This window comes from Shewanella algae (genome assembly GCF_009183365.2).
Lineage (GTDB): Bacteria > Pseudomonadota > Gammaproteobacteria > Enterobacterales > Shewanellaceae > Shewanella > Shewanella algae.
The window spans coordinates 3,218,698-3,276,368 of sequence record NZ_CP068230.1 but is presented as its reverse complement, the minus strand read 5'-3'; the positions used below and the strand labels follow the sequence as shown (position 1 = coordinate 3,276,368).

The window sequence follows — 57,671 nt, the reverse complement described above, 5'->3', positions numbered from 1 at the left end:
GGAAAAAATGCTTTGGTTGGAGTCGGACCGTATGGGCTATCTGCTTCCGGCCCTGACCGATAAGAAATTTGAAGTGCAGCGGGAAACCGTGAAAAACGAACGGGCCCAGCGTATCGATAACCGTCCTTATGGGCGGATGAATGAACGCTTCAATCAGGCGTTTTATCCCGCCGGTCATCCTTATTCCTGGCCTGTGATAGGTTGGCCCGAGGATCTCGATCGCGCCACGTCTGATGATGTAAGACACTTCTTCCAACGCTGGTACGGCCCCAACAATGCCACTCTGACCATAGGCGGTGATATCGATACCGCGCAGACGCTGGCCTGGGTCAGCAAGTACTTTGGCGATATTCCCAAGGGGCCTGAGGTGGCGACCGATGCCAAACCTTTGGTAACGCTGGACAAGAGCCGCTATATCTCGATGGAAGACAATGTCCATCTGCCACTCATCCGTATTGCTTTCCCAACCGTTTATGCCCGTCACCAGGATGAGGCCGCGCTGGATCTGCTGGCCAATATTCTCGGCGGCGGCAAGACCTCGCTGGTTTACAAGAATCTGGTGAAAGATGGTTATGCGGTGCAGGCCGGGGTCAGTCATCCTTGCCAGGAGCTGGCCTGTCAAATGTCCATCTACGCCTTGGCCAATCCGGCCAAGGGCGGAGCACTGGCGCCGATAGAGGCCAAGATCCGCGAATCGATTGCCGAATTTGAACAGCGGGGCGTCACAGATGAAGATCTGCAGAAGGTCAAGGTGCAGTTCCGCGCCGACAGCATCTTCTCGCTGCAGAGTGTCTCGGGCAAGGTGTCCAACCTGGCCTATAACCAGACATTCGCCGGTGATCCCAATCAGATAGCCAAAGATTTGGCCCGCTATGATGCTGTGACCAAAGAAGATGTGATGCGGGTATTCAAGCGCTACATCAAGGATAAGCCCAGCGTGGTGATGAGTGTGGTGCCCATGGGCGCCAAGGCGCTGGTGGCCAAGGCCGATAACTTTACCCCGCCTGAGCCAAGGGTTGCCGCCAACGCCGTTGCCGGGTTGCAGCAGGCAGCAAGTGCCAACAGCAGTTTCGATCGCAGTAAGATCCCCGCTGCCGGCAAGGCGCCCTCCATGCAGGTGCCCAAGCTTTGGTCTGCCCAGCTGAACAACGGTATCAGTGTCATGGGCACTGAAAGCCATGAAACGCCTACTACCGAGCTGGTCATCTACCTCAACGGCGGTCACAGACTGGTGCCGGTGGAAAAGGCCGGGCTCGCCGGTTTGACTGCGGCCATGCTCAATGAGTCCAGCGCCAAACGCAGCAGTGAAGAACTGGCCCAGGCGCTGGAGCTGCTGGGATCTTCCGTGGTGTTCGACAGCAGCGGCTATCAAAGCAGCATCCGGATCTCGGCCTTGACCGAAAACCTGGATAAGACCCTGGCAATAGTCGAAGAAAGGCTGTTTGAGCCAGGCTTCAAGGAAGCCGATTTCGAGCGGGTAAAACAGCAACAGTTGCAAAACCTGCAACATCTGGCCTCGGATCCCAACTATCTGGCCGAAGAGGGTTTCAGCAAGTTGCTGTTTGGCAGCCAAACCAGTCTCGGTGTCAATGATAACGGTACGCTTGAGAGTATCAGCCAGCTGACGCTCGATGATATCAAGGCTTTCTATAAGGAGCAGTATCGCGCCGGCAACGCCCAACTGGTGGCGGTAACCGATCTGCCACGCGAGCAGCTAATCGGCAAGCTAAAAGGATTGGAGCCTTGGGGCGGCCAGGCTGTGTCTCTGCCGACCTTGGGTGAGATGCCCGAGGGTAAACCCGGTGTGGTGTTCCTTATCGATAAGCCGGGAGCGGCCCAGTCGGTTATCAGCATAGGCAAGCGCGCTCTGCCTTACGATGCCACGGGCGACTTCTTCAAGGCTTACCTGATGAACTATCCCTTGGGCGGCGCCTTCAACAGCCGCATCAACCTTAATCTCAGGGAAGACAAGGGCTACACCTATGGTGCCCGCAGCTTCTTCAGTGGTGGTATTGAGCAGGGATACTTCAAGGCGGGCGCCAGCGTTCGCAGTGATGTCACCGACAAGGCGCTGGCCGAGTTTATCAAGGAGCTCAAGGCTTATCATGATAAGGGGATGACGACACAAGAGCTTAGCTTTATGCGGGCCTCAATTTCGCAGGGTAAAGCACTGGATTATGAAACGCCTTACCAAAAGGCCGGCTTTATCCGAATGATTCAGAAGTACGGTCTGAACGATGATTTTACTGCCCGTCAGGATGAGATTATCAACCAAACCAGTCTTGATAAGCTCAATGAGCTGGCTAAAGAATGGTTGGATCCTGCCAGCATGCAAATATTGGTGGTCGGGGATAAAAATCTTATCGAGCCAGGTATTGAGGCAATGGGTTATTCAGTGATCAATCTGCCCTTGTAAAACGGTCACTTTGACCTCATATTGATCTTGACCGCAGCGGGTTACGACTCGCTTGCCACTATGCAAGGCGGTGATGCTTGAAAGAGCATCACCGCCTGTCTCTTTTAAATTACACTTGCCTGAAAGGCCGCTTAGGCTTTATTTTGGGCAGCAGTCACACAGAGCAGTCCTGTGCCTTTTGGTGATGAATCACCAAGAGATGAAAGCGGAGCAGGTATGCCCGGGTCTATTGGCCAGATAAAGGCCTAGGCCGCCAAGCAGAGAAAAAGAATTTGAAGTCATTTACCGAATCTGTCGCAATGCTCAAAGGAGCCGAAGGACGCGCCGCACTCAAGGATATGCGCCGTGGGATTGAGCGAGAAGCCTTGAGAATTGATGCCAGCGGGCACCTGGCTATGGATGGTCATCCCAAAACCTTGGGCTCGGCCCTGACCCACTCGAGGATCACTACTGATTACAGTGAGGCGTTGCTCGAGTTCATAACGCCTGTTACCCACAGCATAGATGAGCTGCTTACCGGCCTCACCGAGACTCATGCCTTTACCCTCAATCAGCTTAAGGGACAAAAGCTTTGGCCCGTGAGCATGCCTTGTTATGTTGGCGACGAGAAGGATATTCCCATCGCCCAATACGGCAGCTCCAACTCAGGGCGGATGAAGACCCTCTATCGCAAGGGCCTGACCTACAGATACGGCGCTTTAATGCAGATCATCTCAGGAGTGCACTTTAACTTCTCGGTTTCTGACGAGCTTTGGGATCTGCTCTATGCCCAGAGCGACAAGTCGGTTTCCCGCTGTGACTTTATCTCCGAGCGCTACTTTGGCCTTATCCGCAACTACCGCCGCTTGGTGTGGGTGTTGCCTTATCTGTTTGGCGCTTCACCGGCGCTGTGCGGCTCTTTCATCAAAGAGCAGCAGACAGAACTGGATTTTGAAAAGATGGGCCGCGGCACCCTGTATCTGCCTTGGGCCACCTCACTGAGAATGAGTGACCTGGGTTACACCAACAAGGAGCAGGAGCGGCTCAGTATCAGCTATAACTCGCTGGCGGATTATCTCAAGGGGATCCGCGCCGCCATCAAGATGCCTTCGGACAACTTTGCCAACATAGGGGTGAAGGTTGATGGCGAATATCGCCAGCTCAACGCCAATGTGTTGCAGATAGAAAATGAGTTTTATGCCCCCATTCGCGCCAAGCGTGTGACCCGCAGCGGTGAAAAGCCTTCCGAGGCACTGGCACGCGCCGGGGTGGAATATATCGAAGTGCGGGCACTGGACGTTAACCCCTTCAGTGCCATAGGCATAGAGGCCTCTCAGGTGCGCTTCCTGGATCTGTTCCTGCTTCATTGTTTGTTGAGTCCATCGGCGACGACCGATAGCATCGGTGAGCAGGAGATAGCCGCCAACCTCAAGGCCGTGGTGTTGGAAGGGCGTAAGCCCGGCTTAATGCTGAGCCAAAATGGCGAGCCTGTGGCGCGTGAGCAGTGGATGCTGGCACTGTTTGCCGAGCTGCAGCAGTTGGCCAAGCTGCTCGATGGAAAGGATGATGACCAATATCAGCTGGCACTGGCCAAGTGGCATCAAGCCGTTATCGACCCGAATGAGACGCTGTCTGGGCAGGTGATGAAGACCTTGGCAGACCAGGGCCTGGATCACGGCGCCTGGGTGATGGCATTGGCGAAAGAATATCAGCAGCAGCTGCTGAATTATCCGCTGAGTGCCGCGGCGCTGGCTTCCTTTGAAGCCGAAGCCCAGGCCTCAATCGAGAGTCAGTTGCAGATGGAAGCCGCTGATCGTTTGAATTTTGATGATTTTCTGGTTCAGTACTTTGCCGATGAACCAGCCAAGGAAGCAGTCAGTCAGTGAAGTCTTTGTTGTTAATCTCGGCCGCAGCCCTGTTGCTATCGGCCTGCGCCAGTGCTCCCGAGCCCGGGCGCGAATGTGGTACGGTTTCAGGTTATCTGGAGCCGGATCGGGAGCAGCAGTTTTATCGCTTGGTGGTCACCCATCTCGATGGCCAACCCGTGATTTCCAAACCCAACTATCAGTTGCCACCGGGTGAACACAGCTTTACCGTCTCTGAGCTGATAGATTCACCTGAGCTCAAAGTGCGATTGTCGGCCCGCACGCCCAAGGAGCTGAAGTTGCTGGTGGAAGCCGGGCAACGTTATCACCTGGCGGCCAAGTTCAATACCGACAGGCGCTATACCGGCAAGGATACCGGTTACTGGGAACCTGTGGTCTGGCAGCAGGAAGTTCATGAATGCGAGCTGCCGGAGCCGCAATAAAGCTCACTTTTTCAGAGGCTCAGGTTGCATTTGATGTTTGACTCGGGCGACACTGAGTCCAAGTTCAACCAAAGGCCTGGCCTTTGAAAGCCGTGAGATTTTCGTGAAGCGACAGTTTCTATCCAAATTTGCCCCGGCGCTTGCTGTTTCCGCCTCCCTGTTTTTGGGTGGCTGCGCCACTTCACCTCCCAAAGAGCCCGACAATATCTGTTCCATCTTCAAAGAGCACAGATCTTGGTACAACGCTGCCAAGGATGCCCGTGAAAAGTGGGGCGTTCCCGTGCATGTGCCCTTGGCCATGATGTATCAGGAGAGCTCCTTCAAGCATAATGCGGCGCCACCTATGGAGTATTTCTTGTGGATCATTCCCATAGGACGCGCCAGTGATGCTTATGGTTATGCCCAGGCCAAGACCATGACCTGGGATGATTATGTGCGTGAGACCGGCAACAGCTGGGCCAGTCGCAGCGATTTTGATGATGCAATGGATTTTATGGGCTGGTTTATCTACAAGAGCCATAAGATCAATGGTGTGTCCAAGTGGGATGCCCGCAACCAGTATCTCAATTATCACGAAGGCTGGGGCGGCTACAAACGCGGCAGTTACCGCAGCAAGGCCTGGTTGGTAAGGGTGGCCGACAAGGTGGACAATCGTTCCCGCCGTTATGCGGCGCAATATAATCAGTGCAAGGAAGACCTGGACGCCTCTTGGCTCTGGCGTTTGTTCTTTGGCTAGGGAAGGGGAAACTAAGCTGTTCCTCGGTAAAAGCGCACCCTTAAGGTGCGCTTTTTGGGTTCTCTACAGATGAGCCAGCCGTTTTATCAGCCGTGGTGTTCTGTCTTTATCAGCTTGCCGAACTGGTCGTAGAAGTTCCAGTCGCCGGATTCACGATTGCTGATATAGCTGCCTTCGGTACGCTTCTCGCCATTGGTCCAGAAAGTCTGCCACAGCCCCTCTTTTCTGTCCCTGAGGAAGGTGCCTTTCTCGGCCAGCTTGCCGTTGTTGTGGAAGTAACTGGCTTCACCCTCTTTCTGGCCCTTGACCCACTGCTCATGGCTCTGTGGTTTGCCATTTTGGAAGTACTGGCTCAGTTTGCCATCGAGTTTTCCCTGCCAGTAGTTGGCCTGCTGTTTTAACTGGCCGTTACTGTAGTACTGCTCAGATTTGCCGTGCAGTACATCGTCCTTGAATTCTTGACTGGCGGCGAGCATGCCATCTTCAAACCAGCTTTGCCACTGGCCGGTTTTGGCCCCTTTTAACAACTCACCGGCCAGTTTCTGCTGCCCATTGTCGACATAGTATTCGCTATAGCTGCCGGTCTTATCGCCATTGTCATAGGTTTCCTTGCGATAAAGGATGCCCTTGAAGCTGTAGTGCTCGCGTGCACCATGTAACTTACCCTGTTGCCACAGGCTCTTGATCCTGATATTGCCTTCTGGGATGGTGCCGAAGGTAGGATCGTCCTCTTCGTAGCGGTAGTCTATCCAGGTACCTGTCTTCTTATTGTCCAGGTATTCCCCAGTAACCCGGCGGCGGCCATGGTAATACTCGGCATATTTGCCATTGAGTTTGCCTTTGACAAAGGTCTGCTCCCGGCTCTTGACCCCTTCGCGATACTGAATCCAGAGCCCGTCCTTGTCGCCGTTGAGATATGCGCCTTCCTCATTGGGATCGCCGTTGGCGTACCAGCGCTTGAAGGCACCATCGAGCGGATAACGATAATCCTTGGCGGCCTTGTCTTTGGCATAGTGGGCCAACTCCCTGGGCTTGCCATTGTCGTAGAAGCTCTCATATTTGCCGACCCACTTGCCTTCAATGACATCGCCCTGCTCCTGCACAGTGCCATCTTCAAAGTAGCGGATGGATTTTCCGGTTTGCTTGTCGTGCTGGTATTGGTTCAGGCTGCGTTTTTTACCGTTCGGGAAGTAACGGATAAAGTCGCCGTGACGCTCACCCTGCTGCCATTGGCTGGACTCTTGTAAAACACCGGCGCTGAAACGCTGATGCAAACCATCCAGCAGGCCCATGGCAAACTGGGACTTCTCCAGTGGCTTGCCGTCGATATCGAAACGCTCATACTTGCCATGGCGGGGATATTGACCGTTGTCACTCAATTGGCTGTCGTGGAAGGTTTCCAGCTCAGCCAACTGGCCATTGGGGTGAAAACGCTTCTGTACACCGGTTTGCAGGCCGTTTTTGTAGTGCTGTTCTATGACCAGCTTGCCTTCACTGTTGAAGTACTCCTGGGTGCCATCTCTTTCGCCGTCACTGAAATGCTCATTGCCCAGCAGTATCCCTTTGTCGTCAAACGTCTGACATTGGCCCTGGCGCTTACCCGCGCGGTAAGCACATTTGACTGCCAGTTCGCCGCTTGGGTGATATTTCAGGCTTTCGCCGTCCCGCTCGCCGGCACTGAAGCTTATCTCACTCTCTTTGCTGCCATCATCAAAAAAGCTCTGCCAGACGCCCTGACGTTGGCCATTGGCATCGAATTTGCCCTTGACCTTGATTACCCCCTGGGCGTTTTGCTCCAGATAGTCGCCTGACAGTTGGTTGTTGGCGTATTGCTGGCTTTGGGCCAGGGTGCCGTTTTCATAGAAGCTCTGCCACTGACCATGGCGCAGGTTGTCGGTATAGGTTTCGCTGGCCTTGAGTTTACCACTGGCGTAGAAACGCTTGACCTGCTCTTTGTTACCGTCGCGGTAGAAGACGCTTTCACTGAGACGGCCTTTAGTGTCGAAGGTTTGCCATTCCCCTTCCGGCACGCCCTTGTTGAACACCTGCAATTCGGTCATCTGGCCGCTGATGTCATACATGCGCCAACTGCCATTTTGATAGCCCTGGAAATATTGGCCCTCAATCAATTTGGCATTGTTGGAGTGAAATACCTGCCAGCGCCCATGGGGCACGCCCTGGGAGAACTCCGCCAGGGTATAGCCTTGATTGTCCCGGACGATGGATATTTCACCATTGAGGGGCATACCACTGGCCAGATTGTAATAATGGGGGATACCATCCTGCTGGCGAACTTCCACCATTAAGGAAGAGAGGTTTTGTGCCGCCTGCGCCTGTTGCAGCACGGGTAGAGTGCTTGCGGCCAGCGCCGCCATAATTATGAGCTGTTTGTGCATCGGTTCTCCTTGTCACCTACTGCAGCAATCCCGTCATTGGGAGCCAGGTTTCTTTATTCGTGCCCACCCTTGCGGGCTCTTTTCTGCCGGTACATCTGGCTGTCTGCCAGTTTCAGGCTGTACTCCATATCGCCGTTGAAAGGCGCGATGCCGGCACTGAAATAAACGGCAACCTCATCGGCTGCAAGCCTGGCCTCGGCCTGCTGTAAACGTTCTCTGAGCCAGCTTTCACTGCCGTAGCAGAGCAGCACAAATTCGTCGCCGCCAAATCGGCTCACCAGGGCCGGTGGCGGGCAGCTGCGTTTCAGCTCGGTTGCCAGACGCTTGAGGGCAAAGTCACCGGCACCGTGCCCCAGGTTGTCGTTGATCTTTTTCAGGTTATCCATATCCAGCAGCACCAGCATGCTTTCCAGCTTGGTCTTGGGCTGCCATTTTTGCGCCTGTTCTTCAAAATACTTACGATTGGCCAGCCCGGTCAGGCAGTCAAAATTAGCCAACTGGTGGATCTGGCGGGACTTTTGATACAGGGCAATGGCATTGGCAGCTTCACGGGTTAAAATAGCCACCAGATCCCTGTCATAGGTGCTGAAACAGGCCAGCAGTGAACTGTCTAGGTTGAGCATGGCATAGAGCTGACCATCGATATGGATTGGGCTGGACAGGGTGGCCCGAATGGGAATGCTGGCGGCACTCAGCAGCAGGGCCTGATCTTCGGCGCTCAGGCTACTCTGGGAGTTGATTTTGCGCATATCGTTGACCACGACTACCCGGTTGCAGCGGCCATCGGTCAACCTGTATTCGAAAGACTGCTCCAGAGTCATATTCAGCTGTTGCAGCTTGGCCAGATCCAGCCCGAGTGCAGATTCAAAATGCAGCTTATTGCTGCCGGGTTCCACCAGTATGATGGAGCCCATTTCGGCGCCATCAACCATGGCGACTGCCTTACCGAGCAGGGCGTTGAGAAAGGCGTGTTCGGTTTCGTATTGACTGGAAAGATGCACTAATTCGAAGGTGGCTTCGTTGATCCCCAGCACCTGCTCCAGGTGTTGCCACAGTCGGCCCAAGCGCCCTTGATGGACAAAATAACCCAGGCTGTAGGCCAGGAAATAGATGATAGAAACCCCGCCCCACTGCAGCCAGGGAAGCTCACCGGCCGGGCTGGTGACCCAGAACAGTAAGGCTATCAGCAGCAGAGGCAGTAACAGAAGCAGCAGATGATAGCGCAGATCCAATGTGTCTATCTTCTGCTTTCTGAGTCCGTTCTGATCCAACAAATCCTGAGAATCCTAAAGTTATACCTTGAATCAAGGTCAGAGGCGGGCGAGGGGGCCCGCCCGTTTGTCAGCCAAACTCCGCCAGTATCCACATAAGTGGCGCCTGATATTGCGCCGGCATCCACTGCTGAAGCCTGGCAATGCTGTCGGCCAACGCGTTTTTATCCAGTACCGACAGGTTCAGGTGGCCTACCTTGCGGCCGGGGCGCACCTCTTTGTCGTACCAGAATAGCTCGGCATTGGCCAGGCTCAGCCAACGGTCGTCCTTATCTATGCCTATCAGGTTGACCATCACACATTGGAAGTTAACCTGAGGCGTCATCAGTGGCAAATCGCACAGGGCCCGCAGGTGCAACTGGAACTGATCCATATGGGTGCCTGCCTGAGTCCAGTGCCCTGAGTTGTGCACTCTGGGCGCCAGCTCATTGACCAGCAGGTGATCGCCCACCCGGAAACACTCTATCGCCATCACCCCCACATATTCCAGCTCATGCATTATGCTGCAGAGCATGGCTTCGGCCTCGGCCTGCAGCGGTTGCAGACGCGCCAGGGGGGCTATCGATGCCATCAGAATACCGTCCTGATGCAAATTGAGCGTCAGAGGATAAAAGAAGCACTCGCCGCTGCGGCTGCGAACCCCAACCAGAGACACCTCTTCATCGAAGGGGATCGCCTGTTCGGCAATCGCTTGATTGCGCCAATCGGCCGGGATGCTGGTCGACTCGGCTTGCTTCAGCCAGTGCTGACCCTTGCCATCATAGCCGCCGGTGCGGCGTTTCAGTAGAACTCTTTCACCATATTTGTGATAAAGATCATTGGCTTGGGTGTTATCGTCCAGCAGTTCCCAAGGCGCAGTGGCCACCTTGAGCTGATCCAGCAGGGATTTTTGGGTGTATCTGTCGGCGAGGCGGCCAAATACCGGGCCATTGATGAAATGACAGTGCTGCGACAACTGCAGGCTCAGAGGGGACTCCGGCCACTGCTCACGCTCGGCGGTAATAATATCTGTGTCTGTCAGCGGCAACTTTTCATCACTTGGTGCCATGATATCCACGGGGCGGACATCTATGGCCAGCGGTTGGCCGGCATGACGCAACATGGCACCCAGTTGGCCATCGCCCAGTACCCAAACTCTCTTGTCAGCCATCTCAGTCTTCCCTCGGATCCGGATTATCCAGTACCGCGCGGGTTTGAGCTTCGCGGAAGGCTTCAAGGCGCTCGGCCAGTTGAGAGTCTTGAGTTGCCAGCATCTGACAGGCCAGCAGCCCGGCGTTGAATGCCCCGGCTGTACCTATGGCCAGCGTTCCCACGGCAATACCCTTGGGCATCTGCACTATCGACAACAGGCTGTCCATGCCGCTGAGAGCCTTGCTTTGTACCGGCACGCCCAGTACAGGCAAGCGGGTCTTGGAAGCTATCATACCCGGCAGGTGAGCGGCGCCGCCGGCACCGCCTATGATGACCTTGTATCCTTTGTCTGCTGCTGATGCGGCAAATTCCATCAACTTGTCTGGGGTTCTATGGGCCGAAACCACTTCGACATGGTAGGGCACCTTGAGAGAATCCATGATCTCTGCGGCCGCCTCCATGGTGGGCCAATCACTCTTGGAACCCATTACAACAGCAACGAGGGCTTGCATGATAACTCCTTAACTACTGATTTTATTTATAATATTTTGCCTGTTTCCAGGTCGGGTACAGTAACGGAAGGTGCAAACCAGTTCCATGCGTGCTCTGCGTTGGCTTACAGGCCTGGATGCAAGGCGTGGTTCGCAGCTTCCTTAACCCGGCGTTGTTCCCAAGGCCGGGCGATAATGGCTGCAGATAATATCATGACAGGACGGCGCGCGCTGCCCTTGAACACTGTGTTTCGGACAAAAATCAGCCCGAGTAAAAGATGCGATAGAGGCGGCCTTGGGCATCATCGGCTACCAGTAAGGAACCATCCGGTAACTGCAGCACATCGGCGGGGCGTCCGGATACGGTTTCGCCCTTGAGCCAGCCTTCGGCAAACACCTGAGGTTCACCGGCCTTGCCTTGTTTTATCGGCACGAAACGCACTCGATATCCCACCTTGCTGGACCGGTTCCAGGAGCCGTGCTCGGCAATAAAAATGCCGCCATGATAGGCCTTGGGGAAGCTGTCGCCGCGATAGAAGGTCATCCCCAGCGCTGCTACATGGGCACCCAGCTTGACTTCAGGAGGGCTGAAATCGGCAGGCTGCTTACCTTTGCCGAATTCAGGATCCAGGGTATCTCCTTGATGAACGTAGGGATAACCAAAATGTTGGCCGCGTTGACTCAAATGATTGAGCTCATCGGCTGGCATATCGTCTCCCATCATGTCGCGGCCATTGTCGGTAAACCACAGCTGACCACTGACTGGGTCGAAGTCGAAACCAACGCTGTTGCGCACACCGGCGGCTTCGAGCCTTGGTTGTTTGCTTTGGAGGTCCAGGCTGATTATTTTGCTGTAGTCGCTGCCGGCATCACAGATATTGCAAGGCGCGCCAATGGGAATATACAGGCGGCCGTCGGCGGCAAACTTGAGGTATTTCCAGCCGTGATGCTTATCTGAAGGTAAGTCATCATAAAAGATTTGGTAGCTCGGGGAAGCACTCTGACTCAGCTGCTGCTCAATATTGTCAAAGGCGAGAATTTGGCTCACGGCGCCCACATAGAGAGTCTGGTCCCGAAAGGCTAGCCCGGAAGGCATATTGAGCCCGGAGGCGATCACTTTGACCTTGTCGTGGCGGCCATCGGCATCTGTATCTATTGCCGCATAGACTTTACCTTCGCCGCGACTGCCGATAAAGAGTGTGCCCTGGCTGCCAAGCGCCATCTGGCGGGCATTGGCGACATTATCCAGATAGACTTCTATCTCAAAGCCCTGGGGCAGGCGGATATCCTTCAGTACCGATGGTGCTGAATTTTCAGCCAGTGCAGAGCTACTCACAGTAGCTGTCAGCAAAGCCGCCGTAGAGAGAGTCGCTGCAAGCGAAATAGCGCGGCGCAGCGGGCGCAGTGAAAGGGATGAATGCTTAGACATAAGGCCTCCTTGCGGTTGGGCATATCAGTATGACTTGAAATGAAGGCGAATAAAAAGGGAGGCCAAGCCTCCCTTCAATTTACTTTCTAGCCAGCCCGTTATTTGGCGGATGCTTTGCTGCCAAGGGCGGTGCTTTTTTCCATCAGCCCCAACGCCGACAAGCCGGTGATCACGTCCAAATTGGAGGTCATGCCGTTGCCGCCACTGCCGTTGATATAGTTCTTCGGCATATCCACCTTGAAGTTGGGCAGGTTCTGATACAGGGAGTTGGCCACATCCCGGTTCAGCTCGGCCAGATACACCTTCTCATGGGCACCCAGGGCCTTGTATTTCGCCGCCAGTACGTCGGCTTCGGCTATCCCTTTTTCACGGATCGCCTTGGCCTCAAACATGGCCGAGGCCGAGTTGGCTTTCTGGATCTCCAGGTTGGCCTGGGCGATTTCCAGCTCCTTGGCCTTGCTCAGGGTGGCGATATCTTTCTTCTTGCGTTCTTCCACCAGTTCACGCTCGGCGATTTGCCGCGCCACTTCAACCTCTTTTTGCTGGGCAATAACGGCCAGCTCTTTGGCACGTTGGGCATCCTGTACTTCGCGGGTACGCTGGATCTCTTTGCGCAGCTGCTCTGTCTTGGCCTGGGCCTTGGACGTTTCCTGCTCCTGAATGGTGCGGATCCGCTCGGCAACCAGTTTTTTCTTATCAGTCAATAGCTTGTCAAGCTGATCTTCCGGCTTGGGATCGCCGATAGTGACCTGGGTGACCGTGATGCCATAATGTTTGAGCGGGTTATCCTGACGTACCGGATTACCGCTCTTGTCGGTAATAGGTACTGTCTTCCACACCAATTGTTTGGTGGCTTGCAGCTTGTTGGAGTCTTCCTGATCGAAGCCAACCGGCACCAGATCCACCTGCTCGACTTCAACCTGGCGCCGCTCAGTGGTGTAGATACCGTTGCTGAGCTGATCTGACAATTGTGCCTTGAACTGATTGAGGCCGCCCTGGAAAAACTCCTCGCCGGTATATTGGGTCGAGGTGATCACAGTGACGTTGCGGGCGTTCTTGATCAACATAGTGTCAATCAGGTTGTCGTTGGAGCGAAACTCCCGATGCATCGTCTTGAGCTGCTCGGGATCATAAGACAGCTTGAAGCGGAAAGTGGCCGGTACCTGGCCTGTGTAGGTATCGGCAAAACGTACCTGCAGCGCCGGCAGACGTTGGTAGAATACCTCGCCCTGGTTGTTGCCAAAGGAGACGGTAACGACCTGATCATAGCGGGTTATTTTCGACAGAAACGGCATGCGAAAGTGGATGCCGGGCTCGGTGAACACATCCAAAGAGCCGGTAACATTGTTTTGATGCACATAGGTGTAACCGGCATCTGTCATCAATACTGAGCTTTGGGCAATACCCAGGGCCGCCAAAACGCCCACCCCAATCAGAATGCGCTTGGGGGTAAAATAGGATTTAAAACCTGAGGCACTTTTCAGTTCCATCTAATCTTCCTTAATTGAGTTCCAATACGAAATTGACATAATCCGGGTATTTCTGCTGCCAGGCATCATCAAAGAAATGCCCGCCCTGATGCGGTTTGAGCTGCAGTTGATTACCCGGGCTAAAAAATTGTTCCAGCTGTTTATCCAGCGCCAGATTACTGCTGTGCTCCTGTTCGCCGTATGAGATAACCAGTCGCTTACCGGCGGGCGCCGAAGCCTTGAGCTCGGTTTGCATACCGCCTGCAGACAGCAGCAGGGCGCCGACATAATCATTCGGGTGTTTGGCCAGCAGGTGAGCGCTGTGAAGGGCACCCTGGGAAAAGCCCATCAGTGCCACTTTCTGCTTGTTGACAGGGCTGTTCTTTGCCGCCAGGGCTAAAGCTTGCTGCACCGCCTGGTGACTGGACTCGGTTTCGGTTCTGGCCCAGCGGAAGCTGTGCTCATTGAGCTTTTCCGTGCCGTTGATCCCGATAAATATTGCCCGTTCACTTGTCAGCAGTTTGGCCATATGGGCGCTGTCACTGCCTTCTGTGCCATAGCCGGATAACCAGACCAGCACAGGCCAGCCACCGTCAGGGGCAGCCCCCTGAGGGCGGTAGGTATAAGCTGTACCGGCATCTTTTGCATGCTGAGGATAACGGCGTTTAACCTTATCCAGTACGGCGCGGTATTCATCCGAGTCCTTGATGCCGGCAAGTTCGTCGTCTTCCTCAAGCATTATCTGTTGCCACAGGCCGCGGCTGTCGGCCAACTGCAGCATTTCGATTGCCTGGTCTTTAAGTTCCAGCATTGCCAGAGTACCGGCGGCTTGATAGGGCGCCCAGATATTGCTGCTATCGCGCTCTGTGGCCATCAGGTAATAGGCGAGGGCGCCAGCGTAGTTGTCGTAGCGGTTTTTTTCTTCATCCCCTTTGGCGATAAAGTCTTCCGCATTGGCGTGACTCAGATACAGGTTGGCTATCGGGCTCAACGCCTGCCAGCGGATCTCCGCTTCCGTTTTACCCTCATCTGCCTGCGCCAATTGGCTCATGCAGAGCAATCCTAGCCCGGCACCCAGCTTCAACAGGTTACAGAGCTTTGTTTGTTTGGCTTGCATCCCCAGTCCTTTGCAATGTATGGCGGCAATTCAATATTGCGCCTTTTTTATCCTGTGCTTTTTAATCAGCGCCCTTTCCATCAGCGCGCATACTAGCAGATTAACTTTAGTGGGGGGATAGCCAATTTCTTACAGTTGTGTCAGTTAGGGAAGGTGCGAATAAGTCCTCGTGGCACTCTGGCTTGCACAGCAATTGGCGTTCAAGGCATCTGACTGAAGGCATGCCGGGGCCTGTCGAGGTCGGATAACGCAGAGAGCCGGTTGCTGTGAAAGCCCCGAAGGGCGTGGCTTAGAGACCTGCCTGCTGTGTTGTGCTTCTTGCAAAGGACTAGGGCCATTTGCTGCGAACCACGCCTTGCATCCAGGCCTGTAAGCCGACGCAGAGCACACATGGGACTTGTTCGCACCTTCCTTAGTTGCGATTGAAACTGCCATGTCTGTTGCCGGCGGGATAAACAAGCGCCCGGATAACTCCGGGCGCAGGCAGAAAAAGAGCTCGGCGTTGCCAAATTATTGGGCGGGTTTCTCCTTGGCGGTAGCGCTTGAGTCCGGTGCCGTGGAATCGACGGTTATCTGCGGTACCTGCTCTTCAATCAGCTCTCTCAAGGTGGGATAGAACTTGAGCACACCTTCGATAGGCTGAACCTTGGCCTTGGCCAGTGTTCTAATGGGCTGGAACTGCAGATCGGCAACCAGCAGACGGGTATTGTTGCTCTGGCATTTGCGTATCAATTTATTCAACGCGGCCATACCACCGGCATCGAGAATGGACACCCCATCCATATAGAGCACTATGACTTGCTTATCCTGGGTCATCTGCGCGATTTCAGCGAAAATGCGCTCCGCCGCGGCAAAAAACAGTGGCCCGTTGATCTTCAGTACTACCCAGTCGTCCGGTAGTGGCCGGTCGATGTAGCGCTTATTGTTGCTGATATCGTAGAGACGGGTCATCTCGGCGATCTCTTTCATAAACAGCAGGGCCGCCAGCATGATCCCGAAGGAGATGGCGATCACCATGTCGAACACCACAGTCAGGAAAAAGCAGCTTAAGAATACCCAGATATCGCTGCGCGGCGCGGTTTTCAGCAGTTGCCAGGCCTTGGGGGCTTCGCTCATGTTCCAGGCTACAACCAGCAGCAAGGCCGCCATGGCAGCCATCGGCAGGAAGGACAGTAAGCCGGCCAGTGCTACCAGCCCCAGGAGTACCACCAGGGAGTGGATAATCGCCGATACCGGGCTAAAGGCACCGGCCTTGACGTTGGCCGCGCTGCGGGCGATGGCAGCTGTAGCCGTGATACCGCCAAAAAATGGGGCTACTATATTACCTATCCCCTGGCCAAGCAGTTCGCTGTTGGCGCTGTGACGCTTGCCTGTCATGCCATCGAGCACTACGGCGCAAAGCAGGGATTCGATGGCGCCCAACATGGCGATGGCAAAGGCAGCCGGAGCCAGCGCTTTTACCATCTGCCAGGAAAGCCCCAGAGGTTCCCCATCCGGCCCAGGTTGCAACCAGGGCCACTCAAAGCTCGGCAGGAAGGGGGGAATACCATTGCCTTGGCTGCCATCGGGCAGCAGATAATGGAAGCGGCTGCCTATGGTTTCTACTTCAAGCCCCAAACTGCCGAGCAGCAAAGCCAGTAGACTGCCGACAATGATGGCTGGCAGATGCGCCGGCACCGGCAATTTCAGTTTTGGCCACAGCAGCATGACAGCCAGAGTGACCAATGCCACCACTAAGCTGGGAAAATCGGTTTGTGGCAGCGCCAGTGCCAGCACCTGCAGTTTTTCACCGAACTGCTCCGGCATGCTGTCTATGGGCAGACCGAAAAAATCTTTCAGCTGCAAAACTGCGATGACCACACCTATCCCGGCGGTAAAGCCCAGCGTCACTGACTGGGGAATATATTGGATCAGGCGACCAAGGCGCAGCAGCGCCATGGCTATCAGGATAACGCCTGACATCATCCCCGCCATCAACAGGCCGGCGAGGCCAAACTCCTGGGCTATGGGATAGAGCAGCACCACAAAGGCGGCGGTCGGGCCAGAGATTGAGTAGCGTGAGCCGCCGGTGATGGCGATGATAAAGCCGGCTATGATAGCGGTGTAGAGACCATATTGAGGGGCTACGCCACTGGCGATAGCCAATGCCATGGCCAACGGAATGGCGATAATCCCCACAGTGACCCCGGCCATCAGATCCTGGCCAAAGTGCTTTCCACTATAGCCTTCCTTGGCGATGACTTCACGCAGGGCATGGCCCAGGCGCAAAGAAAAGAGTTGGGTTCTGAAATTGCTTATGTGAGGCACGTCGACAGGGCTCCAGAAAATCGAACCGGATTGTGACCGGGAAAAAAGAGCCGCTATTTTAGGCTTCTGCAAAGGCGTCTTGTGTGACGCGTGACTCAAAAGCTAAATTTTAAGCTTTTTTTTGAGCTAGAAGTGTGTTTGGTCGAAGCGGTTGTGCTTCTCACGTTTCCCCGTCTCTTTTTCTCTGCCTTGGTCGCTTGGTGTTTCTCCGCCATCATCCAACGGCGCTTTGGCTTATTTGCAAGATTTGTTGGGGACTCAATAACCCTTTTGCTTCTGTTGCCCGTTTGCAATAACAACAGCCGAATATGGAGAAATGTTATGAAGGCGATAATGTTGCCTGGCAAGTGCAAGGTAAATCAGAAAGGGAAGATGAGGATAAATCAAAGCGCCGCCATTGCCGGGCGCCGCTATCATCTTAGCCTGTTGGCCATCTTAGTTGGCAGTTTGGGGTTGGCCGCTTGCCAGCCACAGCAGTCCCATGAGCCACCCAAGGTCGCCAATCAAGCGAGCGAGGCTCAATTCCCTGAGGTTGAAACAGAGGTACTGCCAAGCAAAGACCCCGGGCAGGATATCGCGAACGCTGTCACCCATGCGCAAGCCCAGAAGTTAGCCGTCAGCGCCGCTGCATCGCCGCGGGCCTTGTACAAGCCGAGTGTCCAGCCAAGAAGCTTGAGCGTGCCCTCTGAATTGACTCTGGCGGATGTGAATTATCCCAGCGCCACAGTGCTTGCCAATGGCTCGGAGGTGTATATCGCTAACGGCATCATGGTGGCGGGCGAAACGCCGTTATCGACCTTTTCCGTCGACGTGGACAGCGGCAGTTACAGCCTGATGCGGCGCAGTATCAACCTGGGAACATTGCCCCCCAAAGGCACGGTGAGAGTCGAGGAGTTGATTAACTATTTCGACTACAACTACCCACAGCCGGACAAAGGCGAGCCTTTCTCCGTCAGTACTGAGTTGGCACCGTCACCTTACAATGAAGGCAAGATGCTGCTGCGTATCGGGCTTAAGGGCTATGAAGTGCCGGCCAGTCAGATAGGCGCCGCCAACCTGGTGTTCTTGCTGGATGTTTCCGGCTCCATGTCATCGCAGGACAAGTTGCCGCTGCTGAAATCGGCCATCAAAATGCTCAGCGATACGCTCACCTCGCAGGACAAGGTGTCGATAGTCGTCTATGCCGGTGAGGCCGGCGTAGTACTGGACGGTATCAATGGCGCCGATTGCGAGAGCTTAGACGCCGCTTTGGCTGAGCTTAAGGCCGCCGGTGGCACCAACGGCGGTGAAGGCATCCAAACAGCTTACCGTTTGGCCCGCAAGCACTTTATCAGTGGCGGGGTAAATCGGGTTCTGCTGGCCACCGACGGCGACTTCAATGTAGGCCTGACCAGCAGGCAGGAGCTGCTGGCGCTGGTTGAACAACAAAAGCAGCAGGGGATAGGCCTGACAACTCTGGGGTTTGGCCTAGGCAACTACCGCGACAGCATGTTGGAGCAGTTGGCGGATAAGGGTAATGGCCAATACGCTTATATCGATACCCTCAACGAGGCCCGCAAAATCCTGGTGGAGCAGCGTAGCGGCACCCTGCTGACCATAGCATCGGATGTCAAAGTGCAGCTTGAGTTCAACCCGGCGCTGGTGGCCGAGTATCGCCTCATCGGCTATGAAAACCGCGCCCTCAAGCGGGAGGATTTCAACAACGATAAGGTCGACGCCGCCGAAATGGGCGCAGGGCATGTGGTGACGGCCCTGTATGAGCTCAGCCTTACGGATTCAAATAATCTGGCCAACGATGCATTGCGCTATGGTCGCGACCCTGTCAGCGGCAAGGAAAAATATAGCCGTGAAGAGCTTGGCTATCTGAAACTGCGAGCTAAACCACCCTTGAGTGAGAGTAGCAAAGACAGCAAGAGTCAGCTTTATACTCATGCCATTCGCCTGGACTCGGCCCAAAAGTCGCTTGCGCTCGCCAGTGATGATCTGCGTTTTGCCGCAGCGGTAGCCGGGCTTGGGCAACTGCTTAACGGCTCAGTGTATCTGCATGACTTTGACTGGCGCCAGGTCGCCGAGCTTGCCGATTCGGCCAAGGGCGAAGACCCATACGGTTATCGACATGAGTTTGTCAGCCTGGCTCGCAGCGCCGCACTGTTGGCCGAGCAAGGCGCGCTTAAACCCGGACGCAAAACCGTGGCAGATAAACTCAGCGCCGAACCTATGTCCGAACCCATGCTTGAACTTATGTCAGCCGCCGGATTTAAGCCGCTGGAATAAGAGCATAGGCAAAACTGAGACCCAGAGTCACGCCATTGGGGTTTACAGTCCAATGGCGTGGGGGCAAACTCTCATCCCAATAGCCAATATATAGGCCCGGCCAGGGGAGAGAGAATTTGGAACAGCAAAGGCAAACGGGATTGCCAAGTGGAGAGGATGAGACCTGGATGCTGGCTTATGCCGCCGGAGATGCCCAGGCCTTTGAGCGCCTCTATCTTAAACACAAGGGCGGACTCTACCGGTATTTTGTCCGCCAGTTAAGCGATATGGCCTTGGCTGAAGACTTGTATCAGGAAACCTGGAGCCGGGTGATTAAGGCGGCGCAGAGTTATCAACCCAGTGCCAAGTTTACCACCTGGTTGTACCGGATAGCCCACAACCTGCTGATTGACCATGTGCGGGCGGTCAAACCGGTCGACAGTCTCAGCATAGATGAGGATGAGCCGGATGCGCAGGCCAATCTGGTGGGCCCACAAACCGCCGAGCCGGATAGCGAGCTGCTGCGAAGTCGTCAGGTCGCCTGGCTCAAGGAGTGCATAGGTCTCTTGCCCCAAGTGCAGAAGGAAGCCTTCTTGCTGAATCAGGAGTCCGGGCTGACGGCGCAACTGATCAGCGAAGTAGCCGGGGCGACGCTGGAGGCCACCAAGAGCCGGATACGTTATGCCTATCAGAGCCTGCGTGACTGTTTGGGACGCAAGACCCAGGAGAGCATTGAATGACAGAGAACAAACGCGATGATGCTGCCACGCCAGAGTCGCAGATAGATGCGCTCTATCGTGAAGGTGCTGTCGAGCAGCCGCCCCAGACCTTGGATCTGCAAATTCTGCAGCAGGCGAGGGACAACTGCCGCCAAGCACCAGAGGTGATCCGTCCGGCGCCCGGTTTCTGGCAAAAGCACAGATATGGCCTATCCGCCGCGGCTTCTGTGATGCTGGTGGCAGGGCTGTTTATTCTGAATCCCGAACTGCGAAACTCATCGGCGCCGCAGCTTAGTGCTCCAGCCAGTTTGGAAATGAGCCCGCAGGCAGATAGCGCTGAACATGCGGCGCAGCCCGCCAGGCTGCAACCTATGGCGCCGCCGCAGCCCATGACCGCCAAGCGAGCGGCACCTCAGGAACAAGCTGTTCAGCAACAGGACATGCCTCCTCAAGAAAGTGCTGCAAAGAATCGCGCCGTGGCAGAGGACACTGTGCAGCAAAGAGCGAGAATGGCTCCCAGGCAGCAACAAGCTCTGGCCGCGTTGCCAAGGGATATCAACGGCCGTTTGGATCTGCTGACAAGTGCCATCGAAGTCGGTGAACTTGAGCAGGCAGCGGTGCTGGTACGAGGCATAGCCGCAGATCATCAACTGACGCTGCCGGATACCTTGGCCAAGGCCTTGAGCGCAAATGAGGCGGCCCAGCTGCAACTGAAGCAGCAGTCCTTTATCCATCAGGATACGGCGCCCGAGAATGCGCAAGTGCTTAATAAGGAGCAGAGCGAGCGCTGGCAAGCCTTGCTTGAGCGTCTCGAGCAGAGTCTCGAAGCCAAAGATAATCACTGAGGCTAAAGACTGAGCTTAACTTAAAAAGAGTTATCGGGAAGCCCGTCAGTTTCAATCCATCACGGGGCAGGGAGCCTGCCCTCATTTTAATAACAGGAGTTTTTATGTTGACCGCCGATGATGTTATCCAGGCACTCGAGCTTGAGCCCCATGTTGAGGGCGGGTATTTCGGTCGTTCATTCGTCTCGGACAGCCGGTTTGATGACAGCCGTAACCTGTGGACCAGTATCTACTTTATGCTCAAGACGGGTGAAGTGTCCCACCTGCATCAACTGACAGCCGATGAGATGTGGTACTTCCACAGCGGTGAGTCGCTGACCATCTATATGATCTCCGAGCAGGGTGAACTGACCGAGGCGCAACTCGGGATGGACTTGGCCAAAGGTGAGCGGCCACAGGTCTTGGTGCCCAAAGGCACTATTTTTGGTTCGGCAATGAATAACCCGGGCTATTCGCTGGTAGGTTGTATGGTGGCACCTGGCTTTACCTTCGATGACTTCAAGCTGTTCGGCCGTGATGAACTGCTTGAGCGTTTCCCTGAGCATCAGGCGTTGATAAACCGCCTGACCCGCTAGCGGGCGTTACAAGGTTAAGCTTATTTGAGCCGTAACTTTATAAACCGCCTTTTTGAACCGTCAAATCCCCTGGGGCAGGTGTCAACCTGCTCCCTGTCATCTTGCGCCTATACTTGAAGCATGAGTTGCAGCATAAGTGCTACATGCCCATTGCATAGGTGCTGACTCAAACCTATGTATCTATGGTCATCACTTGTATCTACGGTCATCACTGTTCGGCTCAAAGGCTTGGACCGACTCAAGTGCTTGGATTGTCCGAAGGGGGTCTGCATGCGCTGTCTGTGTTGTCTGCTGTTGTTGCTGTTTGCCCTCCCGACATGGGCTAAAGAGTGCCAGCAAGGCCTGACACTGGCCTACAATGATTGGCCTCCTTACGCCTGGACAGACGCTTTTGGCCAGCCGCAGGGACTGGACATTGAGGCCAGCCGTTTGATCAGCGGCAAGGTGGGGTGTCCGCTGAGTATAGAGGCGATACCGGCCAAGCGGGCACATCAGATGTTGAAATCCGGCCGTATTGATCTGCTTGCCGGGGCCACCAAATTGCCACAGCGGCAGCTTTATGCTCACTTCAGCCTGGCTTATCGCAGTGAAGAGGTGCGTATCTTCGTCAAACAGGGGCACCAAGCCGTCACCCAGGTGCGGCAATGGCAGGACGTGTTCTCACAAAGGCTCAGGCTTATTCTGCCCGGTAACGGCTGGTATGGCGCCGACTATCAGGCATCCAAGCAGCGTTTGAGTCAGGCTTCGCTGTTGATCATCAGCCCCAACGCTTCCCAGGCGGTACAGATGTTGGCCTACGACAGGGGCGATGCGGTAGTGGGTGACTCCCTCTCAGTGCCTTTTATTGCCGGTGAGCAGGAAAAACTGCGGTTGGAGGCGCTGCAACCTGTGTTGGCGCAGGACGGGATCCATCTGATGTTGAGCAAGGTCTCGGTTGATGAAACCTTGCTCGAGCGTTTCAATCTGGCCATTGAGGCACTGGAGGCCGACGGCTCTCTGCCGGCGCTGCGGCGTAAGTGGCAGCAGATCTCCTACGCCAGACTCACCTTGACGCCGAGCGTCGAGAGCGATCTTCATTTTGGGGATTATCCCCGGGCCCCTTGATCTTGGCTCTTCTCGGAAAAGACAGCGCAATGGAACCCGGGAGTAACAGCAAACAACCCAGGCTGTATGCCAGCAGATCCAGCCAGTCGAAGTGGCTGCCGATAACGATTCGTGCCAGGCGAATATGGCCCAGTCCCAGCTTATCCACCAAGCCAAAGGCCTGGCCAAACTCTATGGCGAAGGCAAATGCCAGTACCAAGGGAAGCAGCAGCCGACTTGCCCAGGGGCTCACGGCTTTAAGGGCGCAAAACATCAATATCACTACCAGCAGATCGCCGATAAACCCGCGGATGACGCCGGGCGGGGCGTAGCGGGCTATCAATACTTCAATACCGAACAATAAAACCGTGGCCAAGGCAAAATGCCAGCGCTTCAAGCCATCGAACCAGGGCACAGGTTTCATTGGGTCTCTCCCGTCAGCAAGTCGGCGTTTTGCTCGGCAAAAAGGTGCATCTGCTCCAGCAGCGGCAACAGTGCCATTCCAAGCGCGCTGAGACGATAGTCGACCCTGGGTGGCACTTCAGGGTAGAGAGTACGGGTAAGTACGCCGTCTTGCTCCAGCTCCTTTAGCTGAGCGGTCAGCACTTTTTGACTGACACCGGGTAGATGCCGTTTTAGGTAGCTGAAGCGCTGTGGCTGCTGTTGCAGCAAGAACAGGATGGCGGGCTTCCATTTGCCGCAGATCAGCCGCAGAACCTGATAGGCCGGGCAGAGAGGGGCTTGCTGATTGAGTGTCATAAGGCTGGGCGCAAGTTACTTTGGGGTAACTATGCCACCAATTTGTGCCTCCTTGTAGCGAACGCGCAGCAGTTTTATGATTTTATCAGGAAGGTCCTCACGGCGCTCTCTTGAAAGAGAGCGGCTAAAACAGTGACAGGCGTTCAAAGCCTATGACTTGTTTGCATCTTCCCTGACATTAATCCGCAAACCAAGGGGAGGGTTGAATGACCACTCTATTGCAAATCGATTTTGAATTTCCCGCCGAAATGATGGGCGATGCCCTGACTGAGCAGGCCAAACCTCTGGCCGAGTCAATTACCCGGGAGCCGGGTTTCATTGCCAAAATCTGGACCGAAAACCCACGCAGCGGCGAGGCCGGTGGCATTTATCTGTTTGAAGATGAAGCCAGCGCCGAAGCTTACGCCTGCATGCACTCACAACGAGTGGCGGCCATGGGCGCCCACAACATACGCATCAGGCTGTTCGATGTGAATGAATCCTTGAGCAAAATTACCCACGGCTGGCCGCTATCAGTTTGATTTTTCAGTATGCCTGCCGACACATTTGCTAAAACTTCTGTCGTCGGCAACAGCTGAATCCCGCTGCTTTCTCTGTTAACTTGTTGGACTCGCAAAACCGCGCTAACAGACTAATAACAGAGATAGAGGCATTCATGAAACTTCGTCACTCCGTGGCCTGCTGTATGCTGGCATTGGGAACTTTGGGCAGTGCAGCCGCCTACGCCGTAGAAGCGGGCCAGGGCTATTACCGTTCGCCCGCGATTCATGACAACACCCTGGTGTTTACTGCCGAAGGGGATATCTGGACTCAGAAGCTCGGGCAGGATAAGGCCGCCCGTTTGACCAGCCTGCCGGCCGAAGAGTTGAATGCCAAGATCTCTGCCGATGGAAAATCGCTGGCGTTTACCGCCAACTATGACGGTGCCCAGGAAGTCTATGTGATCCCCATGAGCGGCGGGATAGCCAAGCGCGTCAGTTTCGAAAACAGCCAGGTACGGCTACAGGGCTGGACCGCAAATGGCGAAATTCTCTATGCCACAGACAATGCCCAAGGGCCGGCGAATTACTGGGTGCTGCGTTCGGTAAACCCGGATACCCTGACAACCCGCGATCTGCCGCTGGCCGATGCCATAGAAGGCGTGGTTGACCCACAAGGCGAGTATGTCTACTTCACCCGCTTTGGGCTGCAAACCACAGGGGATAATGCCAAGGTGTACCGCGGCGGCGCCATGGGCGAACTGTGGCGTTATCAACTGGGGCAGGACAAAGAGGCCGTGCGGCTGGGCAAAGAGCATCAGGGCTCGCTGCGTCATCCCATGCTGTGGCAGGGGCGGGTCTATTTTGTCTCGGATGCCGATGGCAATGCCAACATCTGGTCTATGGCCAGCGATGGCTCAGATCTTAAACAGTTGACTCAATATCGTGATTTCGAAGTGCGCACCCCCTATCTGGACGGCGGCCGCATAGTGTTCCAGCTGGGCGCCGATATTCACCTGTGGGACCTGGCTTCCGGGCAGGAGCAGAAGCTGGATCTGCGTCTGGCCTCCGACTTCCCCGAGCGGCGTGAACATTGGGTTAAAGATCCGCTCGATTTTGCCACCAGTGCCAGGCTGGCCCCGGCTGGTGACAAGGTGGTCATCACTGCCCGCAGCCATGTGGCGCTGGCGACTACAGATGGTTCCCGCCTGGTAGAGCTGGACTCGGACGGCAAGCATAGAATGCGCAATGCACTGATGAGTCATGACGGCCGTTGGGTCTATGCCATCTCGGATGCTTCCGGTGAGCAGGAGATCTGGCGTTATCCCGCCGATGGCAGCGCTGGCGCCAAGCAGCTGACCCAAGATGGCAACACATTGAGAATGAGCCTGGAGCTGTCGCCCAATGGGCGTTATTTGGCACATGATGATTATGCCGGTAATTTATGGCTGCTGGATCTCAAAGACGGCAGTAACAAGAAGATAGTGACCAACAACGAAGGTCTTGGCCCCTATGCCGATATCCGTTGGTCGCCGGATAGCCGCTTCCTGGCTTTGACTCGCTCGGAAGTCGGTGCCCAACGAAGCCAGGTGATGCTTTACTCGCTGGAATCCGCCAAGGGCGATATGCTGACCAGCGACAAATACGAGTCTTTCTCGCCCAGTTTCAGCCCGGATGGTCAGTGGCTCTATTTCCTGTCAAACCGCGAGTTCCAGGCCACTCCATCTTCGCCTTGGGGCGATCGCAACATGGGCCCCGTATTTGACAAGCGTAGCCAAATATTTGCCCTGGCATTGAGTCAGGATGCCCGTTTCCCATTTCAACGTCCCAACGAGCTGCAAGGCGTTGCTGCCGGTGATGAAAAGGCCGTTGACGATAAGCTGAAAGTGGATTGGAAAGGCCTGAAGTCGCGGCTGTGGCAAGTCCCCATAGAGGCGGGCAACTACCAGAAACTGCAGGTATTGGGCCCGGGTCTCTATCTGCTCGATAGGGATATCACAGGCAAACAGTCGGCGCTCAAGCTGGTGAAGTTTGACCCTTTGAGCCCCAAGTTGGAAACCTTCGCTGATGATGTGCGCGATTATCAACTCTCGGCCGATCAGAGCAAGGTATTGCTGCGTAAGCAGAGCAATCCCAAAGAGATGGTGATAGTGCCAGTGGGTGACAAACTGCCGGGCGATCTCAGCAATGCCGTGGTGCAAACATCCCAGTGGCAACTCGCCATTCAACCGCGTCAGGAGTGGCAGCAGATCTTTGAAGATGCCTGGCTGATGCACAGAGACTCCTTCTTCGACAAGAAGATGCGCGGTGTCGATTGGCAAGCCGCCAAGGCCAAATATCAGCCATTGCTGGACCGGCTTACCGACAGACATGAGCTGAATGACATCTTCACTCAGATGATGGGTGAGCTCGATGCGCTGCACTCTCAAGTGCGCGGCGGTGACTTTGCCAAGGATCCCGACATGCCCAAGGCCGCCGAGCTGGGTGCACGTCTGAGTCAGGTGAAAGATGGTGTCAAGGTCAGTCATATCTATCGCACCGACCCTGAATTGCCGATGCAGGCCTCACCGCTGGCGCGCCCCGGGGTCGATGTCCGTGATGGCGACATCATCACCCATATCAATGGCCGTAAGTTGGCTACCCTGGCGCAGCTCACCTCCATGCTGCGTAATCAGGCCGACAAACAGGTGCTTTTGGGACTCAAGCGCGGTAGCAAGCAGCACAAGGTAATAGTGCAGGCTATCAGCAACCGTGACAATGCCAAACTCAGGTATCTCGATTGGGTCAATGCCAATGCCGATAAGGTGGCCAAGGCCAGTGATGGCAAGATAGGTTATCTGCATCTGTATGCCATGGGCAGTGGTGATATTGAGAGCTTTGCCCGCGAGTTTTACGCCAACTACGACAAGGATGGCCTGGTTATCGATGTGCGCCGCAATCGTGGCGGTAATATCGACAGCTGGATCATTGAAAAGCTGCTGCGTAAGGCATGGGCCTTCTGGCAACCTACAACAGGCGCGCCTTATGTCAACATGCAACAGACGTTCCGCGGCCACCTGGTGGTACTGACGGATCAGTTGACCTATTCCGATGGTGAAACCTTCTCCGCCGGCATAAAGGCGCTGGGACTGGCGCCCTTGGTGGGTAAACAGACGGCGGGTGCCGGGGTTTGGCTCTCGGGGCGCAACAGCCTCACCGACTGGGGCATGGCGCGGGTTGCCGAATATCCTCAGTATGCTATCGATGGCCGCTGGGTGCTTGAAGGCCGAGGTGTCAGCCCGGATATCGAGGTAGACAACCTGCCACTGGCAACCTTCAAAGGCAAAGACGCCCAGCTAGAGCGGGCTATCAGTTATCTCAAGGATGAACTGGTACGCGAACCCATACCGGCATTGAATGCTCGCCCCATGCCTCCCAAGGGTGAAGCGGACGATATTAAGTAAGCAGTGATAAAAAACAGGGGATGCATTTTGCATCCCCTGTGCAGGTGTTAGGGTGTTATCGGCCACGTGGTTCCCAGGTCGGTAGCACCCGTTTTTATTGCTCAGAAATTAATTTCCACTTCGGTATCGGCCGCCAGTGAGTTGGCGATAAAGCAGTTGGCATGTGCCTTTTCGTGGATCTTTTCCAGCGTTTCCCTATCTATCTCAGTGCCTTCGGCAAAAGTGACTTCAGGGTTGAGGCTCATGCGGGTCACGGCAATTTTACCAGACTCCTTCTTGCCGATTTCTGCGGTGGCGCTATCCCGGTAGCTCTCTACCGGTAAGCGCTTCAAGTGAGCTATGGTCAGGAAGGTCAGCATATGGCAGGACGACAATGCCGCCAGCAGACTCTCTTCCGGATTGACCTTGGCTTCATTGCCTTTGTATTCGGGGGCTGCTGATGCCAGCAGTTGTTGGCCTGTACCAAAGTCTATTTGATGATCGCGATTGAACTCTCCCTCGGGCGCCGGGCTGGTTTGCCAGGATACGGTCAGATGAAAACTCAATTGGATGCTCCTTGAGACGGTTTGCAAAGTAGCGGCCACTATAGCCTATTTGCCAAACCCTTGTCTGCCACAGGTCATCACGATTCCACCCGGCTCGATTTTTCTCAGTAAACCCAAGAGCTGTTTCTTGTTAACTAATTGTTTTAAATTGAATATTTGTGTTTTTTAACTTTAATGCTTTGGTCTTATCTCTTTGGTCATTCCACCTACTTTAGTCTTGCATCTGTCGTCTGGCGGCGCTATAACAACAGAGTGTGTAAACAAAATGTTTCAAATGTTAATAAAAATGATATTTCGAGATGGATCGAAATACTGATCAAAGACAAATTGCAGGAGAACATTATGCAGGCATTTTACAAGCCCCTCGCGGCAGCGGTTACCCTGGCGCTGTGCGTTGGTGCACAGGCTGCAGATAACGAACGTTACATCGTTAAGTTCAAGGAGGGGAAAGGCCCCAGCACTATGGCGCAGATGAAGGCTATGGGCGCCAAAATGGAACTGGATCTGTCGGCCCACAACGCCGCCGCCTTTTCCATCCCGGCTCAGGCTCTCAAGGGCCTGGCCAACAATCCCAACGTGGAATATGTCGAAGCGGATGTGAAACGTTTCCCGCTTTCACAGGTAGTGCCTTACGGTATTCCCATGGTACAGGCCGACCAACTCAGTGACGCCCAGACCGGTAATATGAAGGTCTGTATCATAGACTCAGGTTACCAGTTGGCCCATGAAGATCTGTCGGGCAACAATGTCGATGGTACCAATGACCCCGGTACCGGTAACTGGTACACAGATGAAAACCATCATGGTACCCATGTGGCCGGGACGATTGCCGCACTCAACAATGGGGTTGGTGTGGTTGGCGTAAACCCCAACGGCAATCTTAACTTGCACATTATCAAGGTGTTTAATGCCGATGGCTGGGGCTACTCATCCAGCCTGGTTGCCGCGCTGGACAAGTGTGAGCAGGCCGGCGCCAAGGTAATCAACATGAGCCTGGGTGGCAGCTTGAAGAGCCGCACCGAGGACAGCGCCTTTGCTGCCGCCGACAGCCGCGGCATTCTGAGTATTGCCGCCGCCGGTAACGACGGTAATACCCGTCACTCTTATCCGGCATCTTATAACTCTGTGGTGTCGGTTGCCGCAGTGGATGCCAACAAGCAGCATGCGGATTTCTCACAACGTACCAGTCAGGTTGAACTCTCCGGCCCGGGTGTCGGCGTGCTTTCCTCCGTGCCTATGGGCACTGCGCTGGTGGCTGCGGCCACAGTGGCCGGTAATGGTTACGAAGCCATAGGTATGGAAGGCTCACCTACAGGTAGCGCCGCCGGTACTCTGGCTGACTGCGGCACAGGTGAGAGCCAGTGTGATGCCGCCGGTAAGGTGTGTTTAATTCAACGCGGTAATATCGCCTTCTCCGACAAGGTGCTCGCCTGTGAAAATGGCGGTGGTGTAGCGGCCATTATCTACAACAATGAGCCAGGGGCCTTAAACGGGACTCTGGGTGAGGTGGTTACCGCCATTCCGTCTGTGGGTGTGAGTGATACCGATGGTGCGGCCATGTTGGCGGCAGTTGGCAGCAATGCCAGCGTTGATATCGGCGCGGGTAACTATGCTTACTTCGACGGTACTTCGATGGCGACACCTCATGTGGCAGGGGTTGCGGCCTTGGTGTGGAGTCATTTCCCTCAGTGCAGCAACAGTGACATTCGTGCGGCATTGCGTGCCACCGCCGAAGATCTCGGCGCTGCCGGCCGTGATGATGAGACGGGTTACGGTCTGGTGCAGGCCAAGGATGCAGTGGATTACCTGACCGCCAACGGTTGCTCGGGCGGTGGTACCGGCGGTGGCGGTGACACAGGTGGTTGTAAGGGCAAAGGCTGTAAGAGCCCTAAAAATCCTCGCTGATTGCTGGCTTTATTTTGAGATACGCACTAAAAAGCGCTGCTGTTGCAGCGCTTTTTCATGGCAGAGTTTGAGCCAAAATTGGTTAGATAAACCAACCCACAACAAAAACAACCGGCGCCAACATAAGCGCTTTAGGCAGACTGCGACCGAGATAGCTGAGCTGCAAAACCACAGGTAGGGCAGCCAGCGTCATCAGGCCGAAAAACAGTATGCTGCCATAACCCCAGCCATACCCCATGCCACAAAGCACAAAGCTTGCCAGCAGGGCCAACCAACCGCCCGCATATAGCAGGTGGCTTTCCAGAGTTTTGGGAGCGCGCCCCATGGCCTCACGGAAATGACCGAACATGGATATGGCCAGCAGGCCAAAGGCGAGATAAGTCAACGCAATAAGTGCAATCATCATCCGCGCACCGCCTGAAGTTTTTGGGCCTTGGCCGTTTGTTTCATTGGCTGCCTCCCCAAACGCTTGAAGGCAAATAAGCCAAGGGCTGCGAAGGCCAGTGCCAGCAGATCAAATCCCGCCAATTGCCACTGACCGGCCGCGAGGTTGCTCAGCAGGTTGGCTGGCGAGGTCAGGGCGTTCAGCAGCGGCAAGAACGCCAGTGCAGCTGTCAGCGCCGCCAGTTGAGCGCGCCACATGGCTCTGTCTCTGCGCCAGATAGCCAGCAAGCCGCTGATCAGCAGCAGAATAAAGAAGCTGTGAACCTCCCATTGACTGCGGCCAGGCAAAGAGGCAGGCAGCAGGCGATTGGCATAGAAAAAGGCCACTGTACCCAGTGGCAGACCGAGGATAAACATCAGGTTCAGCGTTTCCACCAGGCGCAGACCCAGGCTGGGCTTGGCGCCCTGACTGATGGCTTTTTGTTGTTTCTGGCGAATCTTTACCGCCCACATCAAGGTGCCGCTGGCTATCATCACGCAGCCGCTCAGCCCCAGAAGGAAGAAGAGCCCCCGCAGTGCGGGGCCGGAGAAACGGGCTGTGTGCAAGGACATCATGGCGTCGTGAGTCGCCTTGGTGGCGCTGATGTCACTGTCCGCGCTGTAGAGAAGATCGCCATCAGTACCGCTGAACACCATAAACAGCTCCCGTTCTGTGACTTGCTTGCCTGTGTTGAAAGTGACCACTACTCGGCTGTTGGCATCATCCGGGTTGATCACTGACACCGACTTGAGCGGCAGTTCGGCAAAGGTTTGCTGCACCTTGGGCAGTAAGCTTGCCAGTGGCAATTGAGGCGCGGCTTCATTGGCGGCAGCTATGCGGGTAAAGCTGCTGCCGGGGCGGGCTTCATTGATAAATTCCCGGCGGTCACTGTCATAGTTGACCAATATGCCCCAAGGCATATAGATGATCATCAGGGTGATAAGCCCGGTATAAGTGATCATCAGATGAAACGGCAGCGCCAGTACCGAACTGACATTATGGGCATCGAGCCAGGAACGGCTACCCTTGCCGGGACGGAAGCTGAAGAAGTCCTTGAAGATGCGCTTATGGATCACTATTCCTGAGATGATCGCCAGCAACATAAACATGGTGCAGAAACCGACAATCCAGCGTGCCGTGATGGCAGAGATATAGTGCAGATCGAAATGCAGGCGGTAAAAGAAGTTACCGCCGCGGCTCTCCCGCACTTCAGTCACATAGCCGCTATTATCGGCCTTGACTAGATGTTCACTGAAGGCGCCGCGGCGCTGCCCCGGCTCCGGCGGCTGTTGCCAGCCATAACTCAACATGGGGTGGCGCTCTGTGGGGAATTCAATCAGCCAGCGCTGGGCGTTGACCGCATTCTGCCTGAGATAATCCTCGCCCTGACTCAATTGCTCAGCAAGGCGGGTGTTATCGTAGGATTGGAACACCTCCTTGTGCAGCTCGGGCTGATTCCACAGGCTGATTTCATGGCGATAGTAGCTCAGGGTTCCGGCAAAAAACACCAGTAGCAGCACCCAACATACCAGCAGACCCACCCAGGTGTGGAGCCAGGTCATGGTTCGGAAAAAACTGTCTTTCATCTCAAACCCCCAGCAGTTTCAGCATGCCAAACAAGGCGGCTGCCAGCAGCAGGAGTTCTTGCCAGGCCCGCAAACTGCGTTTGACGCAAAATACCCTGATAACCACCATGGCGTAGATCAGAAAAGACAGCATCATGGCACTCACTGTACTGTCGATACGGCTCATAGGCAGGCTCACAGCCAACAGGGCACAGGCCAAAGACGCGATAAGATAACCGCCAACAATAGATGCCAGCGCCCGGCTGATAATGGTCAGGGCTTGGGGATAGCGCCTGGGAAACTGTAACAGAGATAGAGATTTCATGATTGCTGCGGATAGTCATTGACCACCAAGGGAAACAGATGCGCTGATTCTAGCTTAATAATAATTAATGATAAACATTACCATTCGTGTTTTACCTGTAAATAACGCCTGTATCGAACCGGCAGCTGACTTGATACAGAAGGGGCTGGAAATACTGAACTGAATTAAAACAGGCCAATAACCGGCGATAAAAACAGCACTAAACAGGGAACAAGATGAACTCTGGATTAATTTTGACCATGCAAGAGCAGAATGAGGCACTGATCGAGCTTTATTTGAACATTGGCCCTTGTGTTTTACGCTGAAAGCCCCAAGCTCTATAAGTGAATCAGCAGAAAAAAGGAAAACCTATGAAAATTCAGCTTTCAGGTCATCATGTTGAAGTCACAGCAGCAGTACGTAGCCATATCGAAGAGAAGTTTTCCAAAATCGCCAAGCATTTCCCCAGCCTGTTAGGCTTGGATATCATCATTGCCAAAGAGCATGGCGTACATCAGGTTGATATTCGAACCAATTACGAGGGGGTGGCAGTCGCGGCCTCCGGCAAGAACGAAGTCATGTATCCGGCCATCGCCGAAGCAGGCAAAAAACTGGAAGCGGCGCTCAAGCACAGAAAGGGGCAACTCAAGGCCGATCTTCATGAAAAACCCGAGGTGACCACCCCGGAAATTGCCCACGAGATTATCCAGGAAATGGAACTGCGTTAATTCAAGTGCATTAACATTTACGTAGAAATAAAAAGGGACCATCTGGTCCCTTTTTATGTTTCAAAACCTTGGTCTTATTCGATGATCTCGGCGTTGTGATAGACATTTTGCACGTCATCACAGTCTTCCAGTGCGGCAATAAACTTGTCGAACTGGGCGACATCTTCACCGGACACTTCCACCATGTTCTGTGGTACGAAAGTGATCTCTTCCATCTCAAAGTTGACTTCGGGGAAGGCTTCCAGCAATGCCGTCTTGGCCTTGTAGAATTCGGTGTTGGGGGCGTAGACACTGATCATGCCGTCTTCCAACTCGACATCGGCAACATCGACATCGGCCATCATCAGGGCCTCGAGCACCACTTCATCATCTTCACCGGGGAAGACAAATACCGCCTGGTGATCGAACATGTGGGCCACAGTGCCTGGACCACCCAGCTTGGCATCATTCTTCACAAATGCCTGACGAACCTCGGTGAAGGTGCGCTTGCCGTTGTCGGTCAGACAGTCGACAATCACCATGCAGTTACCCGGGCCGAAACCTTCATAGCGGGCAGTATCATAGTCTTCACCGCCACCACCTTTGGCCTTGTCGATAGCCCGGTCAATAACGTGTGCCGGCACCTGATCTTTCTTGGCGCGTTCAATCAGGCGCCGCAGTGCCAGGTTACCGTCGGGATCGACACCGCCACCCTTGGCACACACGTAGATCTCTTTACCGTAACGGGAGTAGACCTTGGTCTTCTGTGCGGCCGTCTTGGCCATGGATTCCTTGCGGTTTTGATATGCTCTGCCCATCTTTGCAATGTCTCATCAATGCGTTGAAAAAGAGTGGCAGATTCTAGCAGCTTTCCCGCACTAAATGCACCTGTCCGCCCGCTGGGCTGCCGGCAGTGTGAAGCCACGCCTGATCATGCTTACCGTCTCCCGCCGCAGAATCTCATTACCTCACTATAGACTTATGTCCAATTCGGCAGAGCGCCGTGCTTTGGGTTATGCTGAAAAACTCAAGGATCCCTTGTTTGGCACAAACCAACAATAAGGATAGGAAGGGAGGCTGCATGTCTGAGGAAAACCGTATTTTGCCTATGCTGGCGGGGTTGCTGCTCGGCGCGCTGGCGCTGGGTTGCGCTCAGTTGGCTTTAAGTGCCGACAATCTATTGCTTTCACTGCTTGGATGGAGTCTTGCGCTTATAGGCCCTGTATTGGCGCTGCGCTGGGCTTCCCGCCCTGCGGTCCAAGGCGCCAAGCAGACATCCGGTGAGGGCGCAGGTGATGAAAAGGCGGCGCAGCAACTGGGCCAGGATGCCAGTCGTATCGCTATCGGCGCTGCCGAAGTGTCTCACTTTGTTGACCAACTCAAGTTCACTCTGGACTCCAGCGGTCAGCAAGCCGGGCAAATTGCCGTGGCGGCCAGTCAGCTGAGTCATACCACCGTGGCTTTGAGCGAACATGCCGAAGTGGTGCTCAATCAGGCAAAGGCATCCCGCAGTGTCAGCATTGAAGGGCGCCAGTATGCCGCCAGTGGTTTTCGTGCGGTTGAAGCCTTGAGCCTGGATGTCGACAAGGCCGCCTCCGGCGTGGGGCAACTCAAGGCGCAGGCCGATGCCATAGGCAAAATCACCGAAGTGATTGACAGTGTTGCCGCCCAGACCAATCTGTTGGCGCTCAATGCCGCCATTGAAGCCGCCAGGGCCGGAGAGGCGGGTAGAGGCTTTGCCGTGGTGGCCGATGAAGTGCGCAGTCTGGCGGCCAAGACCGCAGAGGCTACCCAGAACATTGCCGCCATGTTGACCCAGATTAGAGAGCTGACCGACGGCACCTCACAGCTAATGAATCAGGTGGTTAGCCAAACCGCCGGCGCCGTGGATGCCATGAATTCACTGGAGCAGAGGTTTGACAGTATCGCTTCGGGTGTCGAGGACTCGGCGCAGGCGTTGGAGCAGATTGAGGCCGCGTTGCGTGAATATCGCGGCACTACGGCGGATATTTCCAATGCTATTACCCATATCAGCGAGTCGCTGACAGATACAGGTCGTCGCAGCGAGCAGATCTCCCGTCAGGCCTTTGGGCTGTCGCAGACCACAGAGGGAATGTTCCGGGCGCTTTCGCATTGGGATACCGGCAGTTTCGATCAGCTTATTCTCAAAGAAGCGCAGCAGGCCGCCAAGGCTTGCGGCCAAGCGTTGGAGCAAGGGTTGGCGGAAGGCAAGTTTACTGAGCAGCAGTTGTTTTCGCCGCAATATCGGCCGATAGCGGCGACAGAGCCACCCAAATACAACACCGCCTTTGACGGTTTTACCGACAAGCACTTTCCGGCCTTGCAGGAGCCGATACTGGAGCGTCACCGGGAGGTGATTTACGCCGGTGCGGTCGATAAGAAGGGCTACTTTCCGACTCACAATCAGCGTTTTTGCCAGCCGTTGACCGGTGATAGGGAGCGGGATATGCTGCAAAACCGCACCAAGAGATTGTTCAACGACCCAACTGGGATCCGCTGCGGCCAGCACACAGAGCCGGTGCTGCTGCAGACCTATAAGCGTGACACGGGTGAGGTGATGCACGATCTCTCTGTGCCCATCTATGTTAAGGGCAAACACTGGGGTGGCTTTCGGATAGGCTTCAAGGCCCAGTGATGCTGCTGTGCGTAGGCGTCTTGGGCGCTCAAGGCTTGCGGCCGGCTCAGAGACTCAGATGCTCATACAGCTCTGTGGCCAGGGCACTGAGTTCATCGGCGCTCGGATGAGTATGGGCATAAGTGCGCAGGCCATAAATACCCATCATCAGAAACCGGGTCAGCTGCGCTGGATCTTTATCGGCGGCCAGTTCACCTTGCACCTGGGCCTGCTGCAGTATCTGCTGCAACGCCGTTTGCCATTGCTGTAGATGTTGGCTCACTCTCTGTTGTACAGCCAGATCTTGCTCACCCACTTCGCTCAAGGCTTTGACCAAAAGGCAGGCCTGGCTGGCATCACAGCTGAGGCACTCGCTGACTATGTTGTCCAGATAACGCCGCAGGCATTCGAGCCGTGAACCCTCGGCCGGGAAAAAGCCCTGTAGCTGCTGCTCGCGATCGGCGTGGTACTGGTCAATCGCTGCCAGAAACAGCCCGTGCTTATTGTCGAAGGCACAATAGATAGACCCCGGATGCAAGCCGGTTGCCCGGGTCAGATCCTGCATACTCGTCTTGCTGTAACCCTTGGCCATAAAGGCATTCATGGCGCTGCGCAGCACTTTCTCGCGATCGAATTCGGCGTTTCTCATAAGATGATTTCCCACTTTGATGCGCCGAGTTTACTGCAATTTGAATATTTGTTCAAAAAAGTCTTGAATGATCATTCAACAATCTTTATCTTGAACGAACATTCAAATAGGGGCTCAGCTCCTCAGGCTCTGAATAAGGCGAATGCCAGTGACTGAGCCGTTAACTCGCCAAGGGCAGGAACCATGTACCAGAACTTGTTTGAACAGTATCGTCTCAATGACAGCATCACACTCAATAACCGCTTTATGATGGCGCCGCTCACCCGTTGTATGGCCGATGCCGATTTGGTGCCGATAGATGCCATGTTGGCTTACTACGCCCGCCGCGCCGAGGCTGGGCTGATCATCAGTGAAGCCACCATCATTCGCCCGGATGGGCAGGGCTACCCCAACACTCCTGGGCTCTTTACCCAGGCTCAGATTGCCGGTTGGCGCCGGGTGACAGATGCCGTGCATGAAAAGGGCGGCAAGATTTTTGCCCAGCTGTGGCACACAGGCAGGGTCGCGCATCCGCACTTCTTTAATGGTGAACATGTGTTGGCACCATCAGCCGTGGGCGTTGAAGGTACAGTGCCGAGAATGCGCGAGCTGAGCTACCAAACTCCAAAGGCGGCCAGCAAGGCCGAGATTGCTGAACTGGTGCGTGATTACGCCAAGGCGGCAGAAAACGCCATTGAGGCCGGTTTCGATGGTGTGGAGATCCACGGTGCCAACGGTTATCTCATCGATCAGTTCCTGCATTACGACAGCAACCGACGTGAAGATGAGTACGGTCAAACGCCTGAAAACATGAGCCGCTTTGCCCTGGAAGTGGTGGATGCCACCATAGCCGCCATAGGTGCAGATCGCACGGCGCTGCGTTTGTCACCCGGGGCATACTTTAATATGAGTGCCGATCCCCGTGACCGCCAGGTGTTTGATTATCTGCTCGCCGAGCTTGGCTCCCGCCGATTGGCCTATCTGCACGAGGGCATGTTTGACGACAACATGCGCTTCGACTTCCTCGATGGCCGGGTATCGGACTACATGCGCCGCCACTACCAGGGAAATCTGGTGGGTGTGGGTGGTTACAGCCCGGAAACGGCCGCCGAGGCGATTGCTGCCGGGCGTTTTGATCTGGTCGCCATAGGCCGCCCCTTTATTGCTAACCCTGACTATATCGCCAAGGTTCGCAGCGGCGAGAGCCTGCAGGATTACTCGGATGAGATGTTGGCCACTCTCGACTGAAACAGGGCATCCCGGCCAGAGTACCCTTAACCCGCTTAGCCATGGCGCCATCGAGATGCAGTATTGGCGGCGCCTGGCGTCCTTGTAGAATTGCCCCATATTTGGCGAGTATTTTGGCATACTCGCCGTTTTTTTTGATTGTCTCCAGCCCTTGATTGAACTCGGCAATCAACTTAGCGCCATGGGGATGAAGGCGACTGGTGCTCAGGTGCAGGTTGCGGATATCCAGTGGCGGACCGGTAAAGTCGAAGCTATCTTCCTGTTGCAGACGCCAGAATGTATCTGTGGCGACAATCTCATCCTCCAGAGTCAAATCCAGACGACCCACTGCCAACATCTTCAGATTGGACTCCAGACTGTTGTTGGGCACGCGAATAAAATCGCTCGCGGCGCGAAAACCGGTTTGATAGCTGTATCCGCGTACCACGCCGATTCTTTTCCCCTTGAGGCTGTCGAGATCTGTGTATTCAAAGGGATCGCCACGGCGCTTGATGAAACGCTGGCGATTTTGCAGATAAGGCTCGGAAAACAGCAGCACTTGCTCTCGCTCCGGCGTATGCCAGGTGGCCAGCAGCAGATCGGTTTTGGCCTCTTTTACCGACCTCAGTGCCCGGGCCCAGGGCTTTAACTCCACCTGCAAGCGATAACAGTGAACCGCCAGCGCGCTCTGAACTATTTCCAGTGCCAAACCGGCTTTGCCATCGGCCTCAATAAAAGGGGGCCAGGGATCATTGGTCAGTGTCAGATGTAGCGGTACCGCCGGTTCAGAAGTCGAAGGGGATGCTGGATTACAGTTGGCGCAAGCCAGCCATGGCTGTAGCAGAAACAGCAGAGCAAATACCCAAGTCAGTTTCATATTTGACCCTTCATATCAGAGGCTTGGAACCCAAAAGTGCTGAAAGAAAGCTGCAGGTGTCGTCAGCATCCCATAAATCCGCATGTAATTGCAACGTTACCAAATGCTACGAAATTGTTTGTTTTTGTTTGTTATATCTGGAGGGCAGATTTTCTGCGTAATTGAAAGCAAGAGTCTTAAAGAGGACCTATGACTATAACAAATAATCAGCTTGGAACGCGGTTCCGGCAGACGGCGCTGGCCAGTCTGACCGCGCTCTATTTCGGGGGCATGATGAGCGCCACCGCCCAGGTTCAGATGCAACCCGTGGGCAAAGGCAATTTCTATCAGCCGAGTTTTACCAAAGAACAGGTGTTGGCGGCAGACAAGGCTCGTAAGGCGAGCCTTGAAGGCGACATCTATGCCGGTCAGCCGGGTGTGCTCAACCAGGTATTGCGCCAGCGGACGCCGGAACAGATATTTCAGCCGGATCCATCTGTCAGTGGCGTTCAGAGCTATATAGTGCAGCTTAACGAAGAACCTCTGGCAACCTATGACGGCAGTATTTCCGGGCTGGCGGCCACCAAGGCACCGAAAAATCGCTCGCTGATCGCCAAAGGTCGGGTCAGTGTCAATACGACTGATGCCAGGGCTTACAGCCGTTTCCTGGAAAAGCGTCAGGACAGTTTCGTAAATCGCGCCCGTCAGGCCGGTGCCAATCTACAGTTGAAACAGCGCTTCACCATTGCCAGTAATGCCATGGTGGTAGAGATGACTCAGGAAGATGCCAAAATTCTTGCCCGCCAGAGTGGCGTCAAACGGATAACCCCCAACCGCATTTTCCAACTGCGTACCGACAGAGGGCCTGAGTTTATCGGCGCCGATCGGATCTGGCTCGGCCAGGACCCGAGTACAGGCCTGGCCGCCAAGGGTGAAGGTATGCTGGTCGGGATCATAGATACCGGGGTTAACACAGATCACCCGGCCTTTGCCGAGGATCAAGACTATGTGCGTTTGAACCCGCTCGGCAGCAACAAGTTTACCGGTGATTGTATCGACAGCCCTGAGTTGTGTAACAACAAACTGGTGGGGGTACATTCCTACCCCGAGATCACAGATGTTTACGGGGCGCCGGAATTTCAGGCCAACCCCTGGGGCACACCTGTCATGTTGCGCCCGGCCAATGGTGAGGACTATAACGGCCATGGCTCCCACACTGCCAGCACAGTAGCTGGTAACCATCTGGACAATACGCCTTTGCAGGCTGCAACCGGTGATGCCACCAGTGATGGGGTCAATGTGCCCTTTAACTTCCCGGCTACCAGCGGTGTAGCGCCGCGGGCGCATATCATCTCTTACCAGGTGTGTTGGCCCGGCAACGGTGGTGATCCCTATGCCGGTTGTCCCGAGTCGGCGATTCTGGCCGCCTTTGAAGATGCCATTGCCGACGGGGTAGATGCGATAAACTTCTCCATCGGTGGCGCCGAATCTTTGCCCTGGGCCGACCCTATGGAGTTGGCGTTTCTGGCCGCCCGTGAGGCGGGAATTTCTGTGGCTGTCGCCGCCGGTAATGCCGGTGCTTATTGGAGTGCGGATCACAGCTCTCCCTGGGTGACGACAGTTGGCGCCACCACCCACGACAGGGTGCTGGAAGCCGGTAACAAGCATATCGACAATTTCGGCGGTAACGAACGCTATCGCCCGTCCGAGCCTATTGTGGGCAAGAGCTTCTCCGGCGGCATTACTGGTGAGGTGGTGCTGGCTGAAAACTATGCCGACCCTGACCCCAGCGATGATTTCAACGCCGCCTCCTGTAACGTACCTTTCCCCGCCGGAACCTTCCGCGATGACCAGATAGTCATCTGTGAGCGTGGTGACATTCCCAGAGTGGACAAGGCCAAGAATGTGGCGGCTGGCGGCGCCGGTGGTTTTATTCTGCAAAACGTGGACTATCAGGTCGACAATCTGGTGGCCGATAGCTTTGTGATCCCTGGGATCCAGGTAAAGCAGAGCGACCGATACAAGCTGAAAAACTGGGTCAGATACAGTGATCCCGGCACGGCCATAGCGACTATCTCGGACTTCAGCAACGAGTATCTGTTTGATGATGCCCTGGCCAATAATCTGGCGCCTTTCAGCTCAATGGGCCCGAGCCGTACCAACAACACCTTGGTGCCGGATCTCAGCGCTCCCGGGGTACAGATTTACGCTGCCAACGCCGATGATCAACCCTTTACCGGTGCGCCGGATGCCTCCGACTGGACCTTTATGAGCGGCACCTCAATGGCGGCGCCTCATGTGACAGGTGCCATGACACTGCTGATGCAGCTGCATCCCGAGTGGACCCCGGCCGAAGTGCAGTCGGCGCTGATGATGACTGCCGGGCCTGTGTATCTCAACACAGGTTATGAGTTGCTGGAGCCTTTCTATCACTTTATGGCCGGCGCCGGCGCCATTAATGTTGCCCGTGCGGCCAATACCGGCCTGGTGATGGATGAGACCATAGAAAATTACCGCAATGCCAATCCGGAGAACGGTGGGATAGTCAACTGGCTCAACTTGCCTTCCATGGTGGAAATGGCCTGTGAGCAAAGTTGCAGCTGGATGCGCACAGTTACAGCCACCCGCGACGGCAGTTGGAGTGCCGAGGCTTTGGGTAAGGAGCAGGGCTTTGAGCTCAGTGTTTCTCCCGAGAACTTTACCCTGGTCAAGGGCGAAAGTCAGACTCTGGTGATCAAGGCCAAAGTGCCGCCGTTGATTGAGTCCAACGTCAATCCGGGTGAGCCGGGAGCGCCTTGGCAGCAGGTACAAAACAAGGACGCCTTCTTCAACGGTGAGCTCAGACTCACTGAAGCGTCAGGCACTTCCCCTGAGTTGCATATGCCGGTAGTCGTGGCCAGTAAGGCTGATCAGATGCCGGTATCCATGGACCTGGATATCAGCCGGGCTCAGGGCAGTGAAACCCTGAAGATGAATACCTCGGCCTATGCTCAACTGACGCCTCGTTTCTACGGCCCGGTGCAGCCTGAGCTAAAAACTGCCACTCTGGAAGCAGTGGCGCCATTCCTTGATCTGGAATACATAGAGAAGGGCTGGGATATTCAAACCGTCACGGTTCCCGAAGGCGCCAAGCGTTTGGTGGTGGAAGTGCAGAGCGCCAAGCGCACCAGCACGCTTGAGGAGATGAACCCCCGTTATTCAGGGGTGTTCCCCTTTGTGATCCTGGGGCGGGATGCCAACGGCAATAACGGCTTTATCCCTTCGCAAGAGGAGATGGAGCAGGATGACAGGGCGCTCAAGGCAGAATACGATGCCGAGCTGGTGTGTTTCTCTTCCAGCCAAGCCGAGCACAACCTCTGTAGTCTGGAAAACCCGGCCCCCGGTACCTATTGGTTTGCCACCGCCATGGCCTATGGCAAGGGGGAAGTGGAAGCTGTGACCGGCCATGCGGTGATCATGGCCGATGACGATTTCGGTATGTTGAGCCTGGATGGTCCGGCGTCGCATGATGGCAATGGTGACTATCAGTTGACCCTCAACTGGAATATTCCCGATGCCAAGCAAGGGGATGTCTTCTATGGCGGTATGGATCTCGGTGCCGGCCCAGGCGCTGAAGGTTCTTTCGGTTTCAGTGCCCTCAATATCCGCCGCGGCGAGGATGCCGTCAGCTGGTCAGTCAGTCAGGACAAGGCGCTGAGCGAAGATGTGGTGGATGTTACCGTTAAACTGGCGGCCAACCTGGAATCCCGCGATCGTAACTATGAGTTGCAGCTCAAGTTACCCGAAGGCATGCGTTTGGCACCGGCGACCATCAAGAGCAATAATCCAGCGGTTGCCGAAGCGATTGTTGCCGATGAAAGCGGCCTGACGCTGACTGGCCTGCAGCCCAGCACCCGCCTGGTGGAGCGGCAGTACAAGGTCAGTACCAACCTCAACGATGCCATGTGTCGCACGCCTATGATTGATGAGTACTCCACCGGTGGCTACATAGATCTCTTCGGCGAGTTTGGTATGCAGCCCAACGCCGACTGGTTGGCCGGCGACTCTCAAGTCAGTGTCGATGTGCCTATCGATTGGCTGTTCTATAAAGAGGGCGCCGAGTTCAAGGTATACAACCAGGCCAATGCCGGTTATATGCGGATGCATACTGTGGGCGCGTTGCAGTTTAACACTGCCTACTGGTATATGGGCGCGCACCGCGGCCCGGGTTTTCTGTATGAGGCGCTGGCCCCCTTCTGGCGTGGCAGTTTTGAGATGAAGTACCGCCGCCATTGGGAAGAGCCTTGGGGCCTGACCATAGCCACTCAGGACAAGGAAGAGCGTCCGGACCTGGGGGACTTGTTGTTCCTCGAGTTTGATAATGTTACCGACCGCCAGACAGGCCAGGAGTTTGACTTCCAGACCATACTGCGCAGCGGTATCGACGATCATCCCGGCATGTACGAGATCATCTATGCCTACCAGAACCTGGGGGCCGATGTGGCCGACGGGGCTGTGTTTGTCGAAGGCTTTGACAGTACCTGGTCTGGGGACGCGGGGCCGAAGAATGGCTATCTTTATGAGATGCTGGGCTTCGATAACCTGGATACCTTGCTTAAGGATGATCTGGTGATCTGCTTTGATTACACAGGGCCTGAGCAGAGCCGGGTCGAGCTGAGCTTCAAGGCGGCGATTCAACCCGGGGCTACCGGGAAGGCGCTTGCCATAACGCTTAATTACGATCTCGAAGGCGGCGAGCCGGGCACTTTGAGCCATCAGATTGCGGTTAAAGGCAATATCCAGCTGGCGCTACTCAGTGACATGAGTGTTGCCGAAAATGGCCGTATAGACGGTATTGCCGTGACCTATGTCGATGCCGATAAAGTGCCGAATCTGTTGGAGGTCAGTGGTGAACACATCAGCGCCGAGATTGACGGTGACAGCTTCAACCTGATCCCCGAGGCAGATTTTCACGGTGAAACTCTGGTCACGGTAACTGTGCGTGATAGCCTCAACAGTGGCGATGCCGCCAGCACCAGCTTTATGCTGAAGGTGGAGTCCGACGGGGTTGCCCCTGTGAGCCCTCCAGAGCCGCCGCTGGAGGAGTCAGACTCGGGTGGTTCGCTCGGCTGGAGTGTGCTGGCGCTATTGTCTCTTGGCTTGTTACGGCGCAAGCGCTGAGACTGAGCTAAACAAAAGCCAAAGCTAGATCCAAAGCCAAACCTGAGTCCGGGTTATCACTTGGGCCAGGTGCCCCAAACGGGTAACAGGGCAGATAAAAAATCCCCGCAGGTTGCATCAGCGGGGATTTTTATTGCCAGGGCTCATTCAAAGCGGTTATTTACAGGGCTAATCATCACGATTGATACAGATTGACTTCGACAGGCCCCGGCATGCCTTCAGTCAGAAGCCTTGAACACCAATTGTTGTGTAAGTCACTCTCTACAAAAGAGAAGGCCACGAGGACTTATAGGCACCTTCCCTAAGGAAGACGCCAATTGAGATCGAAGTCGTAGCGGATACCGGCAGCCACTATCGACTCATCCTCTCGGTTGTCATAGTTTTGCGCCAGATATTCAAGGTGTAAACGTACATTATTCAGCGGCTGCCATTCCAGTGTCAGGTTGTAACCGTCATAGTCCAGGCTGCTGAAATCTTCTATGCCATCTTTAAACCAGAAGTAACCCAGCTTGAGTTTGTAGTCCTTGCCAAGCGGCAGTGCCAGCGCGCCATCAAAGGTATCGCCATCTCGATTGTTAGCACTGACAAAGTCATACTCCTTGCGTTGGTAACTGGCGGCGGCATAGATGCCGTTGTGCCAGGTATAGGCTGCTACCGCGCCCCACACCTGCTCGTCACCCTGCTTGATATCGCCGGCATATTTATCCTGGGCCAGCCAGGTCAGCCCCAGATGCAGCTGCTGCCAATCGAATCCCGCACCCAGGTTGATGATATCGGCACCGCTATTGTATTCGCTGTCATCAAATACTGCCGAAGCCATCAGGGTGAAAAGCTCAATGTTAACTTGATAAATTAAAGCGTTGTCGACAAAGAAGGGGCTTTCCTGATTGTAGCCAAAGGGGCTGTTGGCATTGTTGAAAATGTCAGTGTATTCCGCCACCAGGGTATATTGCACCGGGCGTTGCCGCCCCAGAGTCAGCTTGCCGTATGGCGAGTCGACTCCGGCAAACGCCAGTCTCGCCTCACCGAAGCGGCCATTATCATCGATACGGATTTTCCATTCCCCTTGCGCCAGAGCACGCCAGCCGGGAAGAAACTCGGTTTCTGCCTTGACTCCAATTCGCGACAGTGCATCGCCTATGTCCCACTGATCTTTGCCGCGATCCCTGTATTCCAGTGTTGGGCGCAGCGAGCCGTACAGAGTGAATTGGCTGGCGCCAAGGGAGGAGGTCATCGAAGGAGCCTTATCCTGCATCGTTTGACTGGCGGCAGGCTCAGGCTTGCCGGCTTGTTGCGACGATGCAGAGGTTTGGCTTGTGTCATGGGCCATCATTGGCGAGTGAGTGCCGGATTGTTGCAGCTGGGCTTGCAGTAGCTGCTCCAGTTCCATGACTCTTTGTTCCAATGCCTTGATGCGTTGCTCTTGGCTGCTGTTTTCGGCATTTGCCAGCAGCGGCAGCAGACAGGCGCTCAATATCAGGAGTTTGCCTTTCATATCGACTCTCCGGTAGCTGTGGATACGGTGCGCCCGGGCTTGTTACCTGGGCGCACTGGCGGTTTCAGACAATAAACTTGTTGAGTATGGCGTCCTGCTGCCGTACCTGTTCGGTTTGGGTATGCATGGCTGAGTTGGCCTGTGTCGCCGAATCCGATACCTGCACCGACAGATCCTTGATCCTGACCGTGTTGTTATTGATCTCTTCGGCCACCAGGCTCTGCTCTTCGGCGGCCGAGGCGATTTGCAGATTCATATCGGTGATCTGCTGAATGGCATCGCGGATACGGTTCAGCGCCTCATTGGCACCTTCTGCTTTGGTAACCGCTTCCTGGGTGGTGTCCTTACTTTGATTCATCACGTCGGCCACGGCGCGGGATCCGGCCTGCAACTGCTCTATCATGGCGCGAATTTCTGTGGTGGATTCCTGGGTGCGCTGTGCCAGAGTGCGCACTTCATCAGCCACCACGGCAAAACCTCGGCCCGAATCACCGGCTCTGGCGGCCTCAATGGCGGCGTTGAGTGCAAGCAGATTGGTTTGATCGGCAATATCATTGATAACACTCAGAATCGTCGCGATATTGCTGGTGGCGGTTTCCAGCTCTTTGACCTCTTGCACTGCCATATCAATCCGCTCTGACAGGGCATTGATTGCATCTGTGGTGGCGCTGACCACCTGAGTGCCGACACTGGTGGCGCTATCGGCGTCTTTGGCTGCGGTGGCGGCACCCTGGGCATTACGGGCAACATCCGACGAGGTGGTGGCCATTTCGTGCATGGCGGTGGCCAACTGTTCCAGCTCATGCAACTGGGATTTCATGGCGTCTGTGGATTGCTGCAGCTCGGCCGAGGTCATTTCAGAACTCTGCAATATCTGCTGCCCTATGGCCTTGGACTGGGTGATGAGCTGTTGCAGACTGGCGGTAAAGCTGTTGAAGCCAGATGCCAGTGCCGAGAATTCGGCGTCAGTGTCCGTATCCAGTCTCTGGGTCAGATCCCCTTCGCCCGAGGCGACATCTTGAATCGCCTTGTTAAGGGTTTCCAGAGGCCGCATCAGTGTTTTGATCAGCATCAGCAGCAGTGTGATGCTGACTATGACGGCAATAATGGCGTAAAGGACAGAGCTGTTGCGCAGTTCGCTGACGGCGGCATAGGCGATATCTTCATCCAGCAGGGCACCGACGTACCAGTTCTCACCACTGACCTTGGCAAAATCCAGGGTATAAGGTTTACCGTCCAGTATTACCTGCTGCGGATCTTCACTTAACGCCACCTTGGGCAGGAAGTTGCTCATGGGTTTGCCGTTCAGCTCTGACTTGGGGTGGGCTATGGTGGTGCCATCGCCCGAGACGATAAACACATAGCCGGCATTGAAGAGTTTGACTTGATTGACCAACTCGGCCAAGCCGACCAGGCTGACATCATAAAAAATGGCGCCGATAAAACGGCCGCTGTCTTTGACCGGAGTGGCGATGGAAACCAGGATTTCCCCTGACGCCGAGTCGGCATAGGGCGCTGTGATAATCAAAGCGTCGGCTTGTTTGGCGTCCTTGTACCAGGGGCGCACCCTGGGGTCCCAACCGGCTCCGGGATCCCAGGCGGGATTGTTGTTGATGTTCGAGCCATCGCTTTCATAACCGAAGCCGACCAGAAGGAAGCTGTTTTTTATTACTGGACGGGTGATCACATCGCGGATATGTGCGGGCGAAAGATCGGTTTCCAACATACTGGTTGAATAAGCGGCCAGTTTCTTGCGCGAGTCCAGCTCAGAAGAAACCGTGTTTTTGAGTCCATCCATGATTTCGGTCACGCTGGCTCCTACCTGAGCCTGCATCTGTTCCTGTACCGCAAAGTATTGCTTGGTGGAAAGCAGTGCAACTGTTACCAAAAGCAATGCAGAGGAGGCGGCGACAATCTTATGGCTGAACTTCATTGTTTATCCTCTGATAATGTTGACGTATCCCATAAATATATAGACATAAATCTACCCAGCGGCCATTGCGACCGGGACAATCTAGTACATTTGTTTAACAAGAATAGTGCAAGCCGAGGGGTTTTAACTAAGGATGTTTAATAAATGTGAACCAATAAGGCTTTCCTGCGCCATATTCTAACTGGGGCTGCTGGAAATATGGCTTAAACAACGCCCCTTGCGCATATAAGGGAAGGTGAGAACAAGTCCCATGCGTGCTCTGCGTCGGCTTACAGGCCTGGATGCAAGGCGTGGTTCGCAGCAAATGGCCTTAGTCCTTTGCAAGAAGCACAGCAGGCAGGCTTGTAAGCCACGCCCTTCGGGCTTTCACAGCAACCAGCTTTCTGCGTTATCCGACTTCGACAGGCCCCGGCATGCCTTCAGTCAGATGCCTTGAACGCCAATTGCTGTGCAAGCCACTCTCTACAAAAGAGAAGGCCACGAGGACTTATTCGCATCTTCCCTAGGAGCGGCACAGATTACTGGTTATCGGTTGCCGTTTGTTTGATAAATTCGGCGACATTTTCACCGGCTATGCGACCAAATACTATGGTATCGGCTATCGCATTACCCGCCAGCCGATTGGCACCGTGGACGCCACCTGTTACTTCACCGGCGGCATAAAGGCCGGCAATAGGCTTGCCATCTTTATTCAATGCCCGGGTGTCAGTGGCGATTTTAAGGCCGCCCATAGTGTGGTGAACCGCAGGCTTAACCTGCACGGCATAGAGTGGGAAATGCAGATCGTCGGCCATATTCTTGCGGCCAAAATCGCTGTCCTTGCCACTGGCCTGAAAACCGTTATAGCGTTTGACGGCGGCTGCCGCCGCTTCGGCATTCATTTGGGTTTTGGCTGCCAGCTCTTTGGCGTCGGCGGCTTTGTAGATGATACCCAGCTCCAGCATGCCCCGCAGTTGCCCCAGACGTTCAAACACGGTTTCATCAAATACCAGCCAGGCGTCTTTTCCAGGTTGAGCCCAGATGCACTCGGAGACTTTGTCCCTGGGGCCCATCTCGTCACAGAATCTGGCCCCATCGCGGTTCAGCAATATGGCTCCGGCGCCGCGTGCTGTGCCTGAAATAACCATTTTACCGGCTGCTGCTGTGGGGAAGGCCTGGATTTGGTCGACATCCACAGTATCCACGCCAATGGCGGTGGCAAAGGTGAGTGCATCGCCGACATTGCCCGGGTTATTGGTAGAGTCCACGCCCTTGAGATCCGGTCTGTATTTGGCGACCAAGGCATTGTTGCGGGCAAAGCCGCCGGAGGCGATCACCACGGCCTTGGCCGCCAATAGATGCACTCCAGTGTGCTTGCCTTGCACCAATACTCCGGTGATTTTGCCTTGTTTATCTTCAACCAAGCGTATCACCTTGCTGTTGGTGCGGGTTTCAACCCCGAGTTTTTCGGCCGCATTTTTCAAGGTATTGATGATTTCCGGGCCGGACTTGGCACCGCCGCTGGGCCGGTGCAGACGTTCGGCACTGTGGCCACCGGCACTGGCCGCAGAAGTCATATCTGCGCCCAAGGCCATCAACCAGTCGATACCGGCACTGCCGTTGTTGACTAGGGTATGCACCAGATCCGGGTTGTTGAGCTGGTGGCCACCCTTCATTGTGTCCTGATACCAGAGCGCCTTGCTGTCCTGATAACCACGAAACGCCTGGGTCAGGGTCTCTGCCGAAGCCATGCCACCGGCGGCCAGCATGCCATTGCCACCTATGTAAGGTTGTTTCTCAAGTAATACCACATCTTTGATACCGTGCTGGCGGGCCGATACGGCGGCGGCGTGTCCGGCGGCGCCGGCGCCAATGACCAGAAGCTCATGCCGTTCCACCGGACCTGCGGCCAGCGCCTTGTCTATGGCTTGCTGAGATACTTCGGGGAAGACATAGGTATCCGCTACCTTATCGCTCGCGGAGAAGGGAATATGAAAACTGCTCTTGAAGCTGTCATGGCAGGTCTGACACACCATCACAGGCTCCTTGTGGCCCGAGTGGCAACTGGTGCAGGACAGGTCAATAAGATGACTGTGGTGGGGCGAAAGCGGTTGCTTTGCCTGCTGAGCCAACTCCTGCAGCGAGCCGTGGCAACTGATACAAGCCTGGTTTTCCCGAGCCTCGTTGTCTTTTACCTCTATGGGCCGACTGTGGCAGGACTGACAATCGGCGCCCGCCTGTTTGATATGGTGCTCGGCCAGACCCGCAGCAGGTACCATGCCGGTATACAGAAATGCAGTACCGGCCAATAACATTATTCTTTTCATGAATATCCTCACACATGGTTTTGTTATGCCTTGATAATATTGTTAATGCATGGGTGAGTTATCAAACCAATCGTTTTCGTCTGTGACGTTAAAAAAACTAAAGTGTTAAGAGAAAATATGAGAATAATTCCACCAATGAAGGCGGTGATTTGTTTTGAAGCGGCCGCAAGACTCAAGAGTTTTAAATTGGCAGCGGTTGAACTGAATGTGACGCCGGGCGCAATCAGTCACCAAATCGCCGCATTGGAAAACTTTGTCGGTAAAGAATTGTTTGACCGTAGTCACAGGCAATTGGAGCTCACTCACTGCGGCCGAAAATATTTCGCCAGAGTCGCGATTATTCTACAAAATATGGAAGAAGCCACCATAGACCTTGGGGTGCAGGGACATAGCCCCTCATTGAAAGTAGCTGTGCCGCCGTCACTGCTGAAAAACTGGCTATTGCCAAGAATGAGCCAGAGTCATATTTATCATAAGGGGATCAGTATCGAGTTTATCGATACCCTGGAATATCTTGACTTTGGAAGTACTGGTCTGGATCTGGCTATTAGATACGGTTATGACTCCTGGGATAATTATTATTCCGTTCATCTCTTTGATGAAGAAATGGTTACCGTTTGTCACCCTGAATACTGTGCGGTTAATTATGATTCTTTAACACAAAATGCTGTCGATAATATGACCTTGATATATACCAATAATAGATTGGTACAGTGGGATATAGTATTACAGTACTTTGGCATTGAACGGCGGGCACAACAGTCGAGGCTGGTATTTCAAAATTCAGTTCAGGCCATAGAAGCCGCGGTCTTGGGCGCGGGAATTGCCTATGTCAACCGCTTGCTGGTGGAAAAGGAGCTGGAGAAACAGCGTTTGGTGATCCCGTTTGAGATCCGCATGCCTGAGCACAAATCGCCTTCATATCATCTGGTCAGCACCTTCGAGCGGATGCAGCATGAATCTACTGCGCTGATTTATCAGTCTATTCTGGAAGAGGTAAAACGTATCCCGGAGCGTTCTTCCGTCAGCACAGGTCGGCAGCGGTTAGGGTGTTCAACCCCTTTGGGATAATCAAACGCCGCCCTTGAGCGGCGCTGCTTACTTTAGCGTTGGATTACGCTTTATCTTTGGCTTTTAAAGCTGACAGCCTGGCCGAGGCCAGCCCCAGTAAACTGCCATTCGGGTAATGACCGCGCTTGTCGGCCTTGCCGGTTTCCATATCGCACAGCAATGCCATCGCCTCGGTCACATGCTCGACCGCCCAGATATGGAACTTGCCCTTGCTGATGGCGTCCACCACAGGCTTTTTCAGCATCAGGTTGTGGGCGTTGGCCGCGGGAATGATCACCCCTTGGGTATGTCTGCGCCCCTTGATGGCACAGACATCGAAAAAGCCTTCAATCTTTTCATTGACCCCGCCTATGGGCTGGGCTTCACCGAACTGGTTCATTGAGCCTGTGATGGCGATATCCTGGCGCAGGGGAACCTGGGCGATTGCAGAGATAATGGCGCAGCATTCGGCCATGGAGGCACTGTCGCCATCGACCCCGGAATAAGATTGCTCGAAGGTCAGGGAGGTGGTCAGCGGAATATCGGCCTCGCGTCCCAACAGGGTTTTGATATAGGCCGAGAGGATCCACACTCCCTTGGAGTGAATACGGCCGCCGAGGCGCACCTTGTGTTCAATGTCCAACACTTCGCCCTTGCCAAAGGCTGTGGTCGCGCTGATACGGTTGGGCAGGCCAAACTGATGATCTGTGGTGGCGATAACCGACAGGGCGTTGACCTGGCCGCAGACTTTGCCGTGCACATCAATCAGGGTGGTGCCCTTGTGAAAGCTCTGCATCAGTTGATCCCTGAGGCGCGATACCCTTTGCTCCTGCTGCGCCAGAGCCTGCTCTACATGGGCGAGGCGAATACTGCGGGCGTTGGCCGCCTTTGCGCAGTAGTGGGTCTCCCGCAGCAGATTGGCGATATTGGCCGAGTGCAGTGACAGTTGGGTTTGGTCATCGGCTTGGCGCGAGCTGAATTCGATTATCCGCGCAATGGCGCTGCGATCGCAGTGCAACATCTGGTTATCGTGCACTATCGAGGAGATAAATCTGGCATAGAAACATTCGGCCTTCGGACTTCTTGGCATCACATCTTCAAAGTCGGCCGTCACCCGAAACAGCTCGCTGAAGTCGGGATCATAATGCTGCAGTAACTGGTAGGTCTGGTTGTCACCGAAGAGCACGATTTTGACATCCAGAGGGATAGGCTCCGGCGCCAGTGAAACTGTGCCGGACAGGGAGACTTCACGCTCCAGCGAGCTGAGATCCAGACTGCGGGAACGCAGGGCCCGTTTGAGTCCGTCCCAAACATAGGGCCGCTCCAGCACCTTGACCGCATCCATCAGCAGCACCCCGCCATTGGCCTTGTGCAGGCTGCCGGGGCGGATCAGCGAAAAGTCAGTAAAGACGGTGCCGCGGTAAGTGGCGTTTTCCACATAACCAAACAGGCCGTGATAGGTGGGGTTTTCCTCTACCACCACAGGGAATTTCTGCTCCTCTTGACCCACCAGCAGGTTGACCTGATAACGCCTGGGCATTTTCTTTTCCAGCGAGGCATAGGCCAGCGCCAGTTGGTCTTCACTCTCCTCGAGGAAGATATCCAGATTGCCGAGCATATCTTTCTGCATCGCCGTCAGAAAAGAGCGGATCTCCGGCAGGCTGCGGTATTCATCCTTGAGCGGCTTGAAAAAATGGCTCAGTACTTCGCGGGCCACCTGTTCATCGTGCTCCTGCTGCTTGGTGCTGAACTCCTCTTCCCATTCGGTCAATTGGCGAATAATGCCCCTTAGGCGCGATTCCAAGTGTTTGATATTCTGTTCAAACAGCTGCTGCTCGGTTTCTGGCAGGGCGTGATAGGTTTCCTCGGTATGCGGCTCTTCGCCGTTCAGCGCCATCAACTGATACTCGCCCTGAGTGTTGATGGAGAGGCTTATTTTCATCCCCTTGGCTTCTTCGCTCAGAGCCAGCAGCGCCGCTTCCTGTTTTTGCGCCAACTGACTCTTAAGCTTGTCGGCGCGGCGGTAATACATCTCGTTGTCAAACGCCAACGGCAGCGCCTTGACCAGCCTGAGAACCAGTTTTTCCATCTCTTTCTTGAAAGTGACGCCCTTGCCGGCGGGCAATTTGAGCACCTTGGGGGTACGGGTCTGGTCGAAGTTGGCCACATAACACCAGTCGTTAAGTGTCTTGTCGGTAAATTCATGGCGCTTGAGATAACGCAACATCATGGTGCGTTTGCCCAGACCATTTTGGCCTATGGCATAGATGTTGTACCCCTTTTCCTTGATGGACATGGCAAATTCCACCGCACTCTGAGCCCGCTCCTGACCTATGATGTCATCCAGCGGCTCCAGTTCGCGGGTAGACTTGACCTCATCTCCCAGATTGTCGAGATTGGCGGGACGGTATACCTGACTGGCATCTAAGCTGGTGACGGCCATGGGCGCTTCCTTGTTCAAATAGGGCAGAGAAAAGTAAAACTGCTTTTTATGACAATAAGATGCGCTGCAGCCTAAAGCAAACGTCAAGCCGAATAAGTCTCTCGGGCGGTTAATTTTTCACCCGTAAGTAACGTTTGCTGCCCGAACGCAGGGATAACACCTATCCGGCACCGGGTAGCAGGGTATAATGGCGGTTTGCCCTAAGCTTTATCTTTGAAGGACTCGCCATGGAATTTGCCGCTTTTTCTCTGCCCGAACCGCTACTGACCAATCTGGCCGGACTGGGTTTTAGCAAGGCAACCCAAGTGCAGGCAGAGGCCATTCCTTTGGTGCTCGCCGGCAGCGATCTCCTGGTGCAGGCACAGACGGGCACAGGGAAAACCGCCGCCTTTGCCTTGCCGTTGCTGGCGCGTTTAATGCCCGCCACGACTGAGAGAGCAGTAAAACCCGCAGCGCCCAAGGCTCTGGTGCTGGTGCCTACCCGGGAGTTGGCGCAGCAGGTTTTCGATAACATTAAAAGCTATGCCAAGGGCTGCGAGCTGAAGATTGCCATTGCCTATGGCGGTGTGCCACTCGATGGGCAGCTAAAGAACTTCAAGGATGGCGTCGATATCTTGGTCGCCACGCCCGGGCGCCTGCTGGATCACCTTAAAAAGCGCAGTCTCAGGCTGGATAAGGTTGAGATCCTGGTGTTTGATGAGGCCGACCGCATGTTGGATATGGGGTTTGAAGATGAGATCTCGGCGCTGATGAAAAAGATGGCCAAACAGCGCCAGACTCTGCTGTTTTCCGCCACCTTCAACGACAACATCTGGCGTCTGGCCAAGATTTTGCTGCAGTCTCCCAAAGTGTTGGAGCTGCAAGCATCAGAGCAGGGTAGCAGTATCAAGGAGCGATTGATTGAGCTCGATAGCGAGCGTAAGGCCGCCGCCGTTGCCGCCCTTTGTCGCCGGCACGACTGGCGTCAGGTGTTGCTGTTCAGCCGCACCAAGGAGGGGGCCGACAAACTGGTCTGTGAGCTCAGTGCCGAGGGCTTGGCCGCCAGTGCGCTGCACTCAGATCTGAGTCAGGCTCAGCGCGAGCAGACCTATCAGGCGTTCAAGGCGGGTGAATGCCGTTTACTGGTGGCCACAGATGTTGCCGCCAGAGGCCTGGATGTAGCGGCCTTGCCTTGCGTTATCAATCTGGAGCTGCCGTTCAAGCGCGAAGATTATGTGCACCGCATTGGCCGCACCGGCCGCGCCGGCATGGAAGGGCTCGCCATCACCCTATTCAGTCGTGACGACGAGCGCCTCCTCGAAGAGCTGGAAGCTATGCTCGACAGACGCCTCCCCAGAGAATGGCTGCCCGGGTTTGAGCCGGATCTCAACCGCAGTTTTGACGCACCGAGAAACCAGAGTAAAGCCGCCCAAAAGCAACGTGCCCGCAAGAGAGCGCTTGGTAAAAGATAACAAGCGATAAATAACAGGGGATTACTTGTATCACTGCGCCTTTCTGGCAAACTCTGAATAGGTAGAACATCAACAGTGTTGCCTGAGTCGGCATTGGCCATGAAAAGGATTTATGGGTGAAAGCGTATTGGATAACAGTCGTACTCGGGATCTGTCTGAGCTTTGCCACTATTGCACCGAAAGTGGCTATTGCACAGGAAGTTGCAGCCTCTACCATCGAGGCCCAAGATGGCGGCAGCGGCAGTCTGTTAATAACAGAGAGCAGTTCTCCAGCCGGTGTGCTTTCTGGATCTGCTGAAGCTTATGAGCAATACACCCAGGCAACCTGCCTGCTTATTCGCCACGAGATGGGGGAGCGAAACCCTGACTCGGCCAGATACTTTGAATTGTCCCGTAACCTGCAACGTCATTGTCAATCACCCATCATTTCGGATAAGGCTCCGCTTAATATCAGTGGTTCGATAACCAATGCCGCGCCTCCCGAGCGGAAAACGGCATCCTATGCCGAGCCTAGGGTTAATTATTCCAGCGCTCATCCCCAGCGGGTTGAAGTGCCTGTTGCGGGAAACCCTCAGATATTACTCAGCTTGGAACTCAAGTGGTTTTTGGTAGCCTTGTTGCTGGCCGCTGGGATATTGGGATTTCCCTTTTGGCGGCGAAAGCGGGAAAATTCTCTGGGTGAAAACGGGGAAGAGGCGATAGCGCAGTGTATTCGGGAAACCTTGGTTGGCGGTTATTTCAAGTTATATCGAAATATACTATTGCAGACCGCCGACGGGGATGAGACAGAAATAGATCTGTTGCTGCTAACTGTCAACGGGATCTTGGTTATCGAGAGTAAGGATTACAGCGGCTGGATTTTTGCCGACCCCTATTCAAAGCACTGGGTGTAACATCTTTATCGCAGCAAGTGCCGGTTCCAGAATCCGCTGCATCAAAACTACAAACACTGCCTGGCCGTTGCCCATATTCTGGGGACGAACCGGGGAATAAGGTCTTTGGTTGTTTTCGGCCCCAGAGCCAGTTTCAAGACCGCCGTTCCGCAAAATGTTATCCAGTTGGCGCAATTGGATGATTATCTGCAGGGATTTCGGCAAACACTGTTTACCCAAGATGAGTTGATGCAATTCGAACTCTGCTTGCAGCAAGCCAGTGAGGCATCCACAGTAGAGGCAAGGGAAAGGCATATCGCCAGGCTCAAGAGTCGCCGTATTGAACCCAGTTTGTAAATCATTACTGAGATGCGGCTCGCTATTGGGTTCATTCGCCAAAGTGGGTCAGTTGCGCTAAGCTAGTGGCCCGGTTTTCAAGAAACAGTCTCCTGGGGGAGCCATGTTCGCAGTCGATACCCATACCCACACAGTTGCCTCTACTCACGCCTACAGCACGATCCATGATTACCTGGCAGTCGCCAAGCAGAAAGGGATCCGTTTGTTTGCCACCACAGATCATGGCCCGGCGATGGCCGATGCGCCGCATTTCTGGCATTTCGTGAATCTCAGGGTATTGCCGCGGATAGTCGATGGCGTGGGGATATTGCGCGGAATTGAAGCCAATATTACCAATCTGGAGGGGGAAATCGACTTCTTTGGTGAGTTCCTGGAGGAACTGGACTTGGTGCAGGCCGGGTTTCACGAGCCGGTATTCCCTCCCGCCGACAGTGACAGCCACACCCAAGCGCTGCTGAACTGCATTCGCAGCGGCAAGGTCGATATCATTACCCACCCAGGCAACCCCAAATATCCATTGGATCAGGAGCTGATTGTCCGCACCGCCGCCGAGCATAATGTGGCGCTGGAGATCAATAACTCCTCTTTTGCCTGCTCCCGCAAGGGCAGTGAAGACAGCTGCCTCAATATTGCCAAACTGGCGAAACGATTCGACGCCCAGTTGGTGATGGGATCAGATTCCCATGTTGCCTTCAGTCTGGGGGAGTTCCCGCTGGCGCTTGAGATAGTGGATGCCGCCGGTTATCCAAGAGATAGGCTGCTCAATCGCGAACCATTGGCGCTGCTGAATTTCCTGCAGCAGCGAGGCCACAAGACGCTTGGTGAGTTAATCGACTACTTTAAGAGTGAGGCGGCCGCGGGCTAACCTGGTTCGCCTGCCTTAAGGATACGAGCCACAAAATCCATCAACTGATTAGCCATGAATCCCGAATCGTGAAAGCCAAGACTACCCGAATATTGATCACCGGCGCTCATGGCCAGCTCGGAAAGGCACTGCTGGCGAATTTGCCTTGGTTGCCCGAGTTTTCGCCTTCCAGGCTGCGAATGGAGATACCTGAGGCAAGCCTGGTGCCCGGCAGTGTTGTAGAACCCCGCAGTGCTATAGCACCTGGCAGCGCAATTGAAATTGTGGCGCTCGGGCATCAGCAACTGGATTTAACCTCAGCACATTTGCCCGAGCGGCTCAGTGAAATCAATGCCGATGTGATAATCAACTGCGCCGCCTACAACGCCGTGGATGCGGCCGAGCAGGATATGGCTGCCGCCATGGCGCTTAATGCCGAGGCGCCGGAGCGTTTGGCCCTCTGGTGCCGGCAACAGGGTGCTTGGCTTATCCATATTTCGAGCGACTATGTCTTCGGGAATGATTTGGGGAATGAACTCGGAAACGTTTCTGGAAATGCAGCTACCAATATGCTCGGGAATGCGCCCAGAGCCTTGACCGAGAGCGATGTTTGCGAGCCTTTGAGCCTGTACGGTCAGAGCAAGCTCGCCGGCGAGCAGCGCTTGCTTACGGCCAATCCCGGCGCCCTGGTGCTGAGAACCTCTTGGCTTTACAGCCGTTTTGGCAGCAACTTTGTGTTGACCATGCGGCGATTGCTGACCGAGCGCCCCGAGCTCAAGGTGGTGGCGGATCAGGTCGGCACGCCAACCTGGGCCGAGGCGTTGGCGCGGCTTATCTGGCAGTTGCTCATCTGGTTTCATCTTAAGCCAGAGAAGTCCGCGGTGCTGAGCGGCTGCTTTCATTACGCGGCAACGGGGCAGTGCAGCTGGTATCTTTTCACCAAAGAGATAGCCGAGCAAATCGCCAAGCAGCAGTGCAATTCTGCGCCAAGCTCTCAGGCGGCGGTGCCATTGCAAACCGCGTCGCCATCTCAAACCGCGTTGCAATCTCAAGCTGCATTGCATTCTCAAGCTGCATTACATTCACCAGCAAACCCGGCGCCAATCACGCCAAGGTGCCGGATAACGCCTGTCAGCACAGCAGAATACGGCGCCATATTGAATCGAGCACAGGCGCCGCGCCCGGCGTATTCGACGCTCGACTCAAGCGCTCTCAAAGATGCCATGGCGGCCATGCCTTCGGCATTTCGCTGCTATTTGCCAAAAGATTATCCGTCACCCATCTGGCTTACCTGGCAGGCGCAGCTGGCGCTGATGTTTTCGGGGCTTGGTGCACCTTCCTTGGATTGAATGGGCTTAAACAGGATGAAAAGTAAGGCAAAACCGGCTGTAGATTATAATCAGTAGCTAAAGGTTATACCCGCCAAAGCCGGGTGGCTGGCATAATAAACTATCTTGTTGATCCAAAGGATGAAACCTTGTCGAATAATCCCCCCAAGACCTTGCTTGATGCCAAGCAGCTGACACTTTTGGCCGAGATGGCCCGCGCCGCCGGTGAGGCGATAATGCAGTATTATCAGGGCGGCGAACTGGCGATTGAGCGCAAGGCCGATGACAGTCCGGTCACGGCTGCCGATCTTGCCAGTCACGCCGTGTTGCAACAGGCGCTGGCGCGTGAGTTTCCAACCTGGCCACAGATGTCGGAAGAAGCGGCGGATATCCCCTGGGCGCAGCGGCGGGGCTGGGAAACCTATTGGCT

The 57,671-nt window shown here is 54.8% G+C and carries 44 protein-coding genes (2 of these 44 only partly in view); 23 read left to right on the top strand and 21 right to left on the bottom strand.

Annotation, left to right across the window (positions count from 1 at the left end):
* The 4 genes from E1N14_RS14695 to E1N14_RS14680 all read left to right on the top strand — a co-directional run.
* Nucleotides 1–2,416 carry the 3' portion of a M16 family metallopeptidase gene (locus E1N14_RS14695; protein WP_025010948.1) on the top strand. 440 nt of this gene lie to the left of the window's left edge, so the window shows 2,416 of its 2,856 coding nt (coding positions 441–2,856); its start codon lies off the left edge, out of view; the stop codon is at nucleotides 2,414–2,416.
* Nucleotides 2,417–2,715: 299 nt separating this feature from the next.
* Nucleotides 2,716–4,281, top strand: coding sequence for a glutamate--cysteine ligase (gene gshA / locus E1N14_RS14690; protein WP_081782954.1), 1,566 nt, complete (start codon nucleotides 2,716–2,718; stop codon nucleotides 4,279–4,281).
* Nucleotides 4,278–4,703, top strand: a complete 426-nt coding sequence (locus tag E1N14_RS14685; RefSeq protein ID WP_044734843.1) for a hypothetical protein — start codon at nucleotides 4,278–4,280, stop codon at nucleotides 4,701–4,703. The genes gshA and E1N14_RS14685 overlap by 4 nt, the downstream gene beginning before the upstream one ends.
* 103 nt (nucleotides 4,704–4,806) lie before the next feature.
* Nucleotides 4,807–5,439 (top strand): transglycosylase SLT domain-containing protein, encoded by a 633-nt coding sequence (locus tag E1N14_RS14680; protein WP_028781530.1) that lies wholly within the window; start codon nucleotides 4,807–4,809, stop codon nucleotides 5,437–5,439.
* Nucleotides 5,440–5,525: 86 nt separating this feature from the next.
* On the opposite strand, the gene E1N14_RS14675 is transcribed toward E1N14_RS14680, so the two are convergent.
* The 8 genes from E1N14_RS14675 to dauA form a co-directional block, all read right to left on the bottom strand.
* Complete coding sequence (locus tag E1N14_RS14675) at nucleotides 5,526–7,835, bottom strand: toxin-antitoxin system YwqK family antitoxin (protein WP_025010944.1); 2,310 nt, start codon at nucleotides 7,833–7,835, stop codon at nucleotides 5,526–5,528.
* A 53-nt stretch (nucleotides 7,836–7,888) separates the two neighbouring features.
* Entirely contained in the window at nucleotides 7,889–9,109 is a 1,221-nt protein-coding gene (locus E1N14_RS14670; RefSeq protein ID WP_062793957.1) for a sensor domain-containing diguanylate cyclase, read from the bottom strand.
* A gap of 67 nt (nucleotides 9,110–9,176) precedes the next feature.
* Nucleotides 9,177–10,256: a 5-(carboxyamino)imidazole ribonucleotide synthase gene (gene purK / locus E1N14_RS14665; RefSeq protein WP_025010943.1), complete on the bottom strand. Its 1,080-nt coding sequence runs from the start codon at nucleotides 10,254–10,256 to the stop codon at nucleotides 9,177–9,179.
* 1 nt (nucleotide 10,257) lies between these two features.
* On the bottom strand, nucleotides 10,258–10,749 hold the full coding sequence (purE, locus tag E1N14_RS14660) for a 5-(carboxyamino)imidazole ribonucleotide mutase (protein WP_025010942.1): 492 nt from the start codon (nucleotides 10,747–10,749) through the stop codon (nucleotides 10,258–10,260).
* Nucleotides 10,750–10,990: 241 nt separating this feature from the next.
* Nucleotides 10,991–12,157, bottom strand: coding sequence for a PQQ-dependent sugar dehydrogenase (locus E1N14_RS14655; RefSeq protein WP_081782953.1), 1,167 nt, complete (start codon nucleotides 12,155–12,157; stop codon nucleotides 10,991–10,993).
* 98 nt (nucleotides 12,158–12,255) lie between these two features.
* A complete protein-coding gene (locus tag E1N14_RS14650) occupies nucleotides 12,256–13,647 on the bottom strand; it encodes an SPFH domain-containing protein (protein WP_025010940.1) in 1,392 nt (463 codons plus the stop codon).
* A gap of 10 nt (nucleotides 13,648–13,657) precedes the next feature.
* On the bottom strand, nucleotides 13,658–14,743 hold the full coding sequence (locus E1N14_RS14645) for an alpha/beta hydrolase (protein WP_025010939.1): 1,086 nt from the start codon (nucleotides 14,741–14,743) through the stop codon (nucleotides 13,658–13,660).
* 510 nt (nucleotides 14,744–15,253) lie between these two features.
* The gene (gene dauA, locus E1N14_RS14640) at nucleotides 15,254–17,050 is read right to left on the bottom strand and encodes a C4-dicarboxylic acid transporter DauA (RefSeq protein WP_062793889.1); all 1,797 of its coding nucleotides are present in this window, start codon (nucleotides 17,048–17,050) and stop codon (nucleotides 15,254–15,256) included.
* A gap of 372 nt (nucleotides 17,051–17,422) precedes the next feature.
* Between dauA and E1N14_RS14635 the strand changes: the two genes are divergently transcribed.
* The 5 genes from E1N14_RS14635 to E1N14_RS14615 all read left to right on the top strand — a co-directional run bounded on the left by E1N14_RS14635 (nucleotide 17,423) and on the right by E1N14_RS14615 (nucleotide 22,546).
* Entirely contained in the window at nucleotides 17,423–19,324 is a 1,902-nt protein-coding gene (locus tag E1N14_RS14635) for a vWA domain-containing protein (RefSeq protein ID WP_082813138.1), read from the top strand.
* Nucleotides 19,325–19,491: 167 nt separating this feature from the next.
* On the top strand, nucleotides 19,492–20,043 hold the full coding sequence (locus E1N14_RS14630; RefSeq protein ID WP_062793888.1) for a sigma-70 family RNA polymerase sigma factor: 552 nt from the start codon (nucleotides 19,492–19,494) through the stop codon (nucleotides 20,041–20,043).
* A complete protein-coding gene (locus E1N14_RS14625) occupies nucleotides 20,040–20,867 on the top strand; it encodes a polyadenylate binding domain-containing protein (RefSeq protein ID WP_025010938.1) in 828 nt (275 codons plus the stop codon). The genes E1N14_RS14630 and E1N14_RS14625 overlap by 4 nt, the downstream gene beginning before the upstream one ends.
* A gap of 104 nt (nucleotides 20,868–20,971) precedes the next feature.
* Nucleotides 20,972–21,442 (top strand): cupin domain-containing protein, encoded by a 471-nt coding sequence (locus tag E1N14_RS14620; protein WP_025010937.1) that lies wholly within the window; start codon nucleotides 20,972–20,974, stop codon nucleotides 21,440–21,442.
* Nucleotides 21,443–21,712: 270 nt separating this feature from the next.
* Nucleotides 21,713–22,546, top strand: a complete 834-nt coding sequence (locus E1N14_RS14615; RefSeq protein ID WP_025010936.1) for a substrate-binding periplasmic protein — start codon at nucleotides 21,713–21,715, stop codon at nucleotides 22,544–22,546.
* Here the strand turns inward: E1N14_RS14615 and E1N14_RS14610 are convergent.
* Nucleotides 22,485–22,949, bottom strand: coding sequence for a ribosomal maturation YjgA family protein (locus tag E1N14_RS14610; RefSeq protein WP_025010935.1), 465 nt, complete (start codon nucleotides 22,947–22,949; stop codon nucleotides 22,485–22,487). The genes E1N14_RS14615 and E1N14_RS14610 overlap by 62 nt on opposite strands.
* Nucleotides 22,946–23,284 carry a winged helix-turn-helix transcriptional regulator gene (locus E1N14_RS14605; RefSeq protein ID WP_025010934.1) on the bottom strand — a complete coding sequence of 113 codons (339 nt, stop codon included), beginning with the start codon at nucleotides 23,282–23,284 and terminating at the stop codon, nucleotides 22,946–22,948. The genes E1N14_RS14610 and E1N14_RS14605 overlap by 4 nt, the downstream gene beginning before the upstream one ends.
* A 206-nt stretch (nucleotides 23,285–23,490) precedes the next feature.
* Between E1N14_RS14605 and E1N14_RS14600 the strand changes: the two genes are divergently transcribed.
* The gene (locus E1N14_RS14600) at nucleotides 23,491–23,805 is read left to right on the top strand and encodes a monooxygenase (protein ID WP_025010933.1); all 315 of its coding nucleotides are present in this window, start codon (nucleotides 23,491–23,493) and stop codon (nucleotides 23,803–23,805) included.
* A 134-nt stretch (nucleotides 23,806–23,939) separates the two neighbouring features.
* The gene (locus E1N14_RS14595; RefSeq protein WP_062793887.1) at nucleotides 23,940–27,206 is read left to right on the top strand and encodes a S41 family peptidase; all 3,267 of its coding nucleotides are present in this window, start codon (nucleotides 23,940–23,942) and stop codon (nucleotides 27,204–27,206) included.
* A gap of 101 nt (nucleotides 27,207–27,307) precedes the next feature.
* Here E1N14_RS14595 and E1N14_RS14590 read toward each other — a convergent pair whose 3' ends face one another.
* The gene (locus E1N14_RS14590; protein ID WP_025010932.1) at nucleotides 27,308–27,751 is read right to left on the bottom strand and encodes an OsmC family protein; all 444 of its coding nucleotides are present in this window, start codon (nucleotides 27,749–27,751) and stop codon (nucleotides 27,308–27,310) included.
* 342 nt (nucleotides 27,752–28,093) lie between these two features.
* Here E1N14_RS14590 and E1N14_RS14585 point away from each other — a divergent pair, with 342 nt between their 5' ends.
* On the top strand, nucleotides 28,094–29,656 hold the full coding sequence (locus E1N14_RS14585) for a S8 family serine peptidase (RefSeq protein ID WP_025010931.1): 1,563 nt from the start codon (nucleotides 28,094–28,096) through the stop codon (nucleotides 29,654–29,656).
* Between the two features lie 82 nt (nucleotides 29,657–29,738).
* Here the strand turns inward: E1N14_RS14585 and E1N14_RS14580 are convergent, their stop codons facing one another.
* The 3 genes from E1N14_RS14580 to E1N14_RS14570 are packed head-to-tail and all read right to left on the bottom strand — an operon-like array spanning nucleotide 29,739 to nucleotide 31,970.
* Nucleotides 29,739–30,062: a DUF3325 domain-containing protein gene (locus tag E1N14_RS14580; RefSeq protein WP_025010930.1), complete on the bottom strand. Its 324-nt coding sequence runs from the start codon at nucleotides 30,060–30,062 to the stop codon at nucleotides 29,739–29,741.
* Entirely contained in the window at nucleotides 30,059–31,666 is a 1,608-nt protein-coding gene (locus tag E1N14_RS14575; RefSeq protein ID WP_062793886.1) for a PepSY-associated TM helix domain-containing protein, read from the bottom strand. Before E1N14_RS14575 ends, E1N14_RS14580 begins: the two co-directional genes overlap by 4 nt.
* A 1-nt stretch (nucleotide 31,667) precedes the next feature.
* Nucleotides 31,668–31,970: a DUF3649 domain-containing protein gene (locus E1N14_RS14570; protein ID WP_025010929.1), complete on the bottom strand. Its 303-nt coding sequence runs from the start codon at nucleotides 31,968–31,970 to the stop codon at nucleotides 31,668–31,670.
* Between the two features lie 350 nt (nucleotides 31,971–32,320).
* Between E1N14_RS14570 and hpf the strand changes: the two genes are divergently transcribed.
* Nucleotides 32,321–32,677 carry a ribosome hibernation-promoting factor, HPF/YfiA family gene (gene hpf / locus E1N14_RS14565; protein ID WP_025010928.1) on the top strand — a complete coding sequence of 119 codons (357 nt, stop codon included), beginning with the start codon at nucleotides 32,321–32,323 and terminating at the stop codon, nucleotides 32,675–32,677.
* 74 nt (nucleotides 32,678–32,751) lie between these two features.
* Here the strand turns inward: hpf and E1N14_RS14560 are convergent, their stop codons facing one another.
* Nucleotides 32,752–33,474 carry a YebC/PmpR family DNA-binding transcriptional regulator gene (locus E1N14_RS14560; RefSeq protein ID WP_025010927.1) on the bottom strand — a complete coding sequence of 241 codons (723 nt, stop codon included), beginning with the start codon at nucleotides 33,472–33,474 and terminating at the stop codon, nucleotides 32,752–32,754.
* Between the two features lie 263 nt (nucleotides 33,475–33,737).
* Here E1N14_RS14560 and E1N14_RS14555 point away from each other — a divergent pair, with 263 nt between their 5' ends.
* A complete protein-coding gene (locus E1N14_RS14555) occupies nucleotides 33,738–35,312 on the top strand; it encodes a methyl-accepting chemotaxis protein (RefSeq protein WP_025010925.1) in 1,575 nt (524 codons plus the stop codon).
* A 46-nt stretch (nucleotides 35,313–35,358) separates the two neighbouring features.
* Here the strand turns inward: E1N14_RS14555 and E1N14_RS14550 are convergent, their stop codons facing one another.
* Nucleotides 35,359–35,940, bottom strand: coding sequence for a TetR/AcrR family transcriptional regulator (locus E1N14_RS14550; RefSeq protein ID WP_025010924.1), 582 nt, complete (start codon nucleotides 35,938–35,940; stop codon nucleotides 35,359–35,361).
* A gap of 183 nt (nucleotides 35,941–36,123) precedes the next feature.
* Between E1N14_RS14550 and E1N14_RS14545 the strand changes: the two genes are divergently transcribed.
* The gene (locus E1N14_RS14545; RefSeq protein ID WP_062793885.1) at nucleotides 36,124–37,167 is read left to right on the top strand and encodes an alkene reductase; all 1,044 of its coding nucleotides are present in this window, start codon (nucleotides 36,124–36,126) and stop codon (nucleotides 37,165–37,167) included.
* Here the strand turns inward: E1N14_RS14545 and E1N14_RS14540 are convergent.
* The gene (locus E1N14_RS14540; RefSeq protein WP_062793884.1) at nucleotides 37,085–38,023 is read right to left on the bottom strand and encodes a substrate-binding periplasmic protein; all 939 of its coding nucleotides are present in this window, start codon (nucleotides 38,021–38,023) and stop codon (nucleotides 37,085–37,087) included. The two genes, E1N14_RS14545 and E1N14_RS14540, sit on opposite strands and share 83 nt — an antisense overlap.
* A gap of 189 nt (nucleotides 38,024–38,212) precedes the next feature.
* Here E1N14_RS14540 and E1N14_RS14535 point away from each other — a divergent pair, with 189 nt between their 5' ends.
* Entirely contained in the window at nucleotides 38,213–43,162 is a 4,950-nt protein-coding gene (locus E1N14_RS14535; RefSeq protein ID WP_062793883.1) for a S8 family serine peptidase, read from the top strand.
* A gap of 301 nt (nucleotides 43,163–43,463) precedes the next feature.
* Here E1N14_RS14535 and E1N14_RS14530 read toward each other — a convergent pair whose 3' ends face one another.
* The 3 genes from E1N14_RS14530 to E1N14_RS14520 form a co-directional block, all read right to left on the bottom strand.
* Nucleotides 43,464–44,657, bottom strand: a complete 1,194-nt coding sequence (locus E1N14_RS14530) for a porin (RefSeq protein WP_062793882.1) — start codon at nucleotides 44,655–44,657, stop codon at nucleotides 43,464–43,466.
* Between the two features lie 64 nt (nucleotides 44,658–44,721).
* On the bottom strand, nucleotides 44,722–46,590 hold the full coding sequence (locus E1N14_RS14525) for a methyl-accepting chemotaxis protein (RefSeq protein ID WP_025010920.1): 1,869 nt from the start codon (nucleotides 46,588–46,590) through the stop codon (nucleotides 44,722–44,724).
* 518 nt (nucleotides 46,591–47,108) lie between these two features.
* Complete coding sequence (locus tag E1N14_RS14520; protein WP_082813143.1) at nucleotides 47,109–48,896, bottom strand: flavocytochrome c; 1,788 nt, start codon at nucleotides 48,894–48,896, stop codon at nucleotides 47,109–47,111.
* 117 nt (nucleotides 48,897–49,013) lie between these two features.
* On the opposite strand from E1N14_RS14520, the gene E1N14_RS14515 reads away from it, so the two are divergent.
* Nucleotides 49,014–49,967: a LysR substrate-binding domain-containing protein gene (locus E1N14_RS14515; protein ID WP_025010919.1), complete on the top strand. Its 954-nt coding sequence runs from the start codon at nucleotides 49,014–49,016 to the stop codon at nucleotides 49,965–49,967.
* Between the two features lie 43 nt (nucleotides 49,968–50,010).
* On the opposite strand, the gene E1N14_RS14510 is transcribed toward E1N14_RS14515, so the two are convergent.
* The gene (locus E1N14_RS14510; RefSeq protein WP_025010918.1) at nucleotides 50,011–52,389 is read right to left on the bottom strand and encodes a Lon protease family protein; all 2,379 of its coding nucleotides are present in this window, start codon (nucleotides 52,387–52,389) and stop codon (nucleotides 50,011–50,013) included.
* A 227-nt stretch (nucleotides 52,390–52,616) separates the two neighbouring features.
* Between E1N14_RS14510 and E1N14_RS14505 the strand changes: the two genes are divergently transcribed.
* The 6 genes from E1N14_RS14505 to cysQ form a co-directional block, all read left to right on the top strand.
* Complete coding sequence (locus E1N14_RS14505; protein WP_025010917.1) at nucleotides 52,617–53,840, top strand: DEAD/DEAH box helicase; 1,224 nt, start codon at nucleotides 52,617–52,619, stop codon at nucleotides 53,838–53,840.
* 116 nt (nucleotides 53,841–53,956) lie between these two features.
* On the top strand, nucleotides 53,957–54,733 hold the full coding sequence (locus E1N14_RS14500; RefSeq protein WP_025010916.1) for a nuclease-related domain-containing protein: 777 nt from the start codon (nucleotides 53,957–53,959) through the stop codon (nucleotides 54,731–54,733).
* Between the two features lie 105 nt (nucleotides 54,734–54,838).
* Nucleotides 54,839–55,069 carry a hypothetical protein gene (locus E1N14_RS14495; RefSeq protein ID WP_025010915.1) on the top strand — a complete coding sequence of 77 codons (231 nt, stop codon included), beginning with the start codon at nucleotides 54,839–54,841 and terminating at the stop codon, nucleotides 55,067–55,069.
* A gap of 103 nt (nucleotides 55,070–55,172) precedes the next feature.
* Nucleotides 55,173–55,934: a phosphatase gene (locus E1N14_RS14490; RefSeq protein ID WP_025010914.1), complete on the top strand. Its 762-nt coding sequence runs from the start codon at nucleotides 55,173–55,175 to the stop codon at nucleotides 55,932–55,934.
* A 68-nt stretch (nucleotides 55,935–56,002) separates the two neighbouring features.
* Nucleotides 56,003–57,262, top strand: a complete 1,260-nt coding sequence (locus tag E1N14_RS14485; protein ID WP_062793925.1) for an SDR family oxidoreductase — start codon at nucleotides 56,003–56,005, stop codon at nucleotides 57,260–57,262.
* Nucleotides 57,263–57,450: 188 nt separating this feature from the next.
* Nucleotides 57,451–57,671, top strand: partial view of a 3'(2'),5'-bisphosphate nucleotidase CysQ gene (gene cysQ / locus E1N14_RS14480; RefSeq protein ID WP_081782955.1) — the beginning only. It continues 541 nt past the right edge of the window; only the first 221 of its 762 coding nucleotides appear in the window; its start codon is at nucleotides 57,451–57,453; its stop codon lies beyond the right edge, outside the window.

Excerpts from the sequence above, each read along its gene's own strand:
- gshA (WP_081782954.1), top strand. The coding sequence starts at position 2,716 with ATGCTCAAAGGAGCCGAAGGACGCGCCGCACTCAAGGATATGCGCCGT.
- E1N14_RS14675 (WP_025010944.1), bottom strand. The coding sequence starts at position 7,835 with ATGCACAAACAGCTCATAATTATGGCGGCGCTGGCCGCAAGCACTCTA.
- purK (WP_025010943.1), bottom strand. The coding sequence starts at position 10,256 with ATGGCTGACAAGAGAGTTTGGGTACTGGGCGATGGCCAACTGGGTGCC.
- purE (WP_025010942.1), bottom strand. The coding sequence starts at position 10,749 with ATGCAAGCCCTCGTTGCTGTTGTAATGGGTTCCAAGAGTGATTGGCCC.
- E1N14_RS14655 (WP_081782953.1), bottom strand. The coding sequence starts at position 12,157 with ATGTCTAAGCATTCATCCCTTTCACTGCGCCCGCTGCGCCGCGCTATT.
- E1N14_RS14650 (WP_025010940.1), bottom strand. The coding sequence starts at position 13,647 with ATGGAACTGAAAAGTGCCTCAGGTTTTAAATCCTATTTTACCCCCAAG.
- E1N14_RS14645 (WP_025010939.1), bottom strand. The coding sequence starts at position 14,743 with ATGCAAGCCAAACAAACAAAGCTCTGTAACCTGTTGAAGCTGGGTGCC.
- E1N14_RS14635 (WP_082813138.1), top strand. The coding sequence starts at position 17,423 with ATGAGGATAAATCAAAGCGCCGCCATTGCCGGGCGCCGCTATCATCTT.
- E1N14_RS14630 (WP_062793888.1), top strand. The coding sequence starts at position 19,492 with ATGCTGGCTTATGCCGCCGGAGATGCCCAGGCCTTTGAGCGCCTCTAT.
- E1N14_RS14625 (WP_025010938.1), top strand. The coding sequence starts at position 20,040 with ATGACAGAGAACAAACGCGATGATGCTGCCACGCCAGAGTCGCAGATA.
- E1N14_RS14620 (WP_025010937.1), top strand. The coding sequence starts at position 20,972 with ATGTTGACCGCCGATGATGTTATCCAGGCACTCGAGCTTGAGCCCCAT.
- E1N14_RS14615 (WP_025010936.1), top strand. The coding sequence starts at position 21,713 with ATGCGCTGTCTGTGTTGTCTGCTGTTGTTGCTGTTTGCCCTCCCGACA.
- E1N14_RS14610 (WP_025010935.1), bottom strand. The coding sequence starts at position 22,949 with ATGAAACCTGTGCCCTGGTTCGATGGCTTGAAGCGCTGGCATTTTGCC.
- E1N14_RS14605 (WP_025010934.1), bottom strand. The coding sequence starts at position 23,284 with ATGACACTCAATCAGCAAGCCCCTCTCTGCCCGGCCTATCAGGTTCTG.
- E1N14_RS14600 (WP_025010933.1), top strand. The coding sequence starts at position 23,491 with ATGACCACTCTATTGCAAATCGATTTTGAATTTCCCGCCGAAATGATG.
- E1N14_RS14595 (WP_062793887.1), top strand. The coding sequence starts at position 23,940 with ATGAAACTTCGTCACTCCGTGGCCTGCTGTATGCTGGCATTGGGAACT.
- E1N14_RS14585 (WP_025010931.1), top strand. The coding sequence starts at position 28,094 with ATGCAGGCATTTTACAAGCCCCTCGCGGCAGCGGTTACCCTGGCGCTG.
- E1N14_RS14580 (WP_025010930.1), bottom strand. The coding sequence starts at position 30,062 with ATGATGATTGCACTTATTGCGTTGACTTATCTCGCCTTTGGCCTGCTG.
- E1N14_RS14575 (WP_062793886.1), bottom strand. The coding sequence starts at position 31,666 with ATGAAAGACAGTTTTTTCCGAACCATGACCTGGCTCCACACCTGGGTG.
- E1N14_RS14570 (WP_025010929.1), bottom strand. The coding sequence starts at position 31,970 with ATGAAATCTCTATCTCTGTTACAGTTTCCCAGGCGCTATCCCCAAGCC.
- hpf (WP_025010928.1), top strand. The coding sequence starts at position 32,321 with ATGAAAATTCAGCTTTCAGGTCATCATGTTGAAGTCACAGCAGCAGTA.
- E1N14_RS14560 (WP_025010927.1), bottom strand. The coding sequence starts at position 33,474 with ATGGGCAGAGCATATCAAAACCGCAAGGAATCCATGGCCAAGACGGCC.
- E1N14_RS14555 (WP_025010925.1), top strand. The coding sequence starts at position 33,738 with ATGTCTGAGGAAAACCGTATTTTGCCTATGCTGGCGGGGTTGCTGCTC.
- E1N14_RS14550 (WP_025010924.1), bottom strand. The coding sequence starts at position 35,940 with ATGAGAAACGCCGAATTCGATCGCGAGAAAGTGCTGCGCAGCGCCATG.
- E1N14_RS14545 (WP_062793885.1), top strand. The coding sequence starts at position 36,124 with ATGTACCAGAACTTGTTTGAACAGTATCGTCTCAATGACAGCATCACA.
- E1N14_RS14540 (WP_062793884.1), bottom strand. The coding sequence starts at position 38,023 with ATGAAACTGACTTGGGTATTTGCTCTGCTGTTTCTGCTACAGCCATGG.
- E1N14_RS14535 (WP_062793883.1), top strand. The coding sequence starts at position 38,213 with ATGACTATAACAAATAATCAGCTTGGAACGCGGTTCCGGCAGACGGCG.
- E1N14_RS14530 (WP_062793882.1), bottom strand. The coding sequence starts at position 44,657 with ATGAAAGGCAAACTCCTGATATTGAGCGCCTGTCTGCTGCCGCTGCTG.
- E1N14_RS14525 (WP_025010920.1), bottom strand. The coding sequence starts at position 46,590 with ATGAAGTTCAGCCATAAGATTGTCGCCGCCTCCTCTGCATTGCTTTTG.
- E1N14_RS14520 (WP_082813143.1), bottom strand. The coding sequence starts at position 48,896 with ATGAAAAGAATAATGTTATTGGCCGGTACTGCATTTCTGTATACCGGC.
- E1N14_RS14515 (WP_025010919.1), top strand. The coding sequence starts at position 49,014 with ATGAGAATAATTCCACCAATGAAGGCGGTGATTTGTTTTGAAGCGGCC.
- E1N14_RS14510 (WP_025010918.1), bottom strand. The coding sequence starts at position 52,389 with ATGGCCGTCACCAGCTTAGATGCCAGTCAGGTATACCGTCCCGCCAAT.
- E1N14_RS14505 (WP_025010917.1), top strand. The coding sequence starts at position 52,617 with ATGGAATTTGCCGCTTTTTCTCTGCCCGAACCGCTACTGACCAATCTG.
- E1N14_RS14490 (WP_025010914.1), top strand. The coding sequence starts at position 55,173 with ATGTTCGCAGTCGATACCCATACCCACACAGTTGCCTCTACTCACGCC.